Genomic DNA, 57,671 nt, shown 5'->3' on the forward strand with positions numbered 1-57,671 from the left:
CAAATGTGGCCTATTCTCAACCCAGATTACGTTTGAAATATCCAGATGGATCCAGCCTGGAACTGAAGCTCTCTTCCTCACCGCAGGAACGAACTCTGCCGGACTCCGGAAATCTCTTGACGGCCTTAAAAGCGCCCCCCGGTCAGCACTATCGCATCGTGGGAGCAGAAATCCAGGGACAGACCATCGCGTTTAACAGGAATGCGATTGAAGATGATGGCCGACGAATTGTACGACAGAATCCTGCTCGTCCTGCTGAAGCACCACTGATGTCACAAGGTGTTCCTCAGCCTCAACTCAAGCCTGAGCAACAACAATTGCAGGCACAGTCGGCCCCTAAACTGCCGACTTTGTCGGTACCGGATCTTTCAACCCCTGATCTGCCGGCGATTCCGAATTCTCCACCGCCGATCCCGGCACTCTCTTTCGATCTGGAATCCATAGAAGAGCCAAAACAGCGTCAAAAGAACAAAGGGACGGTCGTCAGCTTTCCCGCCCCTCCAGCAGAGACGAATGTACCGTAAAACAATCGCTTTAACGGTACTCGCTGTGCGGTAATCAGAAAACTACTCCTGGAAATAGTAGTCATGTGGTCGGGTCTCCGGTATGATACCCACAGAGATTCGTGAGCCTGAACAAGATTTCGGGCGTTTTTTCGAAATCGGAGTGATTTGTAAAACCTGTTCGCAGCGCTTTGAATTGACTGCGAACCCCACGTGCTTGAGCCCCAAAATGCTGCCTTCTGAAAATGAGATCCCACAGACTTCTGCAACTGAAGTCTCATCGCTGCCCTTAATCACCGACTTGACCCGCGATCAGCTGGCGCAATGGTGCATTGAGCATGAATCTTCTTCATATCGCGCAGATCAGATTCGGCGTTGGATCTTCACCAAACGTGTTAATGACTTTGATGCGATGCACGATATTTCCAAGAAGTTTCGAGATCTCCTCAAGGAGAACTTTCGGCTCTTTTCAACCAGCATTGTCAAACATCAGACCTCCAGAGATCGCACGGAAAAACTGTTGCTTGAACTGCACGACGGACATCACGTCGAGTGTGTGCTGATGCGTGAACCCAAAAGAAACACCGTCTGTATCAGCACACAGGTTGGTTGTGCCATGGGTTGTGTTTTCTGCGCCAGCGGATTATTGGGTTTAACCCGAAATCTGACGATGGGGGAAATCCTGGAACAGATTTTACGCCTGGATCGAGTGATCGGGGAAGAAGAACGCATCTCAAATATCGTAGTCATGGGAATTGGTGAACCGCTGGCGAACCTGTCAGCCTTGATCCCCGCTTTAGATACGCTGAATCATAAAGGCGGGATGGGGATCGGAGCCCGCAAAATCACAGTCTCCACTGTCGGACTGCCTGTCAAAATCCGCGAACTGGCAGATGTCAACAAGTCTTACATCCTTGCCGTTTCACTGCACGCACCGAATGACACACTACGAGATCAGATCGTTCCCACCAATCACAAAATTGGTATTCAGAAAATTCTTGATGCGACCGACTATTATTACGTAACGACTGGCAGACGTGTCACATTTGAATATATCCTGCTGGCAGGAGTCAACGACAGTCCCGCCCAGGCACATGAGCTGGCTGGCCTGCTGAAGCACCGCAATGCCCATGTGAATCTGATACCCGCCAATGGGGTCCAGGAGACCGGCTACCAGACTCCCACGACAGAAGACGTTGACCGCTTCTTCATGACACTTGCTAAGGGTGGTGTCAATGTGACGGTCCGGAAACGCAAGGGGGATGATATCGATGCTGCCTGCGGACAGTTAAGGCTGAATCGCGAAAAAGAAAAAGACCTGGTACAGATTCAGTAACGACGGTATCTAGAGCGCATCACATTTAACATAGCGTCCCCCAATTTTATATACTCGGCCCAAATGGCCTTGAAGACGCTACAGTAAAACGGGACATAGTCTAGTGGTCTATCAATCCTGTATTGGCAGGTGGTCAATGTCAGGCGAGCACGCCATCGAGCGTGCGGACCATTTCGACCAACGTGCCATTCCAAGTCTGATAAGACTCTAATCCAGATCAAAGTCTTTGGGATCGAAGTTGACCAGCACGTCATCACGGAAGATCAGGTAGACGCTGCGACCACTTTCGTCAGGTCCCCAGCGATATGCCTCGTCAGACGTACGAAACGTTCCACCGGTGGCTTTGAGCCACTTGGAAGCTTCCTGAAATTCACCTTCTTCGCCGATCTCTATTTCCACGCTGTTCCGTGACATTCCAGAATACAGACGATTCTTAAGTATCCAGTTCAAAGCTTTGGGATCTCGCTTGGTTTGAAACTGCATACGATAGTCTTCTGCCCGGCTGACTCGTTTTTCAGCCTTGTGCGTTGTGGCCATCGATTCAGAATCCCACTCAGGTAGTGTTTCACAACCTGAACTCCAGAGAAGAATTGAGATACAACAAAGCATCCACGGCGCCACACATCGAAGGTTGGCCATGATCATATCCACCTGATAGAAGAAAAATTGTCGGAGGCAATTCACTGCCGCGATGTGTCCGCCACAGCAATTTATTGAGAGAAGTGAAAAGGGAGACAGAACTGTCCCCTGAAAAGCAGACGTTTTCTAACAGAATTGTGGCTTTCTGCCAAGATCAATCTTCAGTCAGTAAAAACTGACATAAAAGCCTACTAATATAAAACTTATGTAAATCAGGTTGCTTCAGGAATGAAATCAGCAGCCTGCCTGGGTTGTCAGATTCTGTCAGCACGTCTATTCTAAATTCGTCTGGGTTTTTGTGATTTACGTGGCTTCCACTTACCATAAAGGATTGATCAATATGAAAATGTTTTGCGCGGGACAATGGCAGGAAACCTCAAAAACAATCAATGTGATCAACCCCTTTGACCAGTCAGTCATTGATACGATCCCGCAGGGGAGTGGCGACGATGTTTTGAAAGCGGTCTCGGTTCTGGAGCAGGGTGCCCGCATCATGAAATCCATGACCGCTTATGATCGCAGTCTGATCCTCCAGAAAGCGTCTGAATTGATGCTGGAGCGAAAAGATGATTTCGCACGGACCATCAGTCTGGAAGAAGGCAAAATTCTGGCAGAGAGTCAGGTCGAAGCAATTCGCAGTGCCGAAGTGATCCGACTGTCAGGGGAAGAAGCCCGGCGCATGACGGGGGAAATGATTCCCCTCGAAGGGAATGCTGGCGGACAGAACAAACTCGGGTTTACCCTGCGTGTTCCCTGTGGAATCGTGGCCGCCATTACCCCTTTTAATTTCCCTTTAAATCTCGTCTGCCATAAAGTTGGCCCCGCCATTGCAGCCGGGAACGCGATCCTCATCAAACCGGCCAGCGATACCCCATTGTCGGCGCTCAAGTTGACCGAGCTTCTGCTGGAAGCCGGTTTGCCCAAAGAAGCGATCGCCTGTATTACCGGCCCGGGAGGGGAAATTGGTCGCGCCATTTGTACTGATTCCCGGATTCGCAAAATCAGCTTCACAGGCAGCTATGAAGTGGGAACTCAAATTTGCGAAATGGCGGGATTGAAGAAAGTCACCATGGAACTCGGGAGTAACAGCCCCGTCATTATCATGGATGACGCTGACCTGGAAAAGGCAGCAATGGCAGTCAGTATGGCGGGGTACGCCAACGCCGGTCAGGTCTGTATCTCTGCCCAACGCATTCTGACTTCTTCCGCGATCAAGTCTGATTTTGTCGACCTGTTAAAATCGAAAGTCGATGCCCTGCACACCGGAAACCAACTGGAAGAATCGACAAAAATTGGCCCGATGGTTCGTGAATCTGACGCCACGCGTGTTGAACAATGGGTCAACAACGCGGTCAGCCAGGGCGCGCGACTGGTAACAGGGGGAACACGGCAAGGCGCTATCTATGCCCCGACGATTCTGGATAACACCAAACCTGAGATGCAGGTCGAAAAAGATGAGATCTTCGGCCCTGCAGTCGCACTGTCTTACTTCGATGATATCGAGCATGCGATTCAAATGGCCAATAATACAACTTACGGACTGTCAGCTGGTATCTTTACACAGGATCTCGACCGGGCTATGAAATTTGCCCGTGAAGTGGAGAGTGGCAACCTGCATATCAACTGGTCCAGCCAGTGGCGGGCTGATGCAATGCCATATGGCGGATTAAAGCACAGTGGGACAGGAAAGGAAGGCCCTAAGTATGCGATCCAGGAAATGAGCGAAGAGAAAATGGTGATCATGCACCTGACAGACTGAGCGGATTCCTGTGCGAGGGCAGAAGCAAGCGACAGCTTGATTCTGCGCGTCGGTTACTTAATCAGATAGCGTTCCAGTGTTTTACCATCCCGGTATTTTCCTGACTGTTTGGCCTGAAAGAGCTCATTTGTGTGCAAGTCGATCGCGGTCAGATAGTTTCCCCGGTAGGCAGCAGTATCAAGACAGGCCCAACCATCATAGACGAGTGGCTTTCCTGATTTCTGTGCCGTGTGCCCACAGATGATCCGACGTCCGGAGGGATCCGGTTCTTCCTCGCCTGTGATCCGATCCCAGCGGAGTTCCTGATTTGTCAGGTCTTCCAGAGGAACACCAGGAACAGCCGTCGCATGCACGAAAATATCTGTCTCTGTCTCGTAATAATCCAGGGCAGTCGCCATAAAAATTCGGTGCTCTTCTGGTATGAGATCGTAGCGACCGCCATAGGAGTCGATTGCTTCCTTGCCGCCATGTTGCAGCCAGATTGATTCCCAGTGGCCACCCTGCAGGCCATCCAGCATCATCTCTTCATGATTGCCCTTAATCATGATCAGCTTACAGGTGGCTTTCAGATCCAGAAGAATCTCAATCACATGTTTGGTACCAGGCCCCCGGTCAACCGCATCCCCCAGACAGATAAAGGTATCCTCCCCCGTCAATTCGAGGTGATACAAAATCGTACCCAGCGCAACATCACAACCGTGAATATCACCGATTGCGATAGTCCGTCCTTTCTGTGTCGATTGATCCATCATGCGACCACATGTGCTAAAGTTAGCCCGAATCATAGCTCATTGCAGATATTATGATTCAATTTATGAGATTTGATACACTTTGATCGAGTGTCTGCAACCAGTTTTTTCAGGATTTGTCAGATTGACTGGGGGGCATAATCCGGGTTGGTTTGGAACTGGGCTCCCCTTTCAATAACTGTTGGCGGGCCTGCGTCTGCTGAGCCAGTCCATGGATCCGGATGAAACCCAGGGCTGTTTCATGAGGAAACTGGTCACCCTCTTCATAGGTTGCCAGTTCAGGACTGTAAAGACTGTGCTCACTTTTCAAGCCGGTCACTGTATGATTTCCTTTATACAGCGAAACCCGTACGGTCCCCGAGACAAAACGCTGGTTCTTTTCGACAAATCCCATCAGGTCCTGATGGAATGAGCTATACCACAGGCCATCATAAATGATGTCACTGCAGGTCTGGCTAACGTAGGTCTTGAATCGCAGTGCCTGTCTGCTCAACGTCAGATACTCCAGTTCGCGATGGGCATTATGCAAAATGACAGCAGCCGGTGCTTCGTAAATTTCGCGACTCTTAATCCCCACCAGACGGTTTTCAACATGATCGATGCGACCGACGCCGTTTTCTCCACCGATTTTATTCAAGTGTAGAATCAGCTCAGCCCCATCCATCTCTTTCCCATCGATGGCAATCGGACGTCCCTGCTCAAATTCGATTGTGACTTCTACCGGCTGGTCAGGAGCATCTTCGGGGGAAACCGTCCATTTATAGGCTTCTTTAGGCGGGGCGACCCAGGGGTCTTCGAGAATACCGGCTTCCACAGAACGTCCCCACAAGTTCTGGTCGATACTGAAAATGCTTTCTTTAGTGGCTTCCACTTCGATGCCATGCTCTTTGGCATACGCCAGTTCTTCAGTCCGAGTCCATTTCCATTCTCGCACTGGTGCAATAATTTTCAACTGGGGAGCCAAAGTCTGAAATGAAACATCAAACCGAACCTGGTCATTCCCTTTGCCAGTACAGCCATGTGCTACAGCTGTTGCACCGTGCTCTTTGGCAACTTCGACCATACGATGCGCAATCAGAGGACGTCCCAGTGCCGTTGCCAGCGGATACTTGCCTTCATACATTGTCCCTGTCATCAGAGAAGGCCAGACAAAGAAATCGACAAACATATTCTTGGTGTCTTCAATGACGGCTTCAACAGCACCGGTTTTGATCGCTTTTTCCTTGATTCCATCCACATCGCGACCCTGGCCGAGATCACAGGTATAAGTGATCACGTCCATATTGTATTTTTCATTGATCCACTTGACGGCGACTGAAGTATCCAGACCACCACTGTATGCCAAAACTACTTTTTCTCTTGCCACGAAACTCTACCAATCTTCTGGAAATGAAGGAGTAAATACTGATTTGACGGAACTCGGGAATGATGCAAATGGTACTAATATCAGTTGCTGTTCGCAATGCGCACATTCTAACATTCTGGCTCAGGGCAGTCGAAAACCAGACCGAAAACCACCTGGACCGTCATGAATTCTTCGCGGGCTGGAACAGCCCGGATTATCAGGAATAAGAAAAGCACCCGACAGTCTCCTGCCGGGTGCTTTAAATCTATTATAAAACGGGACGAAATCTGAGCTTAGTGCAGATCGTCGTCTCCATGGTCGTCCTTACCCTTTTCAGCAATCAGAGCATCGCTGGTCAGCAGCAGAGTCGAAACACTGGCTGAATTCTGCAGAGCGGAACGCGTCACACGGGTCGGATCAATGATCCCGGTTTTGACCAGATCTTCGTACTTGGAAGTCGCGGCGTTGTAGCCCATATTGCCTTCCAGTTCGGAAACCTTTTCACAGACCACACTACCATCATCACCGGCGTTATTGGCAATGGATGTCAGCGGTGCACGGCAGGCCCGCAAAATAATTTCGTAACCCACTTTTTCTTCCTGTGAAAGACCCGATGGCTTACAGGCTGCAGAGCATCGCAGTAACGCAACGCCACCACCGGGCAGAATGCCTTCAGCGACAGCAGCACGAACAGCATGCAATGCGTCTTCCACGCGAGCTTTCTTTTCTTTCATTTCGCTTTCGGTAGCAGCACCAACATTGATCTGTGCAACACCACCGGAAAGTTTCGCAATCCGTTCTTCCAGCTTTTCCTTGTCGTAATCACTGGATGAATTTTCCAGTTCACGACGAATCTGTTCGATCCGGGATTTGATTTCGCCAGGCTTTCCACCACCTTCGATGATGGTCGCGTTGTCTTTGTCGACGGAAACCTTCTTGGCTGTTCCCAAATCGGACAACTGCAGATTTTCCAGCTGAATTCCGAGGTCTTCAAAGATCGCCTGACCACCGACCATGATGGCGATATCCTGCAGCATTGCTTTACGACGATCGCCGTAACCAGGTGCTTTAACAGCACAGCAGCGGAAGGTACCACGCAGTTTGTTGATTACGAGCGTCGACAGCGCTTCACCTTCGATGTCTTCAGCGATAATCAACAGAGGCTTACCGGCATTAACGACTTTTTCCAGAACAGGAACCAGATCTTTAATGTTCGAAATCTTCTTTTCGTGAACCAGAACGTAGGCATCTTCCAGATCGCAGGACATGCTCTGAGGATCGGTTACGAAGTAAGGAGACAGATAACCGCGGTCAAACTGCATGCCTTCGACCACTTCGAAGCTGGTCTGCAGACTCTGACCTTCTTCAACGGTAATCACACCGTCTTTTCCAACCTGCTCCATGGCATCTGCCAGAATTTTTCCGATTTCTTCATCGCCATTCGAGGCAACTTTACCAACCTGCGAAATCGCTTTTTTGTTCTTGCATTCGATCGACATTTTGTGGAGCTTATCGACAATGTCTTCGACTGCCTTATCCATGCCCCGTTTCATGGCAATCGGGCTGACACCGGCAACAACGGATTTCAGACCTTCATTGTAAATCGCCTCTGCCATAATAGTCGCAGTTGTGGTTCCATCGCCGGCAATGTCAGACGTTTTGCTGGCAACTTCGCGAACCATGCGGGCACCCATGTCTTCGAACTTGTCTGGGAGTTCGATTTCACGGGCAACAGATACACCGTCTTTAGTCACAGTCGGGGATCCAAAGCTTTTTTCAAGAATAACATTACGTCCCTTGGGACCCAGCGTTACTCGAACTGCGCGCGCCAGCTTACTGATGCCGCGTCGCATCGCTTCTTGAGCTTCCTGATCGAAGGCAATCATCTTTGCCATTTCACTATCTCTCCATGTACGCAGTATGAAATTTGAAAGGAAGAGTAACCAGCTCACCTGAATCGGGAGCGATTACCGCTAATAACAAAACAGGGGCAACTTAATAAGTTGCCAAAATGTCACTTTCGCGGAGCAACAGATACTCTTCTCCGCCAATTTTGATTTCGTCCCCACCATAAGGACTGAAAATGACACGGTCCCCTTCCTTGACGGTTAATGGAAGTTTCGTTCCATCAGATTTGACGTGTCCATCTCCCACGGCGACTACTTCACCACGTTGTGGTTTATCTTGCGCACTGTCAGGAAGGACAATACCCCCTGCTGTGGTTGACTCTGCAACTTCTCTTTTCAGAACGACTTTGTCACCAAGAGGGACAATCCGGGCGCCTTTACTTGCTTTGGCAGCCTTCTTCGCCATTGGGATCTCCTAGATTTTAATTTTTGACTCTAATGTCTTCACATCGGATAGTTTTATGATCTGTGGTGGCGGTCTAGCCAATCCACAACAACACATGGTCAACTCATACCTGCGGTGCAGACAAGAGCGTATCAATCCTAGCTGCGAACGCCGTGCCTATTTGGCGAATAATCCATAAGACATTTGATATATAGATGTTATCGATTATTTCTAAGAATGAATTCTCTGGCCAATCCTGCCGGACAGTCTCTATCGCCTGAAATCCTGCTGCCATATTGGCAGCAAAGCTTAACTCCAAATCAGCTACTATCTCCGAACCTTTTGATTCCGTGATTTAGCAAAGTTGATGAAAATTGCGACATTTTAAAATTGACACAACCGTTAATATGGGTATTATCGGTAAATCAAGAAGCACAAGCCCCTGAATTTCTCCTTCAGGCCCGAGGGTTACTTTCCCTCAAATGTTCTCATCTCACTCACTCTCTCTCGTTTCATCTTTCTATTAAACCACAAGATCAGAAACACGAGAGGAGTTTGCAGTGTCAGAATCTTTGCCCCCTACAGCGAGATCAGAAGACTGGGATTTACTGAATCCGATTGTGCAACAGGCACATCTGTTAGCGTCAGAAGGAAAGTCTCAGGAGGCCCGTGCCTTGTTTTTTTCAAACGATTTCACGGTATCAAACTGGGTACGCCGTCTGCATCTGGGACAGTTTCTGCTTGAAACCGGCAACAATCTGGAATCGATTGAACAATTCTCAATTGTACTTGATGCTGCACAACAGCAGGAAAATAATCAGTTGAGATCCGTCGTCTGCCATAATCTGGCAGTCGCTTATCGTCATCTGAAATTCTTTGATTTAGCCTCTCAATTTCAGCAATATTCCATTGCCTGGGGAGACTTGCGTTCTGCAAACCATCAGACCCTCGAAGAAAAACTGGACCAACTTACTGATAACTCTGCCTGTGATCTGACGGGACGTGCAAATGACGCTATTCTGCAAGAAGACTACTCACTCGCAGAACAACTACTGAACATATCACTGTCACGAGAGATCCTGTACGGTGATCCGGATTCCCAGGCTGCTGATTGGGGAAATCTGGGAATCGTTCAGGGGTTGAAGGGAAACCATCTACGTGCTGTTTCCTGTTTTCGAAAAGCTTACCAGCTCCACAAACAGACAAACAATATTGCATCGATGGGGCAGGACCTGGTCCATCTGGGTGAATTGTTCTGGATAGTCGGCCGCTTCTGCCGCGCAACGCGCTGCCTGAATCGATCGCTCGCATGTTTCTCCCGGAGCCACCGCTCGATGCTGGAACAGAATACGCGCACTCGATTGCTCGAGATGCAGCGGCTTCTCAAAGTGAAACAACATGATCCCTTGTTGAATTAACTCTGATTTCTCTCCTGAAGATAAATCACGAGCATTTGAAATTCAGTGACTGTCCACTTGCGAAATGCCCCATGCTCTGTTGATAATTGGAAAACAAAGAGTCGGCCAGACTTAACAGCATCCCCAGATCCGAAACCGGACGACGACACCATTCAGGGGCAGGCCGACTGGGATTGATTTCGAAGGATCTCACTAAATATCTCAAAGGTCTTACATGCCCATCAAGGTTCGCTGCAAAGAATGTAATACTTCCTTTTCCGTCAGAGATGAAGCTGAAGGGAAAAAAGTACGTTGTAAAGAATGCGGCGCCCCCGTCAAAGTCACTGCTGCGAAACAGAGCAAGAAACGCAGCAGATCCAGCAAACCAGCAGATACAGACGATTTTCTGGCCACGCTTGATATCGATAAACTCGAAGACAAGGCAGCAAAAATCTGCCCCCGCTGCGGGCACGATGTCGACGAAGATGATGTTGAATGCTCAAATTGCGGCGTTGATCTCAGCACGGGTCGCATGAGCGAAGCAACTCGTCGTAAACGTAAACGCAAAGGGCCTGCCGTTGAAGAGTTTTATTCAAAATCCTGGGGAGACGCCTACACATTTCTGAAAAATCATAAAGGACTGGCGATCAAGACTTTCCTTTATTCGTCCATCGCGAGCACGTTGTTTTTCTGCGCGATTTTCATGGTGATGTGGTGTCATCGAACCCCTCCTCGTGCATTCTGGGGCTTTATTGCATTTGTTTCCATCATGGCCATTCCCGGTTGGATCTGGTTCATTCAAACTGAAGTGGTCCGGTATGCATTGCAGAAAAAAGACAAACTGAAACGTATCAACTTTGACTTTTTTCTGTGTTCTGCATTAGGAATGAAATTCATCTTCTGGGTTATTCTGTTCAGCCTGCCGGCACAAGCGATCCTGGGGACACTAGGATATTATTTCATTTCAAATGGCTCAACTCCCACAGGAGCGATCCTGATCGCCGCGGGTTTTATCCCCACCTTTCTGATGTTCCCACTGGCAATTCCGCACATGACCATGGTGGATTCCACACCGGGCTGGATGATACACAAACTGGGAAAAATTTTCCTCAATCTCGTGAAACCGGCGATGTTCTGGTGTTTTGTTTTCGTGATGACCAGCCTTCCGGTGATTGGCTGCCTGGCGGCTATTGGAGCAGTTAGCGGCGATGATTTAAATACTTTTTTCTCGAATGTCCGTTACAACTCATCGGTTGCCAGAGATAACGGTGCGAAGGAATACGCAGAAGAAAACAAGATCAAAGATTTTGTGGAAGGTCCATTCGTTGGTAAAACCCCTGCAGAACTGGATGCAAAAGTATTGATCTTACCTTCTATATTGTGGGTGCTTGCCTGTCTGTTCTATGCTCCGACATTAATCTATAACGCCAGAGTCAATGGCCTGCTGGCAGTGCATTGCAAACCTGACCTGAATCTGATTACAAAACTTTCTGAAACTAAATATGTTTCGAAAGCCGACCGCGAAAAGGGTGACGACAGTGCTACTCATCCACTACAACTCGCGGTAATTGGAGTGCTGGGAGGGGCGGGAATTGGTACCATATTTTATTTTGTGACCCCGTATTTGCCTTTGCTTCTTGTCTGGGTCCTGTTTGGCATCTCCTTCCTCACCCTGTTCGTCTGTTTTATTATCACTCTGGTTAAGCTTTATAAAATTGACGGACCACTACAATGCGTAATTGGTTTTTTCGTCTCGATTTATGCGTTCGGTAAGGGCTGGAGTTATGCCCAAAAAGATAAAGAGATGGGTAAGACTATGCTAATCTGGACCCTCTTTATCGTGGTGATCAATATTATGGCCTACTCCATGGAGGTGCACGGAATCATTGAGTCTGAGGAGAAACAGAATGCGGCAGCCCCCGAAGACCCGGACGCAGCCGATCCCGCGATGGAAGGCGAGCCTGCAGAACCGGCAACTCCCTGATTTCTGTATCTTCGGAATACCTCTGGTTGACAGCGCGATCTGGTTGTTTACAATAGTAATAGTTACCGCCGCTCTTCCCTCCTGCTCATCCAGCGGGCAAATGGAGTGGGTACTCCTGAATCACGTCCCTGCAACATCGTGAATTCCTCAGGAGCCAGTTACATTATTCCATTTGTTCTGAACAGTACCCGCTCATCTTACTGATGCCGTTACCGCTCATCCCGTAAAACGCAAATCGTGGTGATGCTGTTTGGTATTGGTCTCTCCAGAATGCAAAGTCAGATGAAACCACAGTCTCACGATCTATTTGATGAATCCACAATGAGCTTTGGGGATCACCTCGAAGCCCTTCGCATTCATTTATGGAAAGCATTAATTGGACTTGCGATTTGTGTAGTGGGTGCCTTATTTATTGGTCACAAAATTGTTGCTGTTGTCCGTGCACCCATTGATTCTGCTTTGAGAGAATACAATCTGGATAAACTCCCGCATCAGATCGCCGAAGACCCGGAAAATCCCGATGTCAATCCGTCTGCCAGCATTGATGAGCTGATCGCCAGCCTGAACAGTAAACAGCCACAGACTGCAGAGACCAAAGCACTGCAAAAAATTCTCCTCGATTATCAATACCGGATCGACAGCCTGGAAGAAACGATGGCTGAACCAGTCACACTGGCTGTGCAGGAAGCTTTTACGACGATTTACCTGAAGGTCTCCTTTGTCGCGGGTCTGGTCTTTGCCAGTCCATGGGTGATCTATCAGATCTGGCTGTTTGTGGCGGCAGGCCTTTATCCCCATGAGCGCAAATACGTCTACATCTATCTGCCGATGAGCATTTTTCTATTCCTGGGTGGGGCACTGTTCTGTTTTTATGCTGTCTTCCCTTTCGTTCTCAAATTCCTGCTGGGCTTTAATAAATTACTGGGTGTGAACCCTCAGATTCGCCTGTCCGAATGGATCAGTTTTGCGATTACTTTGCCGGTGATGTTCGGCCTCAGTTTCCAGTTACCACTGGTCATGCTGTTTCTGGAAAGAATCTCCGTATTCAGTCTGCAGGACTATCATGAAAAACGGCGGATGGCCATTTTGATCATTGCTATCATTTCCATGCTCATGACACCGGCCGACCCGATGAGCATGATCCTGATGATGATGCCTCTGATTCTGCTCTATGAACTGGGAATTCTGATGTGTAAATACTTCCCCAGTGCGAATGCCAGTCCGTTTGAAGCAGCCTGATTCCTGCTGAAATGAGAACTGATTTTCCTCTGTTCAGATGACGCAGTCTTCAACTACAATGCCGCGGGTCCGGGGCCACGAATTCCTGGAAATCAGCGAAATTGCGCTAAAACAGCGAGGATAAAAATGAGTACCAGCACTGAGCAGGATGCGGCTGTGCAACCCACCAGCAAATCCACCCGGAAACATAAACTGTTCAAGATCTCTCTACTTGTCTGCGCCCTGATTGGGGCGGTAGTCCTGATCTGGGAAGGACTTCTGGAAGACCGGCTTGTGGCAAAACGTTTCGGCGTCGTGGAGCAGGGCAAAATCTATCGCAGCGGTCAGATCTCCAGTTACCTGATCGAACCGGTACTCAGTGAAAATAAGATCGAAAAAGTCATCGCACTCAACGGAAGTGACCTGCAGAAACCCTACCTGAAAACAGAAGTGGAAACTGCGAAAAAGCTGCAGATTGACCATCAGGTTCTGCATCTGATCGGTGACGGCACAGGCGACGTCGAAGATTATGCGGAAGCCGTTGCAGAAATCATGCGCTGTGAAAAAGCAGGAAAGCCCGTCCTGGTACATTGTGCGGCAGGTGCCCAGCGAACGGGTGGTGTCATCGCCGCCTATCGCATGCTGGTTCAAAAGAAAACTCCTGAAGAAGCTTATCAGGAATTATTGCAATACGACTGGAAACCACATAAAGATCAGGCCCTGATTGATTATCTCAATCAGAATCTGGCCCGACTCTCCAGTCTGCTGGAAGAAAAAATCGAATGGTATGAACCACCGGCAACCATACCTGTCATCGGAAAATAAGATCCGACGAGAAGCTGTTTCATTCCAACCCGAATACCAGAATCACTTTCTCAAAGTGGCAAACTGGTTTCTGAGATACTCTTGAATGGTGATGGTATTCACATCCTTATTCTTGCGTAGTGTTTCCCAATGATGGATCAGACCACGGTCTTTGTGATCCAGCTTCCAGTGAATTTTGTGCTCGGCTCGCAGGTGCAGTTTCTCTTCCAGGCGTGTCTGTAATTCCACTTCTATGGGAATCAGATTTCTGGTTCTGAGTTCTTCATTTAATGCAATTCGTGATGCCGGCGGCAGAGTATAGGGATGGAGAACATAGTTCAGGCGCGCCATCCAGTCAGCAAATCGAAGGTAGTTCTCGACCGATGCCTGTTGATCAGGGGCGACACAGTGCACACGGTAATTGATCAGTTTACTCTCCAGCGTCAACTGGTTTTTATTGCCGTCATATTGAATCTCAAAAGTCGGATCCAGCTGAAATTTTAACTGGGAAGCAATGGCCTTGCCCTTAGATTCTTCTCTCTTAATTTGATCATGAATATATTCCTGAGTCTGATGCCTTGCCACATTCAACAGATGCTTGATTTCATCAAAATTGATCACCGTTTTTATCATGCGGGACTCATTCAATAGAATCAGTTTTTTCTGGATCGGATCAAAGATCGTCACTTCGCCTAAACCATCTACATGATCATATACTTTCTCGGCATGAAAAATCGACACACTGCGGGATACGATGCCCGGATCAGTTTCCGGCTGATGCTGATAGACCGTTGTGCGAATTCGAAATTCCTGCGCGAAGCTGAGACTGCCTCCTGTGCCGCACATAACAACCAGCATGCCTGTGATGAGAATAGATCTCCACATATCGGCTTTACTTTCCTGAGAATTTTTTCGGGGCGACCTGGGTCTTCACAGAATTGTGAATGAATCAAAACGGTCGGCAATTGAATATTGATATTTGAATTTGGGGAAGAACTGTAGAAATGCTGTAGGGAGACTAAAAAAAAGGCTGTTTTGCTGCAAGAGGAAGTTTTGAGCCTCCCCTACAGAACAGGCTCAATTTTCTAATGGCCATGAAAGGCCTTCCGTAAAACATTCGCCCCAAACTATTACTACAATAACACTTACAGCAAACACACCATTCGCTTTGATTTGAAACCGTTCAGATCCAGCAGTGAACGGGCTTCTCTTTTCTCACCAGAACTTCATAATGAAGGCCGTTGATCGCGATTCTCATGTCACCAATTCTGATTCAATATTCACTTACACAGGTCAACTCATGGGTTCCAAGTCAGAAAAAAAATCACAAGACGCCTCGCTCTTACCAGTCACCTACCACCTGAAACTTCCCGGAGACATCGTTCCTGAAGCAGTTCAGAAAAAAGTGAAATCGGCCGAAAAGGGTCAGATTCTCTGTGAACACTACCCTTATCCAACCAAAATGAAGCGGAAAAAATATGAGCGCGAGATCACCCGACTTCAAATCGAACTTCTGAAACTGCAACGCTGGGTACAGTTGAATGGAGAGCGACTTGTTCTGTTGTTTGAAGGACGCGATGCTGCCGGTAAGGGAGGTACCATTAAGCGTTTTATGGAACACCTGAATCCTCGCGGTGCCCGTGTGGTCGCGTTACCTAAACCAAATGACAAAGAACAGGGACAATGGTATTTTCAACGCTATATCGAACACCTGCCCACCAGGGGAGAAATCGTCTTTTTTGATCGATCGTGGTACAACCGCGGAGTCGTCGAACCGGTCATGGGATTTTGTCGGCCCACCGAACACCACACCTTTCTGCGTGAAGCCCCTCAACTGGAAAATATGCTCGTGAACTCTGGTATTCACCTGTTTAAACTCTGGTTCTCCGTCAGTCGCGAAGAACAGTTCCGCCGATTTAAAGCGCGCGAAACCGATAAGTTAAAACAATGGAAACTCAGTCCGATCGATGTCAAGAGCCTGGGGCTCTGGGAAGAATACACTAAAGCGCAAAACGCGATGTTCATGGCGACAGACACGAAAGCCTGTCCATGGACTGTGATTCGATCAGATGACAAAAAACGCGCGCGGCTCAATTGTCTAAGGTATGTGCTCAATCAGCTGGATTATCCGAACAAAGATCAGGCATTAGTAGAAGATTTCGATTCCGAAATTATCGGGTCGAAAGAGGTCATCTTTGATACGAGTGAGTGGTAAGACATCGCTGAAGCAAGGGTCACCACAACCAACTCAGTACAACAGATACTTTGCACGGCGAAAACCGAACTCGGCAAGGTCCTGTTGAAACAGAGCCTGTATTTGCGAGACCGATTTACCGGCCAGGATCGCATCAAATACACTCTGATTTCCCAGCAGGCGATGATACGATTTTGTATCCCAACCCGCCGGATACAATTCACGTAGATGACAGGCTATCTCCAGACCCGTTTTTACTGACTGAAACCGTCGTCGGTCAGTCACAATGAAATTCACGCCACCACAAGTTTCATTAGCAAACTTACTGGATGCTGGTATGAATTGAACGGGTACGAATCGTACCCCCGGCAGTCCCGAGCGATTCAGTTCCCGGGCAAGTCGCATTCCATCAAGCCAGGGCGCACCAATCCATTCGAAAGGAGTATCAGTGCCTCGCCCCACAGAAAGATTCGTCGTTTCCAGTAATCCCACTCCCGGATAGAGGATCGCTTCGTTCAGACTCCGCATATTGGGAGACGGGTTAACCCAGGTTAAACCGGTTTCATCGTAGTACATTTCACGTTTCCAGTTCTGCATGGCAATGACCTGCAGATCAGCACCGATCTTCATCTCTGTATTAAACATGCGCGCCAACTCTCCCGCAGTCATGCCGTGACGTACGGGGATGCGATGATAGCCGACAAAAGACTGCGAACCTTCATCCAGAACCGGTCCGGCGAAATCGACTCCATTGATCGGGTTCGGGCGATCCAGCACGACAAAACGAATCCCCTGCTGCTTTGCCGCCCGCATGGCATTGCCCATGGTAGAAATATAGGTATAAAACCGGGCACCAACATCCTGGATATCAAACACGAGGACATCCAGATCCTGCAGGCTTTCTGGAGTCGGAGTGCGCGTCTTGCCATACAGACTGAATATCTTCAGGCCCGTTTTTTGATCGGTGCTGTCACCGATCTTCGACACATCCAGTTTGCCTGCAAATCCATGTTCGGGACTGAAGAGAGTCTTCAGATTGACTTCAGGAGCATCATTCAAAATCTGTACTGTGCTTTTTCCATCTCGCGTCAGCCCTGTATGGTTTGTAATCAAGCCAACCCGTAAGCCTTTTAATGACTTGAACTGCTCTGCCTGCAGCACATCAATTCCAGTCAGAACATTCAAGCTGTCACTGGAAGATACTTCAGAAGTAGACTGCTGAACCGCGATCGGACTGATGGCCGCCGCCGCGATCGTACCGATGCGTCCTGCCAGCGAATTGACAGATCCCTTGCCATCAGGATGAACCCGGTTACTCAGAAAAATCACAAACAGATCCTGTGCCGGGTCAATCCAGAGAGAGGTACCCGTAAAGCCACCATGCCCGAACGCCCGACTGGAAAAGAGGTCACCACGATTTGAAGAATACCTCGAAAGAACATCCCAGCCCAGTCCCCGTTTAATATCAACGACCTGGTAGCCCCTGGTCATCAAATCAACGGTCGCTGGTTTTAACAATTTTTTTTCTCCCGAACTCCCCTGGTTTAACAACGTCTGCGCATAGATAGCCAAGTCCTCGGCTGTGGAAAACAATCCAGCATGTCCAGCGACACCATCCAGTTTGTAGGCCCGTGGATCGTGTACTTCCCCCTGCATCCAGCGTCCTTCGCGCTGCTGAGTGGTCGCAGCACGCTTCCTCAATTCCAATGCAGGGATGTAACCTGTTTCAGTCATTCCCAGTGGCTGATAAATATGTTTCTGCGAATATTCATGCACTGACTGACCTGTCACCCGTTTTACGATATCGCCCAACAGAATAAAACCGACGTCCGTATACGCGAAGCGGGTTCCTGGCTCGTAGTACAGCTTTAATTCATAAATTCGCTGCATCGCTTTATCCGGGCCATCCTGGTAATCCTTGATGGAATTATCGGGAATCAATCCCCCCTGGTGCGTCAACAGCTGATAGACCGTGATGTCCTGCTTTCCGTTGACGGCAAATTCAGGGATATATTTCGCGACAGGATCACTGAGCTGTATTTTACTCTGCTCGACCAGTTGCATGATGCTCGTTGCTGTCGCGACAGGTTTGGTGAGAGACGCCAGATCGAACACGGTATCCGTCGTCATCGCCACTTTTTCAGGCTGAACCTGTCGATCACCGTACGCTTTGAGAAAGACGACTTTTCCCTGATAGCCTACCAGTACCACTGCACCGGGCATGGAATCTCGCTCCAGGCCGCGTTGCACGACAAAGTCAATCAGCGCCAATCGTCCGGGATCCATACCCACCGATTCAGGCGAAGCAAAAGGTAAATGGTGAGAATCGTCCGCCTGGCCTTGATGACAACTGCAGACCAATACCAGAATCGAGGCCAAAATCCAGAGATAGTTCTTCATTACGTATTCCTACATCAGAAGCAAAGGTGTCATCAGATCTGTCAAATATATTATTCTTCATCCCATTGGAAACGGGCAGCCATCGGCATGCGGCGTCCTGATCCAAACGCGCGGGCAGAGAGCTTAATTCCGGGAGGCATCTGCCGTCGTTTGAATTCATTGCGATCCAGACGACCAGCCACCCAGCGTACGGTTTCCGGAGGATACTCCTGCGCCAGACTCTTCACTGAGCGCTCGTCCTCAATCAGTCCTTTCAGTATTCCATCCAGTAAATCGTAAGGCGGCAGTGAATCCTGGTCGACCTGATTCGGGGCTAACTCTGCACTCGGAGCTTTTTCGAGTATGTTCTCCGGTATCAAAATTCTGCCCGCTCTTTGATTCACATACTTTGATACTCGATAGACATCGCATTTAAAAACATCCGACAGCACAGCAAAACCACCCGCCATATCTCCATACAGCGTACAATACCCCATGGCCAGCTCACTCTTATTTCCTGTCGCCAATGCCATCCAGCCATGTTGGTTGCTGCGGACCATCACATTCGCACCCCTGATGCGTGCCTGTAAATTCTGGTCCGCGAGCCCGGCTGGTTCGAGTTTTAAATCTTCTCCGATCACCGGCAGATTTTCAAAGGCAAGATGGACTGAGTCAATGGGGATCGTCTCATGGTCAAGTCCCAGGTTTTCTGCCAGCTCCAGTGAGTCGGCAACACTATGATCGCTGCTGTAACGACTGGGGAGCAACAACGCATGCACCCGCTCTGGTCCGATTGCTTCTGCAGCAATTGCGCAGGCCAGTGCACTGTCAATTCCACCAGACAACCCCAACACACAATCTGTAAATCCGCACTTCTGCATATAGTCTCGCAGACCCAACACAAGAGCTTCAAAAAGCTGTTCTTCCCGTGACAAAGCAATGATCTCCTTCAATTGAGCATCAGCGGTCTTGCTTGTCTCATAATACTGCAGGTCTTCTCTAAAGCCTGGCATCTGTAATACCAGATCACCAGAAGAATCCATTACAAAGCTATGACCATCAAACACGAGATCGTCGTTCCCCCCGACCTGATTCACAAACAGGTAGGGAATCGAGTAGCGGTCCTGATGCGCACCAACAATCTGATGTCGACGCTTTCGTTTATCAATCTCGAAAGGACTGGCAGAAATATTAATCAGAATATCTGAGCCAGCTTCCGCGAGAATTTTGACTGGATCCGGAAGTTCAAATGGCTGATTGTGATAGAAGGTATCTGGTTGTCTCCACCAGGCATCTTCGCAAATATGCAAACCCAGCTTCAATCCCTGGAATGAAATGGGTTTGATCTGTTTCCGATCTGCGTGACGGAAATAACGTTGCTCATCGAAGACATCATAATTGGGAAGTAGCAATTTATGAATTTGAGAATCGACTTTTCCCTGAAACAGCAAACTGGCCGCATTTGCAATTCGGCCTTCGGGGAGATCGCGTCCCGTGGGGTGACCAATGATAACACCGATTTCAGGATTCAATTGTGCTGCCAATCGGTCTACCGCACGATCACAGGCTTCAATGAAACCTTCTCTGTGCAGAATGTCCTTGGGTGGGTAGCCGCAGAGAATCAGTTCCGGAAAAAGAATCAGATCGACGCCGGTTTGTTCTGCGCGATTCACTGTTTCCAGAATTTTCTGACAATTGCCGGACAGATCGCCGACAGTCGGGTTCAATTGTGCCAAAGCAATTTTCACAGACGCTCTCAACTCCTGAAACAGATACTATTTAAGTAGCGATTTTAATGACCAGGCTGAATGTGCCATCAAAACTCGCCGAAATTCTGTTGACGAACAACAACATTTTCCAAAAAAGGGATGAAATGCCTTCTTTTTTTTGCCCCACTCAAGGAATCGAACTAAGTTTAAGTGAGCAGAACCAGATCGCTCAAGGGAACAGGGCCAGTTGTTAAGGCCCAAATTGTATCGATTTCCCACTTCGAATCATCCCGGGACTGACTTCTCTTATGGCGCATTCTAGAAAAAGATCATTAGCAGAAACAGGCACACGCCCTTTACTGAGCCATACTTCGATCCTGATTATCAGTATCTTTGTACTCGGAATGGCTACGGGAACGACTTCTTCTATTCCAGCGGACAGCACCTATCTGATGATGGGAGTGTTTGGCCTGATTTCTTATTTTGGACTGGGCGCACTGGCTGCTACTCGTGATCGAAGGTTACGAAAGCAGGAAATGGAACAGAAAGAAGAAGCTCTGGAAGGTCGACTCGAACGCCACCTTTCAAAAGACTCTCAATCTAATTCTCCCCAACGTGTGGCAGTCAATGGCGCCGATCAGAGCAGTCAATATCAGACTGTAAATACCAGAGCAGGCATTTTTCAGAACCGCTACTGAATCTGAATCCGTCTCAAAAAAAACGGTCTCAAACCTGCATTCACAGGATTGAAACCGTTGAGAATCGATCAAATCTGGTTTTCAGTTAGCAGAAGGTGGCGTCACTCGACGTACTCGGCTCAAGGCATTCCTGGCTGCAGTTCGCACTTCTGAATTGGTATCAAAGCGAGCTTTCTGCAGTTCCGGAATTGATTTATGAGCGTATGGTCCAATCTCTCCCAGAGCGTAGGCGGCACCTGCACGCACCTGGCTGGCTTTATCCTGTAAAGCAATGCTCAAGGCAGCAATCACACGATCATCTTCCGGTTTCAACTCTGCCAGACTGTAGCTGGCCAGCCAGCGAATATTCACATCCTTTGAAAGCAGGCAGTCTGCGAGAATTTTGTTGGCCTGGTACTTCCAGTCTGAATCGCGTGCCAGTAATTCTGCTGTATGCAGTCGAACATACTCGTTGTTGTCCGACAGCGACCGTACCAGAATCGGAGTCAATTCCTGTGAATGAAATCCGATCTGAGCTAGAACTGCTGCGGCAAAGGAGCGATCACTTTCGACTGACGAATTCATGGCGTCAATCAAAGTCGGCACAGAGTCATCTGTATTGCCTTCGATCTTCCATAATGAGAACGCACACTGAATCCGTACTCCCATGTTGTCATGCAGAGACAGAGATCGCAGAGCAGGCACCGCAGCAGCAGCTTCCGCTTCCATGGCCCCCAGTCTCTGGACAGCATGTTTCAGTTCAGGTACCTGACTCGAATTCAGTTCTCTCACCAGGCTTAAGACTTCACCCTGTGCATCCGGGCACAAAGTTTCAGCCGTGTTCGGTTGAATTAGATCCTGCTTTGGCTGACTTACGCTTGCCGTCTGGACAACCAGCTTCGGATTTTGCGTAACAGTCTGGAGTTCATCCTGTCGTGATACAGTATTGATTTTTCCGGTATCAGCGTTCTTGATCGTCGCGGGATCAACAGGATTCCATTTACCGATTCGTGTTACTGCAGATCCCTCAAATGGTGAGTTAGCAGTCGTCAGATGATTGGCATTCTCAAATGGATTTCGTTCGTCAAATTCAGGTTCTGCCTGCTTCACCAGACGAAATTCCGGCTGCGGAGCAGACGTTTCCTGCTGAGGCGGAGTAAAGTCAGAAATCAGTTCATTCTGCAGTTCACGCATCAATTCAAATGCGGAACGTTTCTTTTTGGACTGGTTCTGTTCTGATGAGGCTGCTACTTTAACGACCCGCTCTTCAGCAGTTGCTACGGCGACCGTCTTTTTCTCTGCGGAAGAAGCAGCTTCCAGTCGATTTATATTTTCATCTGTCAGCTTTCTGAAACTGACATTCTCTTGAGTTTCGGGCTGACTTTTTACCTCAGCAATCAGCTTTTCAACTTCGACTACCTGTTTTGGTGCCGGTTGCTTGGTAGCGACTTCAACCTGCGGCTCATCGAATGCAGATTCTGCCAGCATCGGATCTGCCAGGAACGGATTTTCAGCAGCTTTGTCTTTATTTTCCTTCAGGAATCGATCTCGGATCACCCGGAAAGGAGATTCCTTCGCAGTAGCAACTTCAGTTTCTAACTGCGACTCCTGGGTTTTTATTTCTGGCTTATTTTCAAAAGGATTGTTCTGTTTTCGAGACAAATCTTTTTCCAGACCAGCCGTCTTCATTTCCGGTTTAGCCTGCGATGTCTGTGAATGACTCACCATCCTCGTATCTGGCATGGATGTTTTTAAAGAAGGATCTGTAGAAAGTTGCGCGATGTTCTGCTCAACCCGCTTCAATAACTTCTGGTTCTGGTCAAATTCTTTCGAACCCTTCTTGATCGATCCCAGCCTACCGGCATCTCTTTTACCCATCGCCAGTGACTTTTGATATTCGGTCAAAGCCAGTTTCTTCTCACCACGCTCTGCGTGCAGGTGGGCGATGATTTCATGCGCTTCGGCAGGCGAACTGATTTTGCAGAGTTGAGCATAACTTTCCTGCATTTTCCCCTGGCTACCCAGCACAGTCGCCAGGCGCGTCGTGGCACGTTCGCTCTTGGGACTCAAAGCAACTGATTTTCTCAAAACCTCTTCGGCTTCAGGATACTTTTTCATTTTGTAAAGTGCATACCCGTAATCACTCAACAGCTCTCCATTTTCGGGTGTGAGCTCTTTAGCTTTTTTGAAATACTCCAGAGATTCGTCGCGCTCACCCAGTCGGTAGCTCACGATGGCCAGTCGGTGACAGGCGAGTGCCCGATCCGGATCAGCCTTATGAATGGATTCATAGGCTTTCTTGGCCTTTTCCAATTCCTTTTTGTTTTCCAGATCCTGAGCAACGGCCATTTTGCTGTCCAGAACTTTTTCCCTGGCGGAGGAAGGGAGCATGGCTGTGGGCATATGTGAACAGCCAGCAAATGGAACAGCGACAGACGCTGAAAGAACTGCGGCCCAAATACTGCAGCGCTTCATTTTGATATCCTCTATAAAGTAGAGTCGAGAGCGATAAGTTTGCTATTACCGATTTGTGAATTCAATGCGGGGAGTACTTTGAGAGATGCTCTCTCCAAGTCAGCTGTTTGAAAAGGATGTGATGCCAGACACGGTTCTGGCTGGATCGATCGTAACAGTTGAAATGCATTGAATGACCACTTACGGCATAGTGAATAGTTCGGTTATTCACGTTGTGCTGATGCAAAGGGAAGTGCAGAATATCGTGCTCATAACGAAGATCGTGCCGGACGAACCGGTTGCAACACGTGGCAAAAGCAAGGCACCTTTCCCGAACAGTTAAAGCTTGACGATTATTCCGAATATGCCGCCAGCAAATCATACAGTCGAATTTCCGTCAATTTGTGGCACAAACCAAGCCTGGTTTTACGGTTCTGCTGTCGCTGAAATTAGATTCAGAAGTTGATGAGCGGCGGCAAACTGACGTTGCTGTCTGCGCGTCCAATGCAGATCGGTTTTCGCGCCCAGATCCAGTCTTGTGAGCAATTCGTCGCATTGATAGCTTTCAGCCTGTATCAATTCCGACTCTGACCGAGCGACTTCTCGACCGATTCGAGCGAGACCGATACAGATAACACCATCCTGATAAGCAGGAGCGTCTGGCCCCAGATGCCCCGTAATCGAGGCGGACAGAGTTGCTTCTGGAGTCTGTTTCAGCACACCCATAGCCATTTCACGGGCGGTTTCAATACTCACGTCCGTATATTTATCGAGCGTCTCCTGCTGCACTCCCAGCCATTTCATTTTTGTATCCCAGCGGTAGACCACAGCAGAGCCACAAAAGTGTTCTGAAATCCCGGGGATGCTGGTCATAAGCGTGGCGACCAGACCGCCAGTACAACTTTCTGCAAGTACCAGTCTCTGATCGTGTTGCACCAGTGCTGACTTGACCTGCCTTGCAACCTGCATCAAATATTCGGGTAACATCTGGATCTCCAAAAAACAAATTTCGAGGCTCTCGTGATAATTTACACTGCAGATCATCTATTCTACAGTGTGTCCATTGATATTCTGAACGTTTAACATCTGAAAGCAACACTCTTTAAACCATGTCGAGTTCCAAACCAACCCGTGACCTGCGCCCCTACTTTCAAACGCTTGAAGATCTGGAAGGTCCCTTCCAGTGGGAAAATTTCTTTGGAAATGACCAGCCTGTTGTCCTGGATGTCGGCGCGGGTCGTGGATTGTTCCTGTTCAATGCCAGTGGAGAACACCCGGAAAAAAATTTCCTGGGTATGGAAATTGATTATAAGGAAGGAAGGCGAGCAGCGACCCGATTGCTGAAAGCCGAGCGACCTAATGCCCGCATGCTGGGTGGAGATGCCAGAATTGCCTTTGACAAATTCATACCAGATTCGTCAATCTCTGAGGTTCATGTTTACTTTCCCGACCCCTGGTGGAAGAAGCGTCATCACAAACGAAGGATCTTTACGGATGTGTTTGTCAGTCGTATCACCAAAGCCTTAAAGCATGAAGGCCAACTTCACTTCTGGACCGATGTGGAAGAGTATTTTGATCGTGTTACGAACCTCATGGATCATGCCAGCCAGTTTATCCGCCGTGAACCACCCGAAGAAAATCTGCCGGAACACGATATGGACTTCCAGACCAGCTTCGAAAGAAAAAAACGCAGAGAAGGCTGGCAAATTCATAGAGGACTCTGGGAACTGCAGAAACCTGCTGAGTCCTGAGCATCAGTTTTCCAGAATCACCTGTTGTAAATCGATAGGTCGATTGAATTTGACTCGACGGCCCACGTGATACCACCAGATCCCCCTGATCGGGTAGAAGAAGACAGACCGGACAAACTCGTGTTGCTGGCGTAAACCTGCCAGATAAGATTCTTCAAATTCGGGGAAATCCTCAGCCAGTTTAAGATGTTTGACTTTCATCAGGTCCTCAAGCACCGCCTGATGTTTTTCATTCAGAATGCTTGTCTGCTCTACACCAAATGACTGGACGAACCGCCCGGGTGGTGCAGGAAAGATTAATGCCTCGCGATCATTGGCGGTGACCAGGGTGTAATCTTCCTCGAAGATGGTAGTAAAACTATGAAATCTGCCATATGGTGAAAGAGTCGTCTGAAAGAAGGTTGCCTGTGACTCATTCTCCCAGACAATGATATAATTCTGCTGCCAGCGATAAATGCCAACCGCATCAAACTGATTTGACTGGGTCCAGTCCGATTCTGCCCTGCACTTGCCTGTGAGATACTCATCCCAGTCTTCTTCCGGCAATAAAATCAGCTGGGGTGATCTCATATGCTGAATTGCATAGTAAATCAGAAAAGGAATTAATACGAACAGATAACAGAGTATCATTCCTGCCAGTAGTATCAGACCATTAATCAGGTTGGCATTTGCCAGCATATTCCGATTCCGGATGTAATTGAGTATCAGCTGTTAAGATTCAGGACTTTTGTTTATTTTCTCACCCAGCCGATCAATTTTCCAGCCCAGCAGCTTGGCATTAATTTTGTCACTTAAAGCATGACACATCTCCAGAAAAGCATCGGTTGCCCGATCTTCATTCAGTTCATGTGCAGAAAACTGTTTCAAATTCTCCTGGCGTAAGGCGGTGACCTCGTCTAGAAGTATTTGTAACGCCGGACCATCTGAATGCTGATTCCCATCCAGTTTCATCTGTTTATTCTCTATCGCAAGCAGCTGTCTGATGTAGCGATCCAGTTTATGTTCTTTGGCTTTTTCACGTCGTTTCTGAATCTGGCGCCACAGGAGGTATGTCGCGATCAGCATCGAAACGATAAACGATCGCATTCCTTCAGTAACTTCAACAAACTCCGAATTCAGAAAGGGCTTCAGTTCGGGATTATAGATATGATCTGCCCCCACATGCAGTGGAAATCCCTGACTATCCCGGGCAAAGGAATTTCCCCCCTCGATCAATTCATTCAGTTGTAACTGCTTTGAAAAATCCTGATGTAAAATAATGGACGTCACTCCCGAAACCAGATCATCAGAAACCGACTCACGGGCAAGCAGATGTGCGCCACAGGCTACCGTTTGCAGGTCTTGAGGTGGCACTACTGGATCTACCCGGCGGAACATTCCGGCTGGGATTTGATACTTGTCAAAATGGGTTTCTTTGCGGATCAGGGCATCGATATAAGGAATTTCCAGAATCCGATATTTTCCAGTATCGAGCAATTCATGCAGAACAGGTGCCTCGATCCCAACGGTCATAATGGCTGCATCCAGTTGTTTTTGATTGAACTGCTCCTCAATTTCTTCATAAGACAGGTAAGCGGGGGTCATCTCATCCAGACTGAGTTGCGCATGCCGCAAAAGAGGCAGACTGGCGGCAAGGTCTCCCGATCCCTGTTCCCCCAGGGCAATCCGATGCCCCTTCAGATCACCCAGCTTTTTGATCTCGGATTCAACAGGTACGACCACATGTACAACCTGTGAATAAAGATTTGCGATAAAACCGATGCGATCAATTTCCGACTGCTTTTGGGCTCCGGCTTTTTCAGGCTCCGCTTGAAATCCCTTCAGCACATACTCTGCCCCTGGCTGATAGAAACCCAGATCAACCTTTCCACTTCTCAGTAACTCCAGATTTTCCAGCGACCCTTTCGTCTGTTGAATAATTACTTTCGTTCCAAGTTGCTCTTCCAGCAGGCCTTTCAGCTCCAGCGCCATGCTGTAATACCGTCCCTCTGGATGGCCGGCTGCAATGGTGATCTGGTCTGGTAAAGCCGTCAGCCAGCGATAAGTCTGATGTAATATTACGGGTAAAAATATCAATAGCATGACCAGCAGAACTTTGATCATAGACCGCTTCATATCTACCTTCTTCTATGAATTCTCAAAAATAGTAATCCCTGGTTAAATGAGAGAGAATGTGCACAGAATATCATACTCTTTTTAAATAAAGTTTTCCCCATTCGAGACATAAATAGAGGGATCTATGTCCGAATTCGAGACCAGCTTCTTTAAGCCAGGCTCTGTTTCGGGAATTCCCGACTTTGCGGTGCCGTTTGCCTTGGCGCGATTTTTTGGCGAACTATGCTAAGGGACGATACCTCTGTATCATCAGGGCATCATTGTGATTTCCCTGACCCCTTTCCCTTATTTTAATAAGTGAGTGAGTTCCATGTACCGAGTCCTGATCACGGACAATCTTTCGCCAGCCGGTCTCAAAATTCTCGAAGATAACCCGGAAATCGAAGTGGATATTCGTTCCGGCTTATCGCCAGAAGAAGTACGGGAAGCACTCAAGTCGGCAGATGGTATTATCATCCGCAGCGCGACAAAACTCACCGAAGAAATCCTGAAAGACCAGCCCCGGCTCAAAGCGATTGTGCGAGCCGGAGTGGGAGTCGACAATATCGATCGTGCCGCAGCCACGCGGGAAGGGATTGTCGTCATGAACACACCGGCCGGGAATACCACCAGTACGGCCGAGCAGACAATCGCCCTTATGATGGCGCTGGCCCGGAACATCGGCCCCGCGTATGCCACCATGAAGGAAGGCAAGTGGGAACGCAAAAAACTGACGGGAACCCAGGTTGCCGGCAAAACCCTGGCGATTATCGGACTGGGACGTATTGGTCTCTCTGTTGCACAACGTGCTCAGGGACTGGAAATGAAAGTCATCGGCTACGATCCTTTCATGTCATCAGAGCGTGCAGCCGAGTATGGTATTGAACTTTATAAGGAAGTCGATGAACTGGTTAAGTATTGTGACTTTCTGACAGTTCACACTCCTCTGACCGATGAAACACGTGATCTGATTAACGCCGAACGCATCGCCACGATGCGTCCCGGTGTGCGAATCATCAACTGTGCCCGCGGTGGTATTGTCAACGAAGACGATCTGGCAGATGCCTTGGAATCCGGAAAAGTCGCCGGTGCCGCCTGTGACGTATTCACTCAGGAACCACCCGAAAACCGCCGTCTGATCAACGCGCCGAATATGCTCGCGACGCCCCACCTGGGTGCTTCGACTGATGAGGCTCAGGAAATGGTGGCTCTGGAAGCAGCGGAGATTATCACTGACTTCCTGACCAAAAATGAAATCCGACATGCCATCAACATGATTCCCGTTTCAGGTGCCGAGATGGCTGACCTGAAACCACATATTGAACTGGGACACCGGCTGGGACTGTTTTTATCGCAACAAACCAAAGGCAGCCTGAAAAGTGTCCAGCTCCAGTATCGAGGTGAGGTAGCTGACAAACAGACCAAACTGATTACATCCAGCTTTGCAGCCGGACTGCTATCCAATGCCTTTGAAGCAGAGATCAATATCGTCAACGCAACGGTATTTGCCAAAGAACGTGGCATTGAGATTTCCGAATCAAAATCAACTGAAGCCGGCACACTTTCCACTTTGATTACCGCAACCGTCGAAACGGAAGATGGAAAATGCTCTGCCGCGGGTACCATCTTCGGTCAGGACTTCCTGCGTCTGACTCGACTGGATGAGTTCTACCTGGATGGCTACCTGGACGGAAATCTGTTAATTTACCGACATCATGATGTCCCCGGACTGATTGGTTACATTGGCACGGTTCTGGGCAATCACAATGTCAATATCGCCCATATGGCATTAGGACGTCTGCAGAATCAACCTGGCGGTGAGGCGATTGCTGTTTTGAATGTGGATGGTGAAGTTCCTGATGCAGCCATCGCAGAAGTCTCCAGCCACAAAGACGTTTCCTGCGTCAAGCTGATTAAAATGCCCCCGGCGACCGCACCATTGTCCTGGTTGCAGTAAACTGATTTGAATTCCACAGCCGCTTCATTCTGATTTGACCTGTCAGAAGAAGCGGCTGTTTTTTAGTATACATTTCAACCGTCCCTTTGAAAACAGTTGCCTGGGGGGATCCCTCAAGAGTAAAATATCTGCGAAGAAGGTACGCGCCTGAATAATACGCGGAATCTGAAAATTTGAATTGACTGGTAATACAGTTAAGGTATCATTCCCGGCAATTCTTATACTTTGTTTCTTCGTTAAGTCGCTTTGATATTTGACGTACCTGATATTGCCATGACCTTGCTAAGAGTTCTGGAGGGTGGGCGGCATATGATTTCAGCAACGACCAGAAAAGCACAGTCCAGTGCCATGCAGGCGAGTGTATTGGCACTGAACAAGACTTACTCGCCAGTTCACGTGATCTCTGCAAAAAGGGCCTTCTGCCTGCTGAGTAAAGATATTGCAGAAGTCATCAGCGTGGAAGACGGCAGTTTCATGAATTACGACTTCGGTTCCTGGATTGAAATCAGCGAGCTGAGAGCCGAATTTAATGAGCGGAATGAACTGGAAGACTGGATTCTGTCAGTTAATTTTGAAATTCAAGTGCCTCGAGTTGTCCGCCTGCTCCGCTATGACCGGATCCCCAATAACACCATCAAGTTCAATCGTCGCAATATTTTCATTCGAGACAGCTATCGCTGCCAGTACTGTCAGAAAAAGTTCAGCGTCAAACAACTTAGTCTGGATCATGTGATCCCCCGTTCGCACGGAGGTGGTATGAGCTGGGAAAATATTGTCAGTGCCTGCAGACGATGTAACACGAAAAAGGGTGGACGCACTCCTTCCCAGGCGGGGATGAAACTGTTCCAGAAACCAGCCAAGCCCAGCCGTAATCCTGTTTTACTCCAACAAGTAAAACAGGCAAAATATGAGTGCTGGAAAAATTTTGTAGGCTCGAAAGAACTTCTTACCTGTGACTGATCACGCATCATCCCCGCTCTTCCTGCTCCCCTCTTTTTGATCTCCCCAATGATCGGTCTGGCATGAAATGCCCCTTAAAATCGCTAAATCCCCCGATATTATCTCGATGAAATCAGCTGATTTTCAAGGCCATGGTTCCACTCTCCTGGTGAACCGTTTATATTACGACCCTGAAATATAGCCTCTTGCAGCAATCAATATTATTAATCACTCAGGAATCTGGAATGTCGTCTTCTCCGTTAAACGTAGCCATTATCGGTATGGGAACCGTAGGCAGTGGTGTTGCTAAAATACTGCTGGATCGTGCCGAACAAATGACGACTCGTGCTGGACGACCGATTCAACTCAAAAAGGCTGTGGTACGGGATCTGTCCCGCCCGAGAAACGTTGATCTGCCAGCGGAAGTATTGACTGACAGTATCGATGCCGTCCTCCACGATGAATCCATTGATGTCGTCATTCAGCTGATTGGTGGGATCGACCCTGCGTATGACATCATGTTACGCGCCCTCGAAAGTGGCAAAGACGTGGTGACAGCGAATAAAGCACTCCTTTGTGAAAAGGGAGAAAGTCTGTTTCGACGCGCCCGGGAGTTGGGACGCTGTATCTGCTTCGAAGCGGCCGTCGCTGGTGGAGTGCCTCTCATTGAGACCGTCACCCAGGCAATGACAGCCAACCAGATCACTTCCATCGAGGCCATCCTCAACGGGACCAGCAATTACATACTGACAGAGATGTTTTCTCACAATGTGAGTTACGATGATGCTGTAAAAAGCGCGCAGGAAATCGGTTATGCTGAAGCCGATCCAGCCATGGACGTCGATGGGACAGACGCTGCTCAAAAACTGGGAATTCTAGTGCAACTGGCGTTGGGAATCAAAGTTGGCCTGAATCAGTTTCTGCGTCAGGGAATCGACTGCCTGTCGCTGGCGGATTTACAGTACGCCGCAGAGTTAGGTTATACCGTAAAGTTATTGGCCGTCGCCAAGTTATTGGATGGCCAGCTGGAAATGCATGCCCAGCCAACGTTGATCCGGAATGATAACCCACTGGCCCATGTAGAAGATGCCTACAATAAAATCGCCCTCGAAGGTGACGCTGTCGGCAAGGTCTGGCTGTCAGGCATGGGAGCAGGTCAGATGGCGACGGCTTCTGCTGTCGTCGCGAACGTGGTTGATATTGCCGTCGGTAGAGCTGCTTTGACATTTCCCCGACTTGATCTCTGGAACCCTCGCGAGGGAATCAAGATTATGCCGCGCGAGGAAATTTCCCGTCGCTACTTCCTGCGTTTAAACGTGGAAGATCGCCCCCATGTATTAGCCGACATTACGAACGTATTAGGCGACCATGAGATCAGCATCGCCAGCCTGGTTCAGCATGAAGCCCCGGAAGTCGATCCCTCTGAAGAATTCTCGATCGTACCATTGGTGATTATGACCCATCGTACGACGGAAGGTCGCTTTCAGGCCGCCAGCAGGGAGCTGGATGAGCTGGACTGCATCCGGTCTCCCTTTGTGCGCATGCCGGTCAACGACTGATCTGGCCGACTACTCTTTCGTAGCTGGTTTTACAGCCGCATCCTCTTTCTTTTCAACGGCGGGTGCTTCAGATTTTTGCTCTGCTTTCTCAGCCGGCTTTTCAGAATCAGGTTTGGCTTCTGGTTTCTCTTTAGCTTTAGTTGGTTCGTCGCCCACAATGGTTGCCTTTTTGATGTAGTCCAGCATGGGAAATTCTTTTTTCAGATACGTGTTTCCCTCGGCGACTAATTTCATCTGGTCGGGTCCGGTCCCCTGGGGCGCACCTTCTCCATACTCGTTATAAAGTGAATCTACGACATCCATACCCTCGACCACTTTGGCGAACGGAGAAAAGCCCATTCCATCCAGATTGGAATTATCCCCATAGTTAATGAAAAACTGTGTGGATCGTGAGTTGGGCATTCCTGTTTTGGCGAAGGATACATAACCACGTTTGTTCGATTCTACTACAGGATCATCCATGATATTGTTGTCACGCCACTTGGCATGCAGTTCCGGATCACCATTGATGCCAATCTGCGCCATGAATCCGTCAAGGACACGAAAGAATGCCGTGTCATTATAAAAACCCATTTTAACGAGTTCTTTGAATCGTTCTGCTCCCTTGGGGGACCAGTCCGGATGCACTTCCAGTTTAATATTCCCTTTGGTTGTCTCCAGAAGTACCTGATAATTCTCGGCGCTGGGAGGAGCATCTTTTCCAGCTTCGGTAGGAACTTCGCCAGAACACCCAACACAACACAACACAACCAGGCTCAACGCCAGTAAACTAAGACGTAACATTTCTTTCATCCTTATATTATTCAGAGTATTAAAATTAATTGACGAAACTGATCTTTAAGAGTTCTGAATTTTCTGACTGATCTGTTCGAATTCCTGCTTGAGCACAGGCATTGCGCCTGCCTGACTGGCAACCAGGCCTCCCACACGGTTCGCAAATATTGCTGCCTGCTCCCAACCCCAATCCTGCAGCCGTCTGGAGATTAAAGCTGCAGTAAACGCATCACCGGCACCGACGGCATCGGTGACTTCCACAGGAGAACCAGGGATATTAAATTCCTGGCCTTCAGCATAAATCAGACAACCTTCAGCACCACGTGTGATGCAGACCGCTTCCAGTTCGTAATCCTCCTGAATTCGATTCGCAAACTGTCCCAGGCTACCGGTTGATAATCCCAGCAGTTTGCTTATTTCAGCCACTTCATCCTGATTTAATTTGATCATCTTTGCCGCCTCCAGAGAACGCTCAATCCAGCTTCGCTCGTAGTAATGCTGGCGGAGATTCACATCATAAACAATCAGACATTTTTCACTTGTCGCTGCCAGACATTGATGAATGGCCTCGCGCGAAGCTGTTTCTCGCTGCGCCAGTGTTCCAAAACAGACTGCCTGTGAGTGCTGCATCAACGCAGACAGATCGTCATTAAATTCCAGATGGTCCCAGGCAACGTGTTCATGGATTGTATATTGAGGATCATTGGCATCGGAATACTGTACGGTCACAGTTCCCGTTGGAAAGGATTCGTCAATTTGTACATGGTCTACAGACAGTCCCTGCTGTTTCAGGAATTCCAGCAGTTCTTTCCCGAGCGCATCCTGACCGACGCGCGTGACAACAGTCCCCTGACATCCCAGTTGATTTGCCTGAAAAGCGACATTCGCCGGTGCACCACCTGGTCGTCTCTCGTCCTCAAAACAATCCCACAGTAATTCACCTAAACCAATTACCAGTGGAAGCGACTTTATGTTATTCATGAAACTCAGATTCAATTTTGATTCGATTCAATTACACTGTTCCGAGATTACAGCTCAGAAACGGAGTGCCACTGCAATGAGAAGTACAATTTCTCACAACTGATACCATACCATATTCGGGGATATAAATTCCATGCATCGCATTTATGAATACCATCATTTAGTGACTGAAGACGAAATTGACGGATTGGGACATGTCAATAATGTGGTCTATCTGAAATGGCTGCAGGATGCTGCGGTCGCTCACTCGACAGCCAATGGCTGGCCAGGACGTCGGTATCGGGATTTGAAAATCGGCTGGGTCGCACGCAGCCATTTTATCGAATATCTGCAACCCGCATTTCTGGATCAGAAAATCGTGGTGCAGACATGGATCTCCACACTTCAGAAAGTAAAATCTCTCCGAAAATACAGGATACTCCGTCCTGCCGATTCCGAGCTGCTGGTACGTGCGGAAACAAGCTGGGCGTTTGTGAATTACGAAAGTCTCGCTCCCCGCCGTATCCCGACCGAAGTCGCTTCCTGCTTCTCCATTGTTCCTGAATCGGAAGAACCTGAGAAGTGAGAATCCAACATAAATCGCTTCCCCATTTTTTTTAAGGAAGAATCTGACTCAAAACGTGAAATCAAGCAGACAGCATGGTACGCTATCTACAATTCAGATTGTAAGCTGCTCTGGAGCACATCCCATTCAATCATAGAACCTTATTTTGACACTCGCCTCCAGGATCTTGCTTACAGATATTATTCTGAAAACGAACTCATCTCTTATCCATTCACGGTGAACTATGACTGATCAAGTTTATGAAAAGCTGGGGGCATTCTACCTGGGACGCGAATATGACCTGCCTCAAGATCGCCTGAAAGAAGATCTGGTTTTATACGACAGTAAAGACCTGACAACGCACGCCGTGTGTGTCGGCATGACTGGCAGTGGTAAAACCGGGTTATGCCTGTCTCTGCTGGAAGAAGCCGCCATTGATGATATTCCTGTGATCGCCATCGACCCTAAGGGTGATCTGGGAAATCTGTTGCTCAATTTTCCGGATTTAAAACCAGCTGATTTCCGACCCTGGATTGAAGAAAGTGAAGCCGTACGTAAAGGGAAGACACCTGACGAATTCGCCAGCGGGACCGCTGATCTCTGGAAGAAGGGATTGGCCGACTGGCAGCAGGATGGCGCTCGTATTGCCCGACTGCGCGATGCTGTCGACATGGCGATTTACACCCCAGGCAGTAATGCCGGTCTTCCCATTTCTGTTCTGAAATCATTCGACGCCCCGAGTGAAGTGATTTTAAACAACAGCGATGCCCTGCGGGATCGCATTATGTCCGCCGTCTCTGGTCTGCTGGCGTTACTGAAAATCAATGCTGACCCGATCAATAGTCGCGAACATATCCTGCTTTCCAATATTCTCAGCAATGCCTGGAAAGCAAAGCGAAATCTGTCCATCGCCAGCCTGATTCAGGAAATTCAAGCACCTCCGTTTGACAAGATCGGGTTTCTCAACCTGGATATGTTTTACCCGGCGAAAGACCGCATGCAGCTCTCTCTGCAACTCAACAATCTGCTGGCTTCTCCGGGATTTGAATCCTGGATGCAGGGGGAAGCATTAAATATTGAGCGATTGTTAATGACGAAACAAGGCAAGCCCCGCATTTCGATTCTGTCGATTGCACACCTGTCTGAATCGGAACGTATGTTTTTCGTCACCGTCCTGCTCAATGAAGTATTGGCCTGGGTCCGCAGTCAGTCAGGGACCTCAAGCCTGCGGGCCATCCTGTATATGGATGAGGTTTACGGATACTTCCCCCCGACAGCAAATCCCCCCTCCAAAACGCCGATGCTCACCTTATTAAAACAGGCACGAGCCTATGGTCTGGGCGTGGTCCTTTCGACACAAAACCCGGTCGACCTGGACTACAAAGGTCTCTCGAATACAGGCACCTGGTTCATTGGACGCCTGCAGACAGAACGTGACAAAGCACGCGTACTCGATGGGCTGGAAAGCGCATCAGGAACGGCCGGCAGCCAGTTCCATCGACAGGAAATGGAAGCCATTCTGTCTGACCTGGGCAGCCGAGTATTCCTGTTACACAACGTTCATGAAGACGCGCCCGTTGTATTTCAGACAAGGTGGGCACTGTCTTACCTGCGAGGACCGCTGACACGAAACCAGATTAAAACGCTAATGGACCCGCGAAAGCAGGCTATCGCCGAATCAACTCCCGCCCCCGCTGAAACAACTCTCGACACGACTGCTGAACCAGACCTCTCACAGCCCCCGTTGATTCCCGTTGAAATTAAACAGCGAATCTTCACCGCTGCGACGATCGCCCCGACCACAAGCCGGCTTGTGTACCGCCCTGGTCTGATTGGTCTCGCGAAACTGCGTTACGCCGATGCCAAATCAAAGGTCGATCTCTGGCAGGATGTCGCCATGCTGCTGACAGTTACAGGATCAGTACCGGAGTCAATCTGGGAAGCTGCCACATTTATCCCGCCCGGGAACCTGGATTATGACGCAGCGCCTGATTCCCAGGCAATCTTTGCAGAAGTTGACAGTTTACTCACACAAACAAAACAATACCGATCCTGGGAAAAGGAACTTAAGACTTACCTGTACCAGGAACGCCCGTTGAATCTCTGGTTTAGCGCAGATCCAAAACTGTATTCCGATCCCGAAGAAAATGAAGCTGCTTTTCGGGCACGTCTCAAACAACTGATGCGAGAAGAACGTGATCTACAACTGGAAAAGCTGCGGGCAAAGTATTCCTCCAAATTCGATACAATCAAAAACAGAATTCGCACAGCGGAAGAGCGGGTGGCGCGGGAAGAAGCACAATATAGTGATAAAAAGCTGAGTACGTTTCTCTCAATCGGCACGACTATTTTCGGTGCGATCATGGGCAGAAAAGTGGCCAGTGCCACCAACGTCAGAAAAGCATCAACGGCAGCACGCAGTGTGGGACGCGCCGCTAAAGAACATGGTGACATTGGACGGGCGAAAGAGGCTCTGGAAATCCAGCATCAAAAATATGCTGAACTGGAAGACGAGTTTCAGCAGGAGATTGATGAACTGGAAGAGCCGATTCGACCGGAGGATCTGGAAATTGAAGCCTATCCTGTTCGACCGCGGAAGTCCGATCTCATGGTGAATGAAGTTGCATTTGCCTGGCTTCCCTGGTCAGTCGACACGACCGGGATCAGTCAGCCACTCTATCGACTGGAAGAAGAGTAGCAGCAGGATCTATGAACAACCGGAGACAGGGGAAAAGCGACGCTGCTTCACCCCTGCCCTCTCAGTTATTTGACCACAAAGTTGATCAGTCGCCCGGGAATCACAATCGCCTTCACGATGGTTTTACCTTCCAGGTGCTGGGCGATCGTCTCATCTTGTTCCGCAGTCTGCTGCATGGTCGCCTGGTCGGCATCCGCTGCGACAGAAACTTTCGACCGCAGTTTCCCATTCACCTGCACCGGAATTTCTACGACCGATTCCTGCAGCAACGCTTCATCAAATTCGGGCCATGGCTGATAGGCCAGAGATTCTGTGTGCCCCAGTACACTCCAGAGTTCTTCTGCAATATGAGGTGCAAACGGTGAAAGCAGTAATACGAAATCAGACAGAACCGACTTGGATCTGGTTTTCAGCGGCCCCATTGCATTCGTAAATTCCATCATACGACTGATGGCCGTATTGAATGATAACTTTTCGATATCCTCCGATACGGCTTTGATGGTCTTATGCAAAATGCGCAACTGATCTTCATCGGGTGCGTCATCGGTGACGGCCTCGCTTAAGGTAACCTCTTCCTGTCGCTCATCAATGATCAAGCGCCAGACGCGTCCCAGAAATCGACCAACGCCATCCACACCACTCATGCTCCAGGGCTTGGTCGCTTCCAACGGCCCCATAAACATCTCGTACATCCGCAGGGCATCAGCGCCATACTGTTCCACAACGACATCAGGATTGATGACATTTTTCCGTGATTTCGACATCTTATAGGCGCGACTGTTGACAGAGATTTCAGGATGATCAACCAGTACGAAATTCTCACCCTGCTTCTGCACCTGGTCCGATTCCAGGCTGACCATACTAACCGGTGTCCCGGATGATTTTTCGATCCATTTGGTTTCTGAATCATCAGATTCGGCAACATCCTTCGCCGATACCCAGGTGCCGTCTGACTGCTGAAAGCCGGTCAGTTCGATGTCACCTAAAATCATGCCTTGATTCACCAGTTTCTGGAACGGTTCCGAGCAAGTAACATGCCCGCGGTCAAACAACACCTGATGCCAGAAACGGGCGTAAAGCAGATGCAGAACCGCATGTTCGCCGCCACCAATATACAGATCGACGGGCAACCAGTTCTTCTCGTTTTCCGGATCGATAAATCGCTCACTGTTTTTGGGGTCAGCAAACCGCAGGTAATACCAGCAGGAGCCCGCCCATTGAGGCATGCTGTTCACTTCACGCAACAACCGCTTGCCGTCCGTATCTGTTTTATACAACCATTCGTCAGGCGCAGAAGACAACGGCGGTTCGGGAGTCCCCGCAGACTTGTACTCTTTCATTTCGGGAAGTTCCACCGGCAAACTTTCTTCCGGGTCCGGTCGCATCAGACCTGTTATCTTGCCGTCCTCATCCAACTCATGCCAGATGGGAAACGGTTCGCCCCAAAAATGCTGACGGCTGAATAACCAGTCGCGGAGTCGATAATTGACGGCGCCTTTACCAAGGCCCTGCTCGACCAGACGAGCTGTGATCTCTTTTTTGAAATCTGCGGTCTGCATACCATCAAATTCGCCCGAATGAATGGCCGTTCCTATTCCGGAGAAGGGAGTTCGCTTTTCGCCAGCGATTTCCGCCTCCAAAGCCTGCTCCTCTTTCGCAGGTTCGTATTTTGCAGGTGGCTCTACGACAGGAATGATGGGTAAATCAAACTCAACGGCAAATTCCCAGTCGCGTAAATCGTGAGCGGGAACCGCCATGATGGCACCCGTTCCATAACTGATCAAAACATAGTCGGCAATCCAGACCGGAATTTTCTCGCCGTTGACCGGGTTGATCGCATGACTGCCTGTAAACACCCCTGTTTTTTCTTTAGCCAGATCGGTTCGGTCCAGATCGCTCTTGAGTGCGGCCTGTTTGCGATATGTTTCAACGGCTTGCTTCTGCTCAGTTGTTGTCAGGCGATCCACGAATTCGTGCTCAGGAGCGAGTACCATATAGGTCGCACCGAACAACGTATCGGGACGGGTGGTATAGACGCGTAAGACATCCGCTTCCGTGTCTTCCGGGAATCCGGTTTCGCTGCGCGATGATTTCCAGCCTGCGAATCCCTGCTCCAGGTCGGCGTCTGAATCTCCTGAACCCACATAGAAATCAACTTCTGCGCCTTCACTGCGACCGATCCAGTTTTTCTGTAACGACTTGATCGACTCGGACCAGTCCAGTCCCTCAAGTCCATCAATTAACCGATCGCCGTACTTCGTAATCCGCAGCATCCACTGCCGCAATGGAATCCGCTCCACGGGATGTCCGCCCCGCTCACTTTTCCCATCAATGATCTCCTCGTTGGCTAAAACAGTTCCCAGTTTCGGACACCAGTTGACGGGCGCTTCGTGCTGATATGCCAAACGATGTCGGTTCTGATAATGACGGATTGATTCTTCGCCTTCAGTTTTCACTTTTTCGGGAATCGGCAATTCGCTGATGGGGCGGGCGCGACCAACACGCTGTTTTCCATCTGGTCCCGTCCATTCAAATTCTGTATCAAACCACGAATCGAATAACTGCAAAAAGATCCATTGCGTCCAGCGAAAGTAATCCGGATCCGTCGTGGAAAATTCACGACTCCAGTCATAACTGAAACCTAACATCTTCAACTGACGACGAAAGGTATCAATATTTTTCTGAGTTGTAATTTTGGGAGGGGTCCCCGTTTCGATGGCATGCTGCTCGGCAGGCAAGCCGAACGCGTCCCAGCCCATCGGATGTAATACCTGTTTCCCCTGCATACGGGCGTGGCGACAGACGATGTCAGTTGCCGTATACCCTTCGGGATGCCCGACATGCAACCCTTCGCCTGACGGATAAGGAAACATATCGAGAACGTACAGCTTGTCTTTCCCTTCAATAAAATCACCGACTTTGAAGGTTTCCTGCTGATCCCAATAGGTCTGCCATTTGGTTTCAATCCGCTTGGCGTCGTAACGAGGCATTGTGTCCAGTCTTCCTAATCGTTCAAGGGTATGATGACCCGGCTAAAAAATGGTTTTCTGTCCCACCGGGCCAGCATAGCCCGACCCGACATCGTAACAAACAGACAGTAATCCTGTCAGTGATATCTATAGTAATAGAGTAAGTTTAGCCATCCGTAGAAACTTTGCAATTCTGCCTGTTTTTGATATCGAGGGTTTCTTTACGACCATTGATTTGTCAAAATACACAAGCCCTGTTCCCTGGAACGGTGTTTTCGATTATTTACCTGATTTAACGGTACTCAACTCTGGAGTAAACATAATGGTAGTCAGTTCCGATTCCCCCTTTAACGGCGAAACCAGCAGACGTGATTTCCTGAAGTCATCTTCAGCCTGGGGGTTTGCTGCCTTGACAGCAGGTTCTCTGATTTCAGACACCACTTTCGCAGCAGGTGTTCAGAAAAAAGAGGTTCCTGAGCATCTAAAACTGAGTCTGGCCGCCTATTCTTTCAACCGTTACATGCAACAGAGCTGGCCAAAAACCCGTGAGAGAAAAACACCGGCCACCATGACCATTCAGGACTTCGTCCGCTATTGTGGCGAACAGAAACTGGATGGCTGCGAACTGACCAGCTACTATTTCCCTAATCCAGTCAATGAAGATTACCTGAAAGAAACACGCGACCTGGCAGGCTCACTGGGACTAGCTGTATCAGGCACAGCCATCGGTAACGATTTCTGCCTGCCCAAAGGAACCGCCCGAGATGCACAGCTGGAAATGACCCGTAAATGGATTGATTATTCTGCGATCCTGGGTGCTCCCGTAATTCGCATTTTCGCCGGTAAGGTTCCCAAAGGGGGAAATGAAGCCGAAGCGATTCGCATCTGCCAGGCAGGTATTAATGAATCGCTGAAGTATGCTGAGAAAAAAGGCGTCAGTCTCGCATTGGAAAATCATGGGGGAATCACTTCGACACCCGGGCAGATGATGCGAATCATAGATGGCATCGATAAAGCCCCCAATTTCGGAATCAATTTCGACAGCGGTAACTTCCGTACAGAACATCCCTATGAAGATCTGGAAAAAATCGCGCCACTGGCCATCAATGCCCAGATCAAAGTGGAAATGGGGGCCCGTGGAAATCAGGTTCCCGCCGACATCCCCCGAATTATAAAAATTCTGAAAGACGCTCACTATAAAAACTTCGTTGTTTTGGAATACGAAGCCAAAGAAGAACCGAAGGAAGCGATTCCCGGGTATTTAAAACAACTGCGAAAATTGATCTGAAAGCTAATCATCTTCCTGTCCCGCTATTGATCACTAGAAATACTGTCATGGATGAAACCGAAACGGATCCTCAGGAGAAAGATAAAAAACGCGCATTCTGGAATCATCAATTACCCCTGGAACGAGAGACCTGTATCTTTATTCTGGTCAATGCGCTGGATGTCTTCATGACTTACCTGCTGCTGGTAACCGGCAATTTCCGGGAATCTAACCAGTTGGCGAATTATTTTATCGCGGGCTGGGGCATCAAGGGCATGGTTTACTTTAAGTTTACCCTGGTTGCAGTAGTAACAGTGATTGCCCAGATCGTAGCACGGAAAAAAATGTCGACGGGTCGCAATCTGCTGAATTTCGGTTCGCTGATTGTCGCCGGAGTGGTTATTTACAGTTTTGCCCTTTTTATACGTTCGGGCTATCTGTTTAATTAGTTGTGATTATAACCAGAGGCGACTCTATCATGCTTCGGCACTGGGTTCCGTCAAACGAATCAGACCGGCGAACAAAATAGCCGCCGTCTCGATGCGCAAGATCCCTTCACTCAGCCTGACAGATTTTGCTCCCTTTTCCTGCGCAGACTGGAGTTCGTCTGGCGTAAAGCCTCCCTCCGGACCAATCAGGATGACCACCGGTGACTCTGGCTTTTCACTCAGTTTAAACAGATCGATTCCACAGCCCGCCGGATCAGCAATCAACAGGCGGCACTCGGTCTGGTTGATCTCTGACAGGAATGTATCCCATTTCTGTACCTCAGCCAGTTCCATAAGTTGAATCTGCCCGGATTGTTTGGCGGCAGAAACGATTGTCTGTTGTAGTTTTTTCAATCGATTATCACCGGGATCCACACTACTGCGTTCGGTCAGGAGGGGAACCAGTTTTGTCACGCCGAGCTCCGCTGCTTTCTCAACAAGCCAGCGAAAGCGGTCTCCCTTGGGAACGGCAGTCGCCAGAATTAAGGGAACCTGCGAACTGGTCGGAGCAGCATGTCTTAAAGTCACCTGTATTTCGACTGTTTTCCGGGAGGTTTTGCTGATAACCCCTTCTGCTTCCGCTCCCCTTCCATTAAACACCAAAACGGTATCACCAGTTCGCATCCGAAGGACATGCAGCAGATGATGTGCTTCGCTACCTTCCAGCAGAAGCGTATCCGCATCAAACAACCCGTCATAAAAAAAACGATGTGGCATATTTGTTCTCGGTATAGACCAGCTCGGAAATACTTTAAGCTCTTTAAAATACGTAAGTTGAGAAAAATCAGACAACTCAGGCGGGGTTCGGTCATGCCGATAGCACTGAATGACCGATTTTATCAATAAGGAGAGTTTTTTAGATCAGAATAGTCTCTTGATACTTCTGAATCATCGTACTCTCAATTATGGATGGTATCTCTCTTCTGACATATTCTGCAAGGAGTAGAGATTCAGAACACGCAGGTTCGAACTCTAAATTCAAACAGGTCAAAAAAGAATCATGTATTGCGATTTCTGGAATTTGACACAGGCTCCCTTTAATCAACGGCTGGATCTGGAATACTTCTTCGAAAGTGAAATCCACGAAGAGGCGTTGGCACGCTTATTGTTTATTGCAGATGAACAGAAAAAATGCGGTGTCCTCAGTGGACCAGCGGGAACAGGAAAGACACTCACTCTGAAAGTCTTCCAGCAACTGTTAAAAAGAACCCCGCATCAATGCGAATTGATCGATCTGATCGGCCTGCGAGAAGAGGAACTGCTCTGGCAGGTATGTGCCAGCTTACGTCTGGGACCGGCTCTCGATACAAAATTACCACAACTCTGGCGCCAACTGTCTGATTACCTGATTGGCTTACAGCTGATTCAAGGACGCCAGATACTGCTGTTAGATCATGTTGATCAGGCCTGTGCCGAATGTATTCCTGCGATTGAGCGGCTGCTGCATATCGGTAACCAGCAATTCCCTGCTTTATCATTGGTCCTGACTCTGAATAACCTGAAAACAACTCACTTAGATAGTATCTCCCGTCTTTCCGATCTGTCTATCGAACTGGATCGCTTCGAGCAGGAAACAACGGAGAGATATATTACGTCACGCTTAAGCTGGTCGGGTTGCCAGACTGATCTCTTTTCTTCCGCAGCATACAAAGAGATACAAGCGGCCAGTCAGGGGATTCCCGAAAATATTAACCAGATTTGTGATCTGGCATTACTGGCAGGTTTTGAACAGAGCCTGCCAACAATCGATGCAGATGTCATCAAACGTGCCTGCCACGAAATAAAAGGGGCTCCCGTTTCCAGAAACCGCATTTCCGAAGTCATCGAGCGTGTATAAAATACAGAGTTATTTCTCTCGTTCGATACTCTCTTAAAATGTTGACTCATATGCATGTCTGTCTGTTTGATATTGATGGCACCCTGATCGATTCTGGAGGTGCAGGCCAGCGATCTATCCTGCATATGCTGGAGGAGGAATTTCAGGTTACGGCGCCTGTGGAAGGCATTCCCACTGCAGGCCGTACCGATCATTCGATCATGGTTGACCTGTTTGAATACTTCAATATTGCCAACACCAGTGAAAACCGACAGCGCTTTGAACAGGGTTACCTCACGTTACTTGCCGACAAGTTGCAAGAGCATAATGGTCGAGTCTTGCCAGGTATCAGAGAGATCCTGGAATCCCTTTCCCGGCGGGTGAATGTCGATCTTGGACTGCTGACTGGAAATTTCGAACAGGGCGCGAAACAAAAACTGGCACACTACGAGTTGAATCATTATTTCGACTTTGGCGCCTATGGAGATCATCATGCAGATCGGGACGATGTCGCACATGAAGCACTAAAACAAATCCGGGAACGGCATGCAGCTGAGTTACTGGAACAAACTTCCGTCTGGGTTTTGGGTGACACGCCCAATGATATCAGCTGTGCTCGTGCAATCGGTGCCAACGTGATTGCCGTTGCCACAGGTGTTTACTCTCTGGAAGAACTGCGAAAATGTGAACCAGATTATCTGTTTGAGCATTTTGAAGATGTACAGCCTGTTTTGAGTCTCTTTGACCCACCTGAATCTCTGACCTGAGACAGCATACGTCCGTAATGAGAGCGATTTAAAATAACGTCTTCTGCTCCTGAATCGGAGTGAGACAATCCGACGAATCATGAGACACTTTATTGACCTGTGAGCTGACCGGATAAACCTGCATCTCCTCTGCCGGGTAAGTCTGCAGTATTTTTTGCAGCTGTGGAGCGGGCGTCGTTTCCGAACTTAACCAGCGGGCATACTGATCTGGTTGTAAGATGACAGGCATGCGGGGATGAATCGGTTCCAGCAATGGATTCGCTGCAGTGGTTAAGACAGCGCACGTATCGAGTTCAGTGCCATCAGGGCTCTGCCATTGTTCCCACAACCCTGCCATCGCGAACAGCGGTTCCTCGCGTAGACGCACACACATCGCCTGTCGGGAGCGGTTTCCTGTACTCTTCCATTCATAGAATCCATTGGCGGGTATCAGACAGCGTCGAGAGCGAAACGCATTCTTAAACGCCGGCTTTGAAGATGCTGTTTCAGAGCGAGCATTAATCATCGCCTGTCCGGGAGCTGGGTCTTTAAACCAACCAGGAATTAATCCCCATTGAAAATGCCGGACCTGGTACTCCTGTTGATCTTGAATGATGGCCATCACAGGCTGGGACGGTGCGATATTATACCGAGGGGAGATCCGCGGAAACGTCACCAACTGAAACAGCCGCATGATTTCTTCATCGGGTGAAAACAGGAAAAACCGGGCACACATAATCTCTATGAACCTTCATTTGTTTTGAAAGTACAATATGCTACTGTTGCAGAAAGCCTGAGACGATATTTTAGTTTAAATGATCTGAAATCGAAATACTATCTACTTGTGATATCAGTTCTCCAGCTGATCAGTACAGAAAGGAAGAGAGGCCATGAACCCGTTACGAAATATCGGAAATACCGAAATTCAAATCACCCCCATCGCTATGGGATGCTGGCCGATTTCGGGTGTCACCAGTGTGGATGTCACAGAACAGGCCAGCCTGGCCACACTGAACGCGGCATTTGAATCCGGGATCAATTTCTTTGACACTGCTTATTGCTATGGCTATGCGGGGGAAAGTGAGCGACTGATTGCCCAGGCTCTGGGGGACCGACGGGACCAGATTGTGATTGCAACCAAGGGGGGCATTCACTGGGAGGGTACAAAACAAGTGCGAGATGCATCACCATCCCGAATCAGGCAGGAGTGTGATGAAAGCCTGCTTAGACTGAATACAGACCGGGTAGAGTTGTACTATCTGCATGGGCCTGACCCTGAAATCTCAGTCAGCGAATCAGCGGGTGCTTTCCAGGAGTTATTAGCCGCTGGAAAAATCCGGTCCGTAGGTGTGTCGAATTTTACTCTGGAACAGCTTCAGGAATTTGCCGGCATCTGCCCCATTTCAGCGTATCAGCCCCGCTACAATATGTTGCAGCGCGACATTGAGAAAGACCGTCTGCCGTGGTGCATAACAAACAATGTCTCCGTGATGGCTTACTGGCCTTTAATGAAAGGGTTACTTGCAGGAAAGCTTGCCCGAGATCATCAGTTTGCGCCGGAAGATGGACGCCAGAAGTATCCCATGTTTCATGGAGAGGAATGGGAGAAAAATCAGGACTTCCTTGAGGTACTGCGAACACTGGCAAATGAAATGAATCGAACGGTGGCTCAAATTGTAATTCGCTGGACCATTCAGCAGACGGGAATTACGTGTGCCCTGTGTGGTGCAAAACGCCCTGAGCAGATCAAAGAAAATGCGGAAGTACTCACTTTTGAGCTGTCAGACTCTCAGCTCATTTCCATCAATCGTGCCATTGAACAACGGGGCACGATTCTCTCTTGAGAGATGTATTCAGCACTGCCACTTATGGCAGAGTCAAACCTTCACGAATCGAATAACGAGCCAGTTCGACACGATCATGAATTCCCAGTTTGTGCATGATCCGATATTTATGGCTGTCGATCGATTTCTCCGAGAGATGCATGGAGCGAGCGACTTCTTTCACACTCATCCCTCTGGCCAGATGCCTGAGCACTTCAATCTGTCGGGAAGTCAGAGAGGTCAGCATGCTTTTTGACTGAATCGAATACCGATCTTTCTTGTGGTCAAAGATCAGTCGCTCCTGGACCGATTGTGAAAAACAGTATTCTCCGCGAGACGCCTTTTTAATGGCATGGATCAATGATTCGATCGGCTCCCCTTTGAGTAAGTAACCTTTTGCATTTACTCTCAAAGCCAGTTCAATGAAGATGTCTGAAAGATAACCCGTCAGAAAGATCATTTTGGTATTTTTCAATCGAGAGGCAATCTCTTCGGCAATATCAAAAGACCCACGCCCAGGTAATTCTACATCCAATATAACAACATCGGGTTCTGTCTCCAGAATCAATGCCAGTCCATCATCGGCATTAGTGGCTGTACCTACAACTTCGATATCAGGGTCCCGCTGAAACCTGGAGACGATTGAGTCTACCAGAACCATGTGATCATCAACAAAAACAACTCGAATCAAATCTGTGGAAGTTAACATGCTGGATGGCCCTCGTGTAAATGACAATGAGAATTCAAAGATATCAATTAACTAATGGTTCAATCTTAATTCTGCAGCTACGACTCGTACTTCTGACTCTCCAGAATATCTCGACATTTCTTTGAAAGCGCAAGCACATCGCTGGTAGCGGATTCAATCGGAGGAACTAAATCCCGGAGGACGCCTGCTAGTTCCGATTCAATTTCGCTAGATGACAATCCGCCAAGATAGTCATGTTGACACTGTAAAATTGTTAGAAAGTTGTTTAATCGGTGACATGTCGTACGAACGTCTTGAGCAAAGTCAAAACTGTCTTGATGTGAAATCTGTCCCATTGACAAGCTGTGCCTTTTATTTAGGGGCAACTACATAAGTATATCAGCATACAACAATGTTGGACTGAATCAGTTTTTTTGACTTCGTTCATAGATATGAAAATTCATGTTCAGCAAGGTCTTAGCCTGATGTTGGTTCTCAGAAATGAAATAATCTCGGTCTGAAGAACTCACTCTATATCGCTTAGCAGAATCTTAATGGTAAGCAAAATCGAATTGTTTCCTCAACTCTAATCTGTGAGATCTGTCAGATTTTAAAGTATCTCCCCTACACTATGATCGTCATTTCCACTGTCTGTTGTGACCGATTCCCACAATAGAACACTGGACATTCATATCCACCATCAGTACTAATACCCATAAACTCTTATAAATAAGCCAACTAGATCTCACTTAGAATTGCAGGAGGGATTCCCATGCTTTCAGTGAAGGTCGATTTCCCGAAGCTAAAAGTACCAGTTTTCACAAGGAGGGATATTCCTTAATTCAGCGGGGATCACCTCCTCTACAGTCCTTACAGCCGGAATACTCAGTCATTACAAACAATGCGAAGAATTATAATTCAGAATATCGTGTTGATATTTTGGCACATGCATTTTTTCGTGATCTATGCTCTAAGTGCACATTTACTTTTCAAGCATTGTTCGTCATCTGACTTCTGTTGTGCCTTTTGAGCAACAGTCGTGAAGACCATCGACAACATGACTTCTACAAAATACTCAGAATAACTGAATCACTGAAGTTGAATGATTCTCAGGAAACAGGAATTAGATAATGACGTCAACCAGTATCGTCGGTAAGTCTGAACTCACCGCAGAATTTGTAAATCCTATCATTAGCGCAACCATCTCTGTATTTGAAATGATGCTGAGTTGCACACCGAAACGAACCGGTTTGAGCCTGAAACAGGATCTCATTCCCCAGCACGAATTAAGTGCAGTCATTGGAATTTCTGGCAAAGTAGCCGGGACGCTCGTATTAAGCCTTTCCAAGAGCGTCGGCATAGGCGTCCTGGATCGTATGGTTGGCATCTCCACAGATGAAATCGACGACGATGTCTGTGACGCTGTCTGTGAATTAGCAAACATGATTGCGGGATCAGCAAAGGCACAGCTGGAACACCTGGAAGCCTCCATCAGTATTCCCAACATTATTACAGGCAAGGGACACACAGTTCATTATCCGTCCAATGTTTCTCCCATTTGTATCGCTTTTGACTCAGAGATCGGGACCTTTTCTATTGAAGCAGGATTTTCTGATCGCTAAACGACCTGTTTGACTAAAACGTAATTTTTGAACGACCAATCGAATTAAAAATAGATAAAGGCTACTCCCATGAAAATTTTACTTGTAGATGATTCCGGCACAATGAGAACAATCCAGAAACGATGCTTATCGAAACTGGGGATTGAAGATGTGACAGAAGCAGAAGACGGCGTTCAGGCATTAGAACTGTTTGTTGCCTCGAGTTTTGACATCGTGTTAAGCGACTGGAATATGCCAAACATGGATGGCCTCCAGTTGCTGAAAGAAATTCGTCAGCGTAATAAAGATATTCCCGTCATCATGATTACAACAGAGGCAGAGCGTGCCCGAGTCGTCACAGCGATCCAGGCAGGTGTTTCTGACTATCTGGTTAAGCCATTTACTCCCGACAGTTTGAAAAGCAAACTGGAACGCTGGGTCACATCCAACGCTTGAAACAAGATATAAGATTAATGAGGCCGTCTCATCTGAAATTGAATCGGCATAAGCTAACCGTAGCCAGCTGATGAAAAACAATATCTAAAGCGACAGCTATTCAAATATTGATTTGCATTTCCACAAAGGTCACTGAAAATGATTTCTCCTGAAAAAATCTGGTCTTCTGATCAATTACCAACTTTGCCTGCTGTCGCTGTAAAGTTACTGGATCTTTCCAAGAACCCAGATACAGATATCAAAGAAGTTATTGAAACGATTAAAGCAGACCCGGCGATTACTGCAAAAATTCTGAAAGCAAGCAATTCTTCATTTTTTAGTTTAAGATCGGAATGCAAAGGAATTGAGCGGGCTGTCCCACTGCTGGGGACGATGGTCGTTACCTCACTGGCATTGAGCTTCTCGCTGTCTGAATCGGCAATTACCCACGGGCCACTCAAATCTCGATTTGACTCATATTGGAAACAGTCCATCATCCAGTCGGCTGCTGCAGAACTGCTAGCTACTAAAGCCGGTTTTGATTTAAAGTATGACAGCTTCCTGATCGGGCTGCTGCAGGATATTGGCCACCTTGCCATGCTCAGATCTATTCCGACAGATTTATTATCGGTTCTGGAACAGGCCGAGAAAGAACAACGTGAAACGGTTGAAGTAGAATCAGCAGAACTGGGAATCAACCACACAGAGGTGGGTGTTAAAATGATGGAACGCTGGCAATTGTCAGAACAGTTCCAGACTGCAATCCAACATCACCATGACTCAGTAGCACAACTGAAAACACTTGAATCACACCCTGACTTCAACCTGATTATCATCATCGCCACATCGGCAGCAATTGGTGACTACTTCTGCTCCCCTAACAGTGGTCTGGCATTACAGAAACTTCAGGATTTAACATCTGAGTTTTACAATATGCCACACGATGACCTGCATGGCTTTCTGGAGCAGGTACAGGCACGCTTCGAAGAAGCTGCTCAGATTTTTGCGGTCAACATGGATGATATTGAATCCCCGTTTGAAATCATGGCCAAAGCAAACGAGCAACTGGTTCAGATGACCATGAAAGCCCAGGTCGACACAACACAGGCGTTTGCCCGGCAGGCTGTTATTGAAGAACAAAAAAACAAACTGGAATCAGAAAATAAACAGCTCCAGAGCAAAGCCATTCATGACCCACTGACCAAAACCTACAACCGCAGCTATTTCAATGAAAATTTTGAGAAGGAACTCTATTCCTGCTCTCGTACTGCACAACCGATCGGCATTATCTTTTCCGATATCGATCGCTTCAAAAATCTGAACGATACTTACGGGCATCAGTTCGGTGATCTGGTATTACAGCGTGTAGCCAAAGTCGCCAGTGATTCGACGCGACGTTCGGATGTCTTCTGCCGTTATGGTGGTGAAGAGTTTGTCATCATGGTCAATAATCCTTCTGAGAAAGGAATTCACGATCTGGCAGAACGACTCCGCAAACTGATCGAAAACGAAGTCATCGAATTCGAAGGAACCCGAGTCCCGGTCACCGCCAGCCTGGGGGCCGTTGTAGGGATCCCTCCCAGGGATTTAACCGGATTTGCAGAACGGCTGATTGCCGAAGCAGATGAAGCTATGTACGAGTCCAAAGAGAATGGTCGAAACCAGGTACATATCCGTTCGATTATTACCAAAGATGATCAGGAACTGCACAAGTTAATCAAACGTTGCCGCTTCAGTCGCTGGTTGGTGACAAAAGCAGTTTTTGATATACCCACCATATCCAAAGCATTACTCAAATGTCCACAGCAGCAAACCCAGACTCGAATCGGTGAACTCGCCATCGCAGAAAAAATGATCTCCGAGGATGGTGTTTCCAAAATCCTGGAACTGCAGCAGCTCAAGGGTATGCGATTTGGAGAAATCGCGATTCAGCAGAATTTCCTGACACAGGAACAGACGGCCTATCTGCTGGCCTTACAGGTCGAACCACCGATTGTACTCGGGAAAACTTTAATTTCGCTGAATTTGCTGGAAAGCGCTCAGACTGCTGAACTAATCAAGCAATATCTTGCAGAAATGAAACCCTGTTCAATACCAGCGGGTGAGCATCAGAATCAGTTAGCAAATTCGTAAATTCAATTTGGATTGAGGCTGATCTGGATATTGTACCCAATTGCGGATCATGCCATAATCCACAGTTTTTACATTCCGCCAGTAAACAAGCAGAGTTCTTGTTTTCCAGTTCACAACGAAAATGGATTTTCCAGATTTAACCCACTTACATTAATCCCCAAACTACGGAGGGCGATTGAGATGAACTTAATCGCTGATACGTCTACGCAACTGGATGCAACACACTTAGTATCCACAACAGAACAGCCGCACTCAGATCAGCATGCTCACGCTGAGCCACCTGCCTTCTACAGTGTCATTCCGTTTGCCTTGCTATTGCTGTGTATCGCTTTTCTTCCCTTGATTCACAAAACGGAAGAATGGTGGGAGCATAACAAAAACCGACTGCTGGTCGCTGTCAGTCTCGGGCTGGTCACGCTGCTCTATTACACATTCGTCTATGGCCATGGTGTAATTGATCACGGAACTCACGAGATGTCTGCTCCCGGGTTCCCAGCTGCGATTGTTGTTCTTAAAAACGCATTACTGGTGGAATACATTCCGTTTATTGCCCTGCTCTTCAGCCTGTATGTGATCAGCGGTGGTATTGCCTTCAATGGAAATCTGGTCGGCCGCCCAAGGTTGAATACCGCCATCCTCGCCATCGGTGCTGCAATTTCCAGTTTCATTGGAACCACCGGCGCAGCCATGTTACTGATTCGTCCACTGCTGAAAGCAAACGCAAAACGCGATTATGTGGCTCATACCATCATATTTTTCATCTTTGTCGTCTGTAATACCGGCGGATGTCTGTTACCAATTGGAGACCCTCCCCTCTTTCTGGGGTTCCTGAGAGGTGTTCCGTTCACATGGACACTCAATCTGTGGCCGATGTGGCTGGCAATGAATCTCTGCCTGCTGGCGATTTATTTCGTCTACGACAGCATTCGCTATAAGAAGGAAAACCGGGAAAAGGTCGAAGCACCGCCGGAAACCATCGAGCCTTTCGCACTCCGAGGCGGGCTTAACTTTCTCTGGTTACTGATGGTGATCTTCTGTGTCGCCTTGCTTGATCCATCCAAACCGGTTCCTTACACAGATGGCTGGCATGCTCCCCACTTTCTAAGGGAAGTCTGCATGTTTGGTCTCGCAGGTATCTCCTTACTCACCACATCTAAAAGTATCCGGGTACAGAATTCCTTCAATTATGAAGCCATTCTGGAAGTCGCAGCGTTATTTGTCGGGATCTTTATCTGCATGCAGGCACCCGTTCAAATCCTGAACGTTTATGGAGGCTCTCTGGGAATTGATGCCCCCTGGAAATTTTACTGGGCCACAGGCACACTCTCCAGCTTCTTAGACAATGCCCCTACCTATGTGGTCTTCTTTGAAACGGCCAAAGCTGCTCCTACACCTGGATCTGAGATTGCGGGAGTGAATGAGCTTGTACTCATCGCCATCAGTCTGGGGTCTGTCTTCATGGGTGCGATGACATATATCGGAAACGGTCCTAACTTCATGGTCAAAGCCATCGCCGAAAAGAATAACATCCGCATGCCCAGTTTCTTTGGCTACATGGTTTACAGCTGTATTGTATTACTTCCCCTGTCGCTCCTGTTAACGATTGTGTTTCTGCTTTAAACAGACGCCGGAATCAATAATAAGTTCAATGAAAACAGGCAGCCGAAGAAGACTTCTCCGGCTGCCTGTTTTCAATTTTCTATTCCAGTTTGCTGCAGTTTCATTTCTGCTTCTTACCGGCGGCTACTTTCTTTAAGACATATTTCCGCGCCACAGGCTGATTCACTTCGTAAATCTTATCTTCCAAAGCCAGAGCAGCAGCTTCACTCTCCTGAATCGTTTTTTCCTGAGTAGTCAGTTGCTTCTTCAGTCCCTCCAGCTTCTGGGTGTTCTTCTCACCTTCCTGTGCATCCAGTTCGCGTTTCAGGCGTGCAAACTGCTGGAATGTACGCCAGCTGTTACGTTTATTTTTTACTGGACCGTTATTGCGTTCTTTATTCAGCAGCGCCACTTTCATTGCCTGCTGATATTGAGGTGTTTTTGAATTGCCCTGTAACTCAATATGCTGTGCTAAAGTGGTATTGGAATACTGACCAGCTACTTCACCGTCAATCGTCAGTTCATAGCGACCAGCAGGCAATCCGTGAATCGACAGAGCTTCCTGGCTCATGCGATGTCCCAGCTTCGTCAGTTCCGCTCCCAGCTGTGCTTCTTCCGGCACGACCCAGGGCAGACTGTCCGCCAGCCAGGTAAAAGAAACACCATCGTCATCATAAGCCAGGTCAGTCAGTTTTCCGCCTCTTGCAGTGGCGACCGGCTCTCCATTGGCTTTTTCACTGATCGTAATACGGGATACCTGACGTTTCACATTCATGTCAGAGAGCAATGCAAAAGCCATCACGACCTGACCCGGAGCATCAGGATGAACGGCATCACGGATAATGGTAAAGTCGGGATCTTTCTGCCGTGCCGCTATAGTGATGTTATTCAAGGGGCCATACATGTCGACAAATCCAAAACCGGATTCCGCTGCCACTTCCCGCAACCAGGTTCCATAATAGGCCAGTACCGAGTTATACAACTCCACAGCACTGGGATCCCGTTTCCGCTTACCCATTCTTGCCGCCCGAGCATCGAACATCGTAGGGGTCATCAAGATGGGCTTGGCATTGATCGCTTCAATTTTAGTAATCAGCTCTTTCATGTCACTGTAATAGGTCTGAAAGATTTCTTCATTGAATGGCTGATACTGCCCATCATTCATCCCCAGCAGAATGGTGACATACTTGGGTTTATAAGCAGCCACATCCCGATCAAAACGCACCAGAGCATCCCAGGCCTTGGCTCCTCCAACACCCGCATTATGGAATTTCAATCGCATTTTGGGATAACGTGTGTAAAAGAAGTCTTCCACGTATTGCGTATACAGACACTGGTGAGTAATGCTGTCACCCAGAAATACAATGGAATCTCCCGATTCCAGCTCCAGTTTTGACAAAGGTGCTTTGTGAGCCTGCTGCTGTGCTTCCTGAGCCTGCAACAGACTGGCTGTTATTAAGAATAGCCCCAGCGTAATGGTATAGACCAGCTTTGTTATGACCATTGAAAATCTCATGTTGTTTCCCCTGCTTCAAATATAGAATGGAGACCTGTATACGGAATCATGCAGGTCGTTTGACATAAAATAATTCTTCCAGCCCCTGGACCGGGTACAAGCTAATGTCCTGTGAACCGCTTCGTTTTGCAAGCGCCAATTCATTTTGACAGCTTAATTTGAGTCAATTCAGGAGCTACCGATCTGCCATCGTTCATTCACTTTTGAGAACTTTCATTCCTGGCGGATACAGTAGTGGAGTGGGGTCTGCCAGTGGCAGCTCCAGTCGATCTGCTGTCTTTTGATCGAGAAATACGGCGGCTACCGGATCAGCAAATACCAGTTGCCATTGCGGATTATTTAACAGACCGTTGATTTCGTTTCGCGAAAATCGACTGTCCAGAATGATCGCGGGAAGTTGCCCGTTTTCGTCTTCCAGTAGATAAGCCCAACCAGACATGTTATACGACATCTGCTGTTGAAACTGTTCGTACAACTGAAAAGTCTCTTTGGAATTGACTTCCAGCCGACCATCGAAAAATACTTTTCGCTCAGGCCCGTTATGAAATATATAAACGGCTGCCTGCCCATTATTCGAAACAAATGCACGATCGGGCATCCCCGGCTGTCCCGCGAATTCTGAAGCCGCGTGTGCATACCATGCTTCCTGCTCCCCCAGCCCCAGAACTTTCTCTTCTCCCCCCCACTGATGCCAGTAACCGCTAAATACACTGATCATTAGAAACAGGAATATGAGTGCGCTGCTCCCGTTTTGAAGTAACGATTCCTCAAAATATCGGAGTGAACTCCCGGCAGCTGGTACTCCCTTAGCCTGTACTCTCCTTGACACAGCCATCCGTACCCAGTCCGATAAATTATCACTTAAGATCATTCCCGAAATCAGAGCAAAGATCGCTGTATTTCGCGAAGCCTTCAATGCCAGATGTGTAAAGGCCATGAACAACAGAATCCGAAACGGGTTCACACGTCTGGAGATCAACAGAGGAATAAAACTGCAAAAAGTCAGTATCGCCAGCAGAACCTGCGAGAGTAGAAACAGGTTTCCCAGGCCATGCTGTCTGATGAAATCGAGCGGCCGTTGAAATTCACCGACTCTCACGGAATAAAAAGCCTGATCGACAGAAAACTTTTCATACAGCGTCAGCGGGAACAATACACCCTGCTCAAAATAAGGGTTTAGAAAACAGGCAATCACCGTCAATACGCCTGCTCTGACCAAAGTGATAACAGACAGCGAATCACTGGGCGCTTCGATGCCAAATCGCCCCTGTGCCCAGTGTCGAATCAGATAATCGAGCACAAACAATCCACTGACCACCAGCCCCAGCACAAATAATGCATGACTGTTGACCCACAGGAATGTGATCAGGGGAATCAGATAAATCAGTCTGGGATGCGAGGGCAGACGACTGATGACATACATCCAGACAGCAAGATACAGCAGTGATAACATTTCAGGACGAACAACAGAGCGACCGGAAAGACAAATTACTGGTAAGACCCAGCACAGCGCTTTCCAGCAGGCAGACAATGATCTGCCCGAAGCATACCAGGCCACACCAATTGTCAGAGCCAGGCAGAACGACTTGGCTAAGATCAGTAAATCTACTCCCCCCCAGCGATAAAGCCAGGTCACCAGGATTTGAAAACCCCAGTGCAGATCAATCCAGGGACGATCATAATCGATGAAAGTAAACCAGTCGAAATACGGAACAGTACCGCGTTCCAGAATCAATTGCCCTGTCCGCAGATGCCACCAGATATCCATATTCCGTAACGGAAAGCAGGCAACCAGAAACGTCCAGATCAGCAAGAGCGATAAAAAGAATAGCTCTATGGGTAGAAGACTCACACGTGGAAACAGGGAAGATTGCTGATCCATTTGCACAGCAAGACCAGCCGCTGGCGGCACAGCTTCCCTTGTTTTTCTGGAAACCCGTTTTTCAGCCTTGCTGGAAGACTTTTTTCCTTTACGGGACATATCATTATCGCCTTTTCGGACCTCATCAGAAAGAAACAGTGACTCTCAACAGATATTGTAACGCAGGTCCGGTCTCTAAAAAATAAACATCGTCCCTTTGAAGATGAGATTCTCGACAGAGTGATTCAGAGTTAATCATCGCAGTCGAAGAGTCTGAGCCCGACTAAATCGGCACACGTTTCTGCTGCGAATGCGGGGACCAGTCAAACTGATATGCTTTCCCCAGTTGCAGGCGTGTCAGATAGATCATTTGATGTGTGTGGCCAACAAAATGGGAAACCGTATGAGAAATGGCTCCCAGAACTGTCACCGTGAACCCCTGGATCTGACGTGTTTCCAGTAACTTCTCTGGCGAAAGCGACTGAATGACGGCGCCTGCCTGCGCAACGGTCTGATTCATCAATCCAGTTAACTCATTTAAGGAGAGTCTGACATCTGCGCGGAATTCCAGGTCACGTTGTCGCTCATCCTTCAGGTCAGGAATTCCTTTGACGGCCCACTGATTCAAGTTGCCGCAAATATGCAGAATCAGATTCCCAATGCTGTTAAGCTCCGGTTCGGGTCGCCACCAGATTTGATCGGAATCAAGCTGGTTCAGACAGTGCTCGATTTTATGAACAGACTGCTCCAGTAAATGGATTGATTCTAATATATATTCGCGGGTAATCTGATCGGCAGCAGATGGCATCTTCTGGTGATTTCCCTACACTGTGGAGACCTGTATCAGCCTGCTGCGGGCTAAGTCAAACGTGGTCCTAATGAATTTGCCAGGTGGTTGATAATACCGGCGACAGCCCCCAGATATTTATTCCCTTTGGAACGTTCAATTTCACAGGAACTGGAGGAAGGCTGTAAAGCGCGACTCTTTGCAATCTCACACATCTTATCGAATACGTCATCACGCAGATCGAACAATCGTGCAGTAATAAAGATGTTCGCCGGATTGAAAATATTGATTGCCGCAGCAACACCAATAGCCAGGAACTCAATCGTGTGATCCAGCTCGGGAGTAATATCTAGTTCGCCCTGCTTGACCAGCTCTGCAATCGCTTCGAATTCGAGGTCCTTACCAAGTCGCTTCGAAACGTAATGGGTCAATGCTAAATCGGTGGCAACGGTTTCCAGGCATCCCAGATTTCCACAACCACACATGCGTCCCCCTTCGGGTTCAACTGTGATATGTGCAATTTCACCAGCCAGACCATGTTGGCCATCCAGCAACTGCCCCCCCGTGAAGACACCCATCCCAAATCCCGATGTGACATCCAGGTTAATAAAATCTTCCACAGACTGACCTGCTCCATAGGTCTTCTCTGACAGACATAACGAAGTCGATTTCTGTACGAGCACACATTCCAGATCGGTACGGCTGGCGATGTCGATCGCAGGAGCCTGTCCATCAACAATATGCAGGTTCGAAGCCAGGAAAATACGACCATCGTTACTGTTAACCAGACCAGGCACGGTAATCCCGACACCCAGCGCAGGAATCTCTTCCTTTTCAACCAGATTCAGAATCTTACCCGAAATAATTTCAATCAGCTCTGAATAGCTCTGTGGTGTTTTAAAGCGATCCAGTTTGTCTTCATGCAAATGACCGTCCAGACCGGATGCCACAATCGAACAATAATCCCATTCCAGAACAACCCCAATCACCTGTGCACTGAAACGGGGGAGTTGTAACAATTTGCCCGGTCGCCCTACAGAAAACTCAGCCGTCTCCCGTTCTTCGAGCAGCCCGGCTTCCAATAGAGCACTGACGGCTTTCGATACTGTAGGGGCACTGATTCCTGAGCAACGCATGACATCAGCACGTGTTAATGTTCCCTGGCTCTGGATAACTTCCAAAACCTTACGAACGTTCATTTTTCGT

Annotated in this window: 47 protein-coding genes (2 of these 47 only partly in view); 25 read left to right on the top strand and 22 right to left on the bottom strand. The window is 48.2% G+C overall.

Going from position 1 to position 57,671, the window contains the following annotated elements:
- Positions 1-524 carry the 3' end of a tetratricopeptide repeat protein gene (locus Pan161_RS14700; RefSeq protein WP_145228238.1) on the top strand. It extends 1,408 nt beyond the left edge of the window, so the window shows 524 of its 1,932 coding nt (coding positions 1,409-1,932); the start codon falls outside the window, past its left edge; the stop codon is at positions 522-524.
- A 208-nt stretch (positions 525-732) separates the two neighbouring features.
- Positions 733-1,839, top strand: coding sequence for a 23S rRNA (adenine(2503)-C(2))-methyltransferase RlmN (gene rlmN, locus Pan161_RS14705; RefSeq protein WP_145228240.1), 1,107 nt, complete (start codon positions 733-735; stop codon positions 1,837-1,839).
- A 207-nt stretch (positions 1,840-2,046) separates the two neighbouring features.
- Here the strand turns inward: rlmN and Pan161_RS14710 are convergent, their stop codons facing one another.
- The gene (locus Pan161_RS14710) at positions 2,047-2,478 is read right to left on the bottom strand and encodes a hypothetical protein (protein WP_145228242.1); all 432 of its coding nucleotides are present in this window, start codon (positions 2,476-2,478) and stop codon (positions 2,047-2,049) included.
- Between the two features lie 340 nt (positions 2,479-2,818).
- Between Pan161_RS14710 and Pan161_RS14715 the strand changes: the two genes are divergently transcribed.
- Complete coding sequence (locus Pan161_RS14715) at positions 2,819-4,237, top strand: aldehyde dehydrogenase family protein (RefSeq protein ID WP_232103230.1); 1,419 nt, start codon at positions 2,819-2,821, stop codon at positions 4,235-4,237.
- A 53-nt stretch (positions 4,238-4,290) separates the two neighbouring features.
- Here the strand turns inward: Pan161_RS14715 and Pan161_RS14720 are convergent, their stop codons facing one another.
- Together Pan161_RS14720 and Pan161_RS14725 are read right to left on the bottom strand one after the other, a co-directional pair.
- Entirely contained in the window at positions 4,291-4,989 is a 699-nt protein-coding gene (locus Pan161_RS14720) for a metallophosphoesterase family protein (protein ID WP_197995302.1), read from the bottom strand.
- Between the two features lie 106 nt (positions 4,990-5,095).
- Positions 5,096-6,352: an argininosuccinate synthase gene (locus Pan161_RS14725; RefSeq protein ID WP_145228249.1), complete on the bottom strand. Its 1,257-nt coding sequence runs from the start codon at positions 6,350-6,352 to the stop codon at positions 5,096-5,098.
- 68 nt (positions 6,353-6,420) lie between these two features.
- Between Pan161_RS14725 and Pan161_RS30575 the strand changes: the two genes are divergently transcribed.
- Positions 6,421-6,558, top strand: a complete 138-nt coding sequence (locus tag Pan161_RS30575) for a hypothetical protein (RefSeq protein WP_197995303.1) — start codon at positions 6,421-6,423, stop codon at positions 6,556-6,558.
- A 66-nt stretch (positions 6,559-6,624) separates the two neighbouring features.
- Here Pan161_RS30575 and groL read toward each other — a convergent pair whose 3' ends face one another.
- The gene (groL, locus tag Pan161_RS14730; protein ID WP_145228251.1) at positions 6,625-8,226 is read right to left on the bottom strand and encodes a chaperonin GroEL; all 1,602 of its coding nucleotides are present in this window, start codon (positions 8,224-8,226) and stop codon (positions 6,625-6,627) included.
- A gap of 100 nt (positions 8,227-8,326) precedes the next feature.
- Positions 8,327-8,644 carry a co-chaperone GroES gene (gene groES, locus Pan161_RS14735; RefSeq protein WP_002647314.1) on the bottom strand — a complete coding sequence of 106 codons (318 nt, stop codon included), beginning with the start codon at positions 8,642-8,644 and terminating at the stop codon, positions 8,327-8,329.
- A 539-nt stretch (positions 8,645-9,183) separates the two neighbouring features.
- Here groES and Pan161_RS14740 point away from each other — a divergent pair.
- The 4 genes from Pan161_RS14740 (at position 9,184) to Pan161_RS14755 (ending at position 14,047) form a co-directional block, all read left to right on the top strand.
- Complete coding sequence (locus tag Pan161_RS14740; RefSeq protein ID WP_145228253.1) at positions 9,184-10,041, top strand: tetratricopeptide repeat protein; 858 nt, start codon at positions 9,184-9,186, stop codon at positions 10,039-10,041.
- 214 nt (positions 10,042-10,255) lie between these two features.
- On the top strand, positions 10,256-12,004 hold the full coding sequence (locus tag Pan161_RS14745; RefSeq protein ID WP_145228255.1) for an MJ0042-type zinc finger domain-containing protein: 1,749 nt from the start codon (positions 10,256-10,258) through the stop codon (positions 12,002-12,004).
- 282 nt (positions 12,005-12,286) lie between these two features.
- On the top strand, positions 12,287-13,243 hold the full coding sequence (gene tatC / locus Pan161_RS14750; RefSeq protein WP_145228257.1) for a twin-arginine translocase subunit TatC: 957 nt from the start codon (positions 12,287-12,289) through the stop codon (positions 13,241-13,243).
- 126 nt (positions 13,244-13,369) lie between these two features.
- Positions 13,370-14,047 carry a dual specificity protein phosphatase family protein gene (locus Pan161_RS14755; RefSeq protein ID WP_145228259.1) on the top strand — a complete coding sequence of 226 codons (678 nt, stop codon included), beginning with the start codon at positions 13,370-13,372 and terminating at the stop codon, positions 14,045-14,047.
- A gap of 42 nt (positions 14,048-14,089) precedes the next feature.
- Here Pan161_RS14755 and Pan161_RS14760 read toward each other — a convergent pair whose 3' ends face one another.
- On the bottom strand, positions 14,090-14,911 hold the full coding sequence (locus Pan161_RS14760; protein ID WP_145228261.1) for a hypothetical protein: 822 nt from the start codon (positions 14,909-14,911) through the stop codon (positions 14,090-14,092).
- Positions 14,912-15,326: 415 nt separating this feature from the next.
- On the opposite strand from Pan161_RS14760, the gene ppk2 reads away from it, so the two are divergent.
- Complete coding sequence (gene ppk2, locus Pan161_RS14765) at positions 15,327-16,241, top strand: polyphosphate kinase 2 (protein WP_145228263.1); 915 nt, start codon at positions 15,327-15,329, stop codon at positions 16,239-16,241.
- A gap of 33 nt (positions 16,242-16,274) precedes the next feature.
- Here the strand turns inward: ppk2 and Pan161_RS14770 are convergent, their stop codons facing one another.
- Both Pan161_RS14770 and Pan161_RS14775 read right to left on the bottom strand, forming a co-directional pair.
- On the bottom strand, positions 16,275-18,620 hold the full coding sequence (locus Pan161_RS14770) for an exo-beta-N-acetylmuramidase NamZ domain-containing protein (RefSeq protein WP_145228265.1): 2,346 nt from the start codon (positions 18,618-18,620) through the stop codon (positions 16,275-16,277).
- Positions 18,621-18,670: 50 nt separating this feature from the next.
- Complete coding sequence (locus tag Pan161_RS14775) at positions 18,671-20,347, bottom strand: NAD+ synthase (RefSeq protein WP_145228268.1); 1,677 nt, start codon at positions 20,345-20,347, stop codon at positions 18,671-18,673.
- A gap of 269 nt (positions 20,348-20,616) precedes the next feature.
- Between Pan161_RS14775 and Pan161_RS14780 the strand changes: the two genes are divergently transcribed.
- Positions 20,617-21,006 (top strand): hypothetical protein, encoded by a 390-nt coding sequence (locus Pan161_RS14780; protein ID WP_145228270.1) that lies wholly within the window; start codon positions 20,617-20,619, stop codon positions 21,004-21,006.
- An 81-nt stretch (positions 21,007-21,087) separates the two neighbouring features.
- Here the strand turns inward: Pan161_RS14780 and Pan161_RS14785 are convergent, their stop codons facing one another.
- The gene (locus Pan161_RS14785; protein ID WP_197995304.1) at positions 21,088-23,388 is read right to left on the bottom strand and encodes a HEAT repeat domain-containing protein; all 2,301 of its coding nucleotides are present in this window, start codon (positions 23,386-23,388) and stop codon (positions 21,088-21,090) included.
- 477 nt (positions 23,389-23,865) lie between these two features.
- The gene (locus Pan161_RS14790; RefSeq protein WP_197995305.1) at positions 23,866-24,426 is read right to left on the bottom strand and encodes a CinA family protein; all 561 of its coding nucleotides are present in this window, start codon (positions 24,424-24,426) and stop codon (positions 23,866-23,868) included.
- A gap of 122 nt (positions 24,427-24,548) precedes the next feature.
- Between Pan161_RS14790 and trmB the strand changes: the two genes are divergently transcribed.
- Complete coding sequence (gene trmB / locus Pan161_RS14795; RefSeq protein WP_145228276.1) at positions 24,549-25,190, top strand: tRNA (guanosine(46)-N7)-methyltransferase TrmB; 642 nt, start codon at positions 24,549-24,551, stop codon at positions 25,188-25,190.
- Positions 25,191-25,193: 3 nt separating this feature from the next.
- Here trmB and Pan161_RS14800 read toward each other — a convergent pair whose 3' ends face one another.
- Positions 25,194-25,868, bottom strand: coding sequence for a hypothetical protein (locus Pan161_RS14800; RefSeq protein WP_145228278.1), 675 nt, complete (start codon positions 25,866-25,868; stop codon positions 25,194-25,196).
- A 33-nt stretch (positions 25,869-25,901) separates the two neighbouring features.
- The gene (locus Pan161_RS14805) at positions 25,902-27,305 is read right to left on the bottom strand and encodes a TAXI family TRAP transporter solute-binding subunit (protein WP_145228280.1); all 1,404 of its coding nucleotides are present in this window, start codon (positions 27,303-27,305) and stop codon (positions 25,902-25,904) included.
- Between the two features lie 310 nt (positions 27,306-27,615).
- Between Pan161_RS14805 and serA the strand changes: the two genes are divergently transcribed.
- The 3 genes from serA to Pan161_RS14820 all read left to right on the top strand — a co-directional run bounded on the left by serA (position 27,616) and on the right by Pan161_RS14820 (position 31,739).
- Complete coding sequence (gene serA, locus Pan161_RS14810; protein ID WP_145228282.1) at positions 27,616-29,241, top strand: phosphoglycerate dehydrogenase; 1,626 nt, start codon at positions 27,616-27,618, stop codon at positions 29,239-29,241.
- Between the two features lie 309 nt (positions 29,242-29,550).
- Positions 29,551-30,201, top strand: coding sequence for an HNH endonuclease (locus Pan161_RS14815; protein WP_145228284.1), 651 nt, complete (start codon positions 29,551-29,553; stop codon positions 30,199-30,201).
- Positions 30,202-30,425: 224 nt separating this feature from the next.
- Positions 30,426-31,739, top strand: coding sequence for a homoserine dehydrogenase (locus tag Pan161_RS14820; RefSeq protein ID WP_145228286.1), 1,314 nt, complete (start codon positions 30,426-30,428; stop codon positions 31,737-31,739).
- 9 nt (positions 31,740-31,748) lie between these two features.
- Here Pan161_RS14820 and Pan161_RS14825 read toward each other — a convergent pair whose 3' ends face one another.
- Together Pan161_RS14825 and Pan161_RS14830 are read right to left on the bottom strand one after the other, a co-directional pair.
- A complete protein-coding gene (locus Pan161_RS14825) occupies positions 31,749-32,522 on the bottom strand; it encodes a peptidylprolyl isomerase (protein ID WP_145228288.1) in 774 nt (257 codons plus the stop codon).
- A gap of 54 nt (positions 32,523-32,576) precedes the next feature.
- Positions 32,577-33,494 carry a carbohydrate kinase family protein gene (locus Pan161_RS14830; protein WP_145228289.1) on the bottom strand — a complete coding sequence of 306 codons (918 nt, stop codon included), beginning with the start codon at positions 33,492-33,494 and terminating at the stop codon, positions 32,577-32,579.
- Between the two features lie 133 nt (positions 33,495-33,627).
- Between Pan161_RS14830 and Pan161_RS14835 the strand changes: the two genes are divergently transcribed.
- On the top strand, positions 33,628-34,059 hold the full coding sequence (locus Pan161_RS14835) for an acyl-CoA thioesterase (protein ID WP_145228292.1): 432 nt from the start codon (positions 33,628-33,630) through the stop codon (positions 34,057-34,059).
- A 223-nt stretch (positions 34,060-34,282) separates the two neighbouring features.
- Positions 34,283-36,736 carry an ATP-binding protein gene (locus tag Pan161_RS14840; protein WP_145228294.1) on the top strand — a complete coding sequence of 818 codons (2,454 nt, stop codon included), beginning with the start codon at positions 34,283-34,285 and terminating at the stop codon, positions 36,734-36,736.
- Positions 36,737-36,801: 65 nt separating this feature from the next.
- Here the strand turns inward: Pan161_RS14840 and leuS are convergent, their stop codons facing one another.
- A complete protein-coding gene (gene leuS, locus Pan161_RS14845) occupies positions 36,802-39,726 on the bottom strand; it encodes a leucine--tRNA ligase (RefSeq protein ID WP_145228296.1) in 2,925 nt (974 codons plus the stop codon).
- 301 nt (positions 39,727-40,027) lie between these two features.
- On the opposite strand from leuS, the gene Pan161_RS14850 reads away from it, so the two are divergent.
- Together Pan161_RS14850 and Pan161_RS14855 are read left to right on the top strand one after the other, a co-directional pair.
- Positions 40,028-40,993: a sugar phosphate isomerase/epimerase family protein gene (locus Pan161_RS14850; protein WP_145228298.1), complete on the top strand. Its 966-nt coding sequence runs from the start codon at positions 40,028-40,030 to the stop codon at positions 40,991-40,993.
- A gap of 47 nt (positions 40,994-41,040) precedes the next feature.
- Positions 41,041-41,421, top strand: a complete 381-nt coding sequence (locus tag Pan161_RS14855) for a DUF5658 family protein (protein ID WP_145228300.1) — start codon at positions 41,041-41,043, stop codon at positions 41,419-41,421.
- 27 nt (positions 41,422-41,448) lie between these two features.
- Here the strand turns inward: Pan161_RS14855 and Pan161_RS14860 are convergent, their stop codons facing one another.
- On the bottom strand, positions 41,449-42,177 hold the full coding sequence (locus Pan161_RS14860) for an RsmE family RNA methyltransferase (protein WP_145228303.1): 729 nt from the start codon (positions 42,175-42,177) through the stop codon (positions 41,449-41,451).
- Between the two features lie 283 nt (positions 42,178-42,460).
- On the opposite strand from Pan161_RS14860, the gene Pan161_RS14865 reads away from it, so the two are divergent.
- Both Pan161_RS14865 and Pan161_RS14870 read left to right on the top strand, forming a co-directional pair.
- Complete coding sequence (locus Pan161_RS14865; RefSeq protein ID WP_145228306.1) at positions 42,461-43,297, top strand: ExeA family protein; 837 nt, start codon at positions 42,461-42,463, stop codon at positions 43,295-43,297.
- Between the two features lie 38 nt (positions 43,298-43,335).
- Positions 43,336-44,043 carry an HAD family hydrolase gene (locus tag Pan161_RS14870; RefSeq protein WP_145228308.1) on the top strand — a complete coding sequence of 236 codons (708 nt, stop codon included), beginning with the start codon at positions 43,336-43,338 and terminating at the stop codon, positions 44,041-44,043.
- Between the two features lie 28 nt (positions 44,044-44,071).
- On the opposite strand, the gene Pan161_RS14875 is transcribed toward Pan161_RS14870, so the two are convergent.
- Positions 44,072-44,758: an SOS response-associated peptidase gene (locus tag Pan161_RS14875; protein ID WP_232103232.1), complete on the bottom strand. Its 687-nt coding sequence runs from the start codon at positions 44,756-44,758 to the stop codon at positions 44,072-44,074.
- 154 nt (positions 44,759-44,912) lie between these two features.
- Here Pan161_RS14875 and Pan161_RS14880 point away from each other — a divergent pair, with 154 nt between their 5' ends.
- Positions 44,913-45,866: an aldo/keto reductase gene (locus tag Pan161_RS14880; RefSeq protein ID WP_145228312.1), complete on the top strand. Its 954-nt coding sequence runs from the start codon at positions 44,913-44,915 to the stop codon at positions 45,864-45,866.
- A gap of 22 nt (positions 45,867-45,888) precedes the next feature.
- Here Pan161_RS14880 and Pan161_RS14885 read toward each other — a convergent pair whose 3' ends face one another.
- Positions 45,889-46,554 (bottom strand): response regulator transcription factor, encoded by a 666-nt coding sequence (locus Pan161_RS14885; RefSeq protein ID WP_145228314.1) that lies wholly within the window; start codon positions 46,552-46,554, stop codon positions 45,889-45,891.
- Between the two features lie 1,109 nt (positions 46,555-47,663).
- Between Pan161_RS14885 and Pan161_RS14890 the strand changes: the two genes are divergently transcribed.
- From Pan161_RS14890 to Pan161_RS14905, 4 genes are all read left to right on the top strand, one after another.
- Complete coding sequence (locus tag Pan161_RS14890) at positions 47,664-48,155, top strand: chemotaxis protein CheX (protein WP_145228316.1); 492 nt, start codon at positions 47,664-47,666, stop codon at positions 48,153-48,155.
- Between the two features lie 69 nt (positions 48,156-48,224).
- Positions 48,225-48,590: a response regulator gene (locus tag Pan161_RS14895; RefSeq protein WP_145228318.1), complete on the top strand. Its 366-nt coding sequence runs from the start codon at positions 48,225-48,227 to the stop codon at positions 48,588-48,590.
- Between the two features lie 138 nt (positions 48,591-48,728).
- On the top strand, positions 48,729-50,702 hold the full coding sequence (locus tag Pan161_RS14900) for a sensor domain-containing diguanylate cyclase (RefSeq protein WP_145228320.1): 1,974 nt from the start codon (positions 48,729-48,731) through the stop codon (positions 50,700-50,702).
- Positions 50,703-50,882: 180 nt separating this feature from the next.
- Positions 50,883-52,322, top strand: coding sequence for a sodium:proton antiporter (locus Pan161_RS14905; protein WP_145228322.1), 1,440 nt, complete (start codon positions 50,883-50,885; stop codon positions 52,320-52,322).
- A gap of 100 nt (positions 52,323-52,422) precedes the next feature.
- Here Pan161_RS14905 and Pan161_RS14910 read toward each other — a convergent pair whose 3' ends face one another.
- The 4 genes from Pan161_RS14910 to Pan161_RS14925 form a co-directional block, all read right to left on the bottom strand.
- On the bottom strand, positions 52,423-53,817 hold the full coding sequence (locus Pan161_RS14910; protein ID WP_145228324.1) for an SGNH/GDSL hydrolase family protein: 1,395 nt from the start codon (positions 53,815-53,817) through the stop codon (positions 52,423-52,425).
- A gap of 193 nt (positions 53,818-54,010) precedes the next feature.
- The gene (locus Pan161_RS14915; RefSeq protein ID WP_145228326.1) at positions 54,011-55,798 is read right to left on the bottom strand and encodes a hypothetical protein; all 1,788 of its coding nucleotides are present in this window, start codon (positions 55,796-55,798) and stop codon (positions 54,011-54,013) included.
- Between the two features lie 163 nt (positions 55,799-55,961).
- Positions 55,962-56,486 carry a DUF1572 family protein gene (locus Pan161_RS14920; RefSeq protein WP_145228328.1) on the bottom strand — a complete coding sequence of 175 codons (525 nt, stop codon included), beginning with the start codon at positions 56,484-56,486 and terminating at the stop codon, positions 55,962-55,964.
- 50 nt (positions 56,487-56,536) lie between these two features.
- Positions 56,537-57,671: the 3' portion of an ROK family transcriptional regulator gene (locus Pan161_RS14925; RefSeq protein WP_145228330.1), read on the bottom strand. The gene runs 29 nt beyond the window's last position; only the last 1,135 of its 1,164 coding nucleotides appear in the window; the start codon falls outside the window, past its right edge; its stop codon occupies positions 56,537-56,539.

This window comes from Gimesia algae, from assembly GCF_007746795.1.
GTDB classification, from domain to species: Bacteria; Planctomycetota; Planctomycetia; order Planctomycetales; family Planctomycetaceae; genus Gimesia; species Gimesia algae.

What these genes read in the sequence shown, in the direction of transcription:
- rlmN (WP_145228240.1), top strand. Translation starts at nt 733, where the DNA reads ATGCTGCCTTCTGAAAATGAGATCCCACAGACTTCTGCAACTGAAGTC.
- Pan161_RS14710 (WP_145228242.1), bottom strand. Translation starts at nt 2,478, where the DNA reads ATGGCCAACCTTCGATGTGTGGCGCCGTGGATGCTTTGTTGTATCTCA.
- Pan161_RS14715 (WP_232103230.1), top strand. Translation starts at nt 2,819, where the DNA reads ATGAAAATGTTTTGCGCGGGACAATGGCAGGAAACCTCAAAAACAATC.
- Pan161_RS14720 (WP_197995302.1), bottom strand. Translation starts at nt 4,989, where the DNA reads ATGATGGATCAATCGACACAGAAAGGACGGACTATCGCAATCGGTGAT.
- Pan161_RS30575 (WP_197995303.1), top strand. Translation starts at nt 6,421, where the DNA reads ATGGTACTAATATCAGTTGCTGTTCGCAATGCGCACATTCTAACATTC.
- groL (WP_145228251.1), bottom strand. Translation starts at nt 8,226, where the DNA reads ATGGCAAAGATGATTGCCTTCGATCAGGAAGCTCAAGAAGCGATGCGA.
- groES (WP_002647314.1), bottom strand. Translation starts at nt 8,644, where the DNA reads ATGGCGAAGAAGGCTGCCAAAGCAAGTAAAGGCGCCCGGATTGTCCCT.
- Pan161_RS14745 (WP_145228255.1), top strand. Translation starts at nt 10,256, where the DNA reads ATGCCCATCAAGGTTCGCTGCAAAGAATGTAATACTTCCTTTTCCGTC.
- tatC (WP_145228257.1), top strand. Translation starts at nt 12,287, where the DNA reads ATGAAACCACAGTCTCACGATCTATTTGATGAATCCACAATGAGCTTT.
- Pan161_RS14755 (WP_145228259.1), top strand. Translation starts at nt 13,370, where the DNA reads ATGAGTACCAGCACTGAGCAGGATGCGGCTGTGCAACCCACCAGCAAA.
- Pan161_RS14760 (WP_145228261.1), bottom strand. Translation starts at nt 14,911, where the DNA reads ATGTGGAGATCTATTCTCATCACAGGCATGCTGGTTGTTATGTGCGGC.
- ppk2 (WP_145228263.1), top strand. Translation starts at nt 15,327, where the DNA reads ATGGGTTCCAAGTCAGAAAAAAAATCACAAGACGCCTCGCTCTTACCA.
- Pan161_RS14770 (WP_145228265.1), bottom strand. Translation starts at nt 18,620, where the DNA reads ATGAAGAACTATCTCTGGATTTTGGCCTCGATTCTGGTATTGGTCTGC.
- Pan161_RS14780 (WP_145228270.1), top strand. Translation starts at nt 20,617, where the DNA reads ATGGCGCATTCTAGAAAAAGATCATTAGCAGAAACAGGCACACGCCCT.
- Pan161_RS14785 (WP_197995304.1), bottom strand. Translation starts at nt 23,388, where the DNA reads ATGCCCACAGCCATGCTCCCTTCCTCCGCCAGGGAAAAAGTTCTGGAC.
- Pan161_RS14790 (WP_197995305.1), bottom strand. Translation starts at nt 24,426, where the DNA reads ATGTTACCCGAATATTTGATGCAGGTTGCAAGGCAGGTCAAGTCAGCA.
- trmB (WP_145228276.1), top strand. Translation starts at nt 24,549, where the DNA reads ATGTCGAGTTCCAAACCAACCCGTGACCTGCGCCCCTACTTTCAAACG.
- Pan161_RS14800 (WP_145228278.1), bottom strand. Translation starts at nt 25,868, where the DNA reads ATGCTGGCAAATGCCAACCTGATTAATGGTCTGATACTACTGGCAGGA.
- Pan161_RS14805 (WP_145228280.1), bottom strand. Translation starts at nt 27,305, where the DNA reads ATGAAGCGGTCTATGATCAAAGTTCTGCTGGTCATGCTATTGATATTT.
- serA (WP_145228282.1), top strand. Translation starts at nt 27,616, where the DNA reads ATGTACCGAGTCCTGATCACGGACAATCTTTCGCCAGCCGGTCTCAAA.
- Pan161_RS14815 (WP_145228284.1), top strand. Translation starts at nt 29,551, where the DNA reads ATGATTTCAGCAACGACCAGAAAAGCACAGTCCAGTGCCATGCAGGCG.
- Pan161_RS14820 (WP_145228286.1), top strand. Translation starts at nt 30,426, where the DNA reads ATGTCGTCTTCTCCGTTAAACGTAGCCATTATCGGTATGGGAACCGTA.
- Pan161_RS14825 (WP_145228288.1), bottom strand. Translation starts at nt 32,522, where the DNA reads ATGTTACGTCTTAGTTTACTGGCGTTGAGCCTGGTTGTGTTGTGTTGT.
- Pan161_RS14830 (WP_145228289.1), bottom strand. Translation starts at nt 33,494, where the DNA reads ATGAATAACATAAAGTCGCTTCCACTGGTAATTGGTTTAGGTGAATTA.
- Pan161_RS14835 (WP_145228292.1), top strand. Translation starts at nt 33,628, where the DNA reads ATGCATCGCATTTATGAATACCATCATTTAGTGACTGAAGACGAAATT.
- Pan161_RS14840 (WP_145228294.1), top strand. Translation starts at nt 34,283, where the DNA reads ATGACTGATCAAGTTTATGAAAAGCTGGGGGCATTCTACCTGGGACGC.
- leuS (WP_145228296.1), bottom strand. Translation starts at nt 39,726, where the DNA reads ATGCCTCGTTACGACGCCAAGCGGATTGAAACCAAATGGCAGACCTAT.
- Pan161_RS14850 (WP_145228298.1), top strand. Translation starts at nt 40,028, where the DNA reads ATGGTAGTCAGTTCCGATTCCCCCTTTAACGGCGAAACCAGCAGACGT.
- Pan161_RS14855 (WP_145228300.1), top strand. Translation starts at nt 41,041, where the DNA reads ATGGATGAAACCGAAACGGATCCTCAGGAGAAAGATAAAAAACGCGCA.
- Pan161_RS14860 (WP_145228303.1), bottom strand. Translation starts at nt 42,177, where the DNA reads ATGCCACATCGTTTTTTTTATGACGGGTTGTTTGATGCGGATACGCTT.
- Pan161_RS14865 (WP_145228306.1), top strand. Translation starts at nt 42,461, where the DNA reads ATGTATTGCGATTTCTGGAATTTGACACAGGCTCCCTTTAATCAACGG.
- Pan161_RS14870 (WP_145228308.1), top strand. Translation starts at nt 43,336, where the DNA reads ATGTTGACTCATATGCATGTCTGTCTGTTTGATATTGATGGCACCCTG.
- Pan161_RS14875 (WP_232103232.1), bottom strand. Translation starts at nt 44,758, where the DNA reads ATGTGTGCCCGGTTTTTCCTGTTTTCACCCGATGAAGAAATCATGCGG.
- Pan161_RS14880 (WP_145228312.1), top strand. Translation starts at nt 44,913, where the DNA reads ATGAACCCGTTACGAAATATCGGAAATACCGAAATTCAAATCACCCCC.
- Pan161_RS14885 (WP_145228314.1), bottom strand. Translation starts at nt 46,554, where the DNA reads ATGTTAACTTCCACAGATTTGATTCGAGTTGTTTTTGTTGATGATCAC.
- Pan161_RS14890 (WP_145228316.1), top strand. Translation starts at nt 47,664, where the DNA reads ATGACGTCAACCAGTATCGTCGGTAAGTCTGAACTCACCGCAGAATTT.
- Pan161_RS14895 (WP_145228318.1), top strand. Translation starts at nt 48,225, where the DNA reads ATGAAAATTTTACTTGTAGATGATTCCGGCACAATGAGAACAATCCAG.
- Pan161_RS14900 (WP_145228320.1), top strand. Translation starts at nt 48,729, where the DNA reads ATGATTTCTCCTGAAAAAATCTGGTCTTCTGATCAATTACCAACTTTG.
- Pan161_RS14905 (WP_145228322.1), top strand. Translation starts at nt 50,883, where the DNA reads ATGAACTTAATCGCTGATACGTCTACGCAACTGGATGCAACACACTTA.
- Pan161_RS14910 (WP_145228324.1), bottom strand. Translation starts at nt 53,817, where the DNA reads ATGAGATTTTCAATGGTCATAACAAAGCTGGTCTATACCATTACGCTG.
- Pan161_RS14915 (WP_145228326.1), bottom strand. Translation starts at nt 55,798, where the DNA reads ATGTCCCGTAAAGGAAAAAAGTCTTCCAGCAAGGCTGAAAAACGGGTT.
- Pan161_RS14920 (WP_145228328.1), bottom strand. Translation starts at nt 56,486, where the DNA reads ATGCCATCTGCTGCCGATCAGATTACCCGCGAATATATATTAGAATCA.